This is a genomic window from Lactococcus sp. EKM203L (assembly GCF_011800585.1).
Taxonomy (GTDB): Bacteria; Bacillota; Bacilli; order Lactobacillales; family Streptococcaceae; genus Lactococcus; species Lactococcus lactis.
On sequence record NZ_JAALEQ010000001.1, the window covers coordinates 57672 to 114070 of the forward strand.

68 protein-coding genes, 1 tRNA gene and 1 other annotated feature (1 of these 70 only partly in view) are annotated in these 56399 nt (G+C 34.3%); of the genes, 57 read left to right on the forward strand and 12 right to left on the reverse strand.

Translation table 11 applies throughout. The features are described 5' to 3' along the window. Positions 1-4: 4 nt before the first annotated feature. The 6 genes from cysS to HFD15_RS00355 all read left to right on the forward strand — a co-directional run bounded on the left by cysS (position 5) and on the right by HFD15_RS00355 (position 6061). A complete protein-coding gene (cysS, locus tag HFD15_RS00330) occupies positions 5-1351 on the forward strand; it encodes a cysteine--tRNA ligase (protein ID WP_058207881.1) in 1347 nt (448 codons plus the stop codon). Next, the gene (locus HFD15_RS00335; protein ID WP_058207882.1) at positions 1344-1745 is read left to right on the forward strand and encodes a Mini-ribonuclease 3; all 402 of its coding nucleotides are present in this window, start codon (positions 1344-1346) and stop codon (positions 1743-1745) included. Before cysS ends, HFD15_RS00335 begins: the two co-directional genes overlap by 8 nt. Positions 1746-1860: 115 nt before the next feature. After that, entirely contained in the window at positions 1861-2229 is a 369-nt protein-coding gene (locus HFD15_RS00340; protein WP_014570710.1) for a DUF1033 family protein, read from the forward strand. 132 nt (positions 2230-2361) lie between these two features. Continuing rightward, the gene (locus HFD15_RS00345; RefSeq protein WP_017864952.1) at positions 2362-2937 is read left to right on the forward strand and encodes a hypothetical protein; all 576 of its coding nucleotides are present in this window, start codon (positions 2362-2364) and stop codon (positions 2935-2937) included. 372 nt (positions 2938-3309) lie between these two features. Further along, complete coding sequence (mnmG, locus tag HFD15_RS00350) at positions 3310-5187, forward strand: tRNA uridine-5-carboxymethylaminomethyl(34) synthesis enzyme MnmG (protein WP_015427015.1); 1878 nt, start codon at positions 3310-3312, stop codon at positions 5185-5187. A gap of 169 nt (positions 5188-5356) precedes the next feature. Continuing rightward, positions 5357-6061, forward strand: a complete 705-nt coding sequence (locus HFD15_RS00355) for an HAD family hydrolase (protein ID WP_012898414.1) — start codon at positions 5357-5359, stop codon at positions 6059-6061. Between the two features lie 10 nt (positions 6062-6071). Here HFD15_RS00355 and HFD15_RS00360 read toward each other — a convergent pair whose 3' ends face one another. Both HFD15_RS00360 and HFD15_RS14495 read right to left on the reverse strand, forming a co-directional pair. Further along, positions 6072-6620, reverse strand: a complete 549-nt coding sequence (locus tag HFD15_RS00360; RefSeq protein WP_012898413.1) for a hypothetical protein — start codon at positions 6618-6620, stop codon at positions 6072-6074. A gap of 18 nt (positions 6621-6638) precedes the next feature. Further along, positions 6639-6767: a hypothetical protein gene (locus HFD15_RS14495; protein WP_003132356.1), complete on the reverse strand. Its 129-nt coding sequence runs from the start codon at positions 6765-6767 to the stop codon at positions 6639-6641. 250 nt (positions 6768-7017) lie between these two features. Next, positions 7018-7143: a sequence feature (ribosomal protein L20 leader region), on the forward strand. 86 nt (positions 7144-7229) lie between these two features. On the opposite strand from HFD15_RS14495, the gene infC reads away from it, so the two are divergent. The 11 genes from infC to HFD15_RS00415 all read left to right on the forward strand — a co-directional run bounded on the left by infC (position 7230) and on the right by HFD15_RS00415 (position 17968). Then, positions 7230-7724, forward strand: a complete 495-nt coding sequence (gene infC, locus HFD15_RS00365) for a translation initiation factor IF-3 (protein ID WP_003132354.1) — start codon at positions 7230-7232, stop codon at positions 7722-7724. Positions 7725-7852: 128 nt separating this feature from the next. Next, entirely contained in the window at positions 7853-8053 is a 201-nt protein-coding gene (gene rpmI / locus HFD15_RS00370; protein ID WP_003132353.1) for a 50S ribosomal protein L35, read from the forward strand. Positions 8054-8214: 161 nt separating this feature from the next. After that, positions 8215-8574, forward strand: coding sequence for a 50S ribosomal protein L20 (gene rplT / locus HFD15_RS00375; RefSeq protein ID WP_003132352.1), 360 nt, complete (start codon positions 8215-8217; stop codon positions 8572-8574). Positions 8575-8799: 225 nt separating this feature from the next. After that, complete coding sequence (oppD, locus tag HFD15_RS00380) at positions 8800-9816, forward strand: murein tripeptide/oligopeptide ABC transporter ATP-binding protein OppD (RefSeq protein ID WP_167593481.1); 1017 nt, start codon at positions 8800-8802, stop codon at positions 9814-9816. Continuing rightward, entirely contained in the window at positions 9813-10772 is a 960-nt protein-coding gene (gene oppF / locus HFD15_RS00385; RefSeq protein WP_081200055.1) for a murein tripeptide/oligopeptide ABC transporter ATP-binding protein OppF, read from the forward strand. Before oppD ends, oppF begins: the two co-directional genes overlap by 4 nt. Continuing rightward, positions 10753-11712, forward strand: coding sequence for a murein tripeptide/oligopeptide ABC transporter permease OppB (gene oppB, locus HFD15_RS00390; protein WP_021722649.1), 960 nt, complete (start codon positions 10753-10755; stop codon positions 11710-11712). The genes oppF and oppB overlap by 20 nt, the downstream gene beginning before the upstream one ends. A 9-nt stretch (positions 11713-11721) precedes the next feature. Next, entirely contained in the window at positions 11722-12606 is an 885-nt protein-coding gene (oppC, locus tag HFD15_RS00395) for a murein tripeptide/oligopeptide ABC transporter permease OppC (protein ID WP_043735900.1), read from the forward strand. Positions 12607-12711: 105 nt separating this feature from the next. After that, positions 12712-14514, forward strand: a complete 1803-nt coding sequence (locus HFD15_RS00400; protein WP_167593483.1) for an oligopeptide ABC transporter substrate-binding protein — start codon at positions 12712-12714, stop codon at positions 14512-14514. A gap of 202 nt (positions 14515-14716) precedes the next feature. Beyond that, entirely contained in the window at positions 14717-15463 is a 747-nt protein-coding gene (locus tag HFD15_RS00405) for a tyrosine-protein phosphatase (RefSeq protein ID WP_167593485.1), read from the forward strand. 71 nt (positions 15464-15534) lie between these two features. Beyond that, the gene (locus HFD15_RS00410; protein WP_167593487.1) at positions 15535-16536 is read left to right on the forward strand and encodes a choloylglycine hydrolase family protein; all 1002 of its coding nucleotides are present in this window, start codon (positions 15535-15537) and stop codon (positions 16534-16536) included. A 139-nt stretch (positions 16537-16675) separates the two neighbouring features. Next, entirely contained in the window at positions 16676-17968 is a 1293-nt protein-coding gene (locus tag HFD15_RS00415; RefSeq protein WP_010906160.1) for a hemolysin family protein, read from the forward strand. Between the two features lie 53 nt (positions 17969-18021). Here HFD15_RS00415 and HFD15_RS00420 read toward each other — a convergent pair whose 3' ends face one another. Continuing rightward, positions 18022-18459 carry a universal stress protein gene (locus HFD15_RS00420; protein WP_010906159.1) on the reverse strand — a complete coding sequence of 146 codons (438 nt, stop codon included), beginning with the start codon at positions 18457-18459 and terminating at the stop codon, positions 18022-18024. A 228-nt stretch (positions 18460-18687) separates the two neighbouring features. Between HFD15_RS00420 and HFD15_RS00425 the strand changes: the two genes are divergently transcribed. The 10 genes from HFD15_RS00425 to HFD15_RS00470 all read left to right on the forward strand — a co-directional run bounded on the left by HFD15_RS00425 (position 18688) and on the right by HFD15_RS00470 (position 28901). Further along, positions 18688-21063 carry an ATP-dependent DNA helicase DinG gene (locus HFD15_RS00425; protein ID WP_023189077.1) on the forward strand — a complete coding sequence of 792 codons (2376 nt, stop codon included), beginning with the start codon at positions 18688-18690 and terminating at the stop codon, positions 21061-21063. A gap of 134 nt (positions 21064-21197) precedes the next feature. Then, positions 21198-21641 (forward strand): DUF5590 domain-containing protein, encoded by a 444-nt coding sequence (locus tag HFD15_RS00430; protein WP_003130291.1) that lies wholly within the window; start codon positions 21198-21200, stop codon positions 21639-21641. Continuing rightward, a complete protein-coding gene (locus HFD15_RS00435) occupies positions 21638-22819 on the forward strand; it encodes a pyridoxal phosphate-dependent aminotransferase (protein ID WP_003130293.1) in 1182 nt (393 codons plus the stop codon). The genes HFD15_RS00430 and HFD15_RS00435 overlap by 4 nt, the downstream gene beginning before the upstream one ends. Then, entirely contained in the window at positions 22816-23127 is a 312-nt protein-coding gene (locus HFD15_RS00440; RefSeq protein WP_058208849.1) for a hypothetical protein, read from the forward strand. Before HFD15_RS00435 ends, HFD15_RS00440 begins: the two co-directional genes overlap by 4 nt. 47 nt (positions 23128-23174) lie before the next feature. Next, complete coding sequence (asnS, locus tag HFD15_RS00445) at positions 23175-24518, forward strand: asparagine--tRNA ligase (protein ID WP_029344376.1); 1344 nt, start codon at positions 23175-23177, stop codon at positions 24516-24518. 142 nt (positions 24519-24660) lie between these two features. Continuing rightward, positions 24661-25116 carry a hypothetical protein gene (locus tag HFD15_RS00450; protein WP_023189074.1) on the forward strand — a complete coding sequence of 152 codons (456 nt, stop codon included), beginning with the start codon at positions 24661-24663 and terminating at the stop codon, positions 25114-25116. Positions 25117-25140: 24 nt separating this feature from the next. Next, positions 25141-25488 (forward strand): nucleoside triphosphate pyrophosphohydrolase family protein, encoded by a 348-nt coding sequence (locus HFD15_RS00455; RefSeq protein ID WP_012898400.1) that lies wholly within the window; start codon positions 25141-25143, stop codon positions 25486-25488. Further along, on the forward strand, positions 25485-26120 hold the full coding sequence (locus HFD15_RS00460; RefSeq protein ID WP_010906154.1) for a thiamine diphosphokinase: 636 nt from the start codon (positions 25485-25487) through the stop codon (positions 26118-26120). The genes HFD15_RS00455 and HFD15_RS00460 overlap by 4 nt, the downstream gene beginning before the upstream one ends. Positions 26121-26151: 31 nt before the next feature. Beyond that, positions 26152-27069: a Gfo/Idh/MocA family protein gene (locus HFD15_RS00465; protein WP_058208850.1), complete on the forward strand. Its 918-nt coding sequence runs from the start codon at positions 26152-26154 to the stop codon at positions 27067-27069. Positions 27070-27551: 482 nt separating this feature from the next. Next, entirely contained in the window at positions 27552-28901 is a 1350-nt protein-coding gene (locus tag HFD15_RS00470; protein ID WP_167593489.1) for an amino acid permease, read from the forward strand. A gap of 13 nt (positions 28902-28914) precedes the next feature. Here the strand turns inward: HFD15_RS00470 and HFD15_RS00475 are convergent, their stop codons facing one another. Together HFD15_RS00475 and HFD15_RS00480 are read right to left on the reverse strand one after the other, a co-directional pair. Beyond that, positions 28915-29229 (reverse strand): GIY-YIG nuclease family protein, encoded by a 315-nt coding sequence (locus HFD15_RS00475; RefSeq protein ID WP_010906152.1) that lies wholly within the window; start codon positions 29227-29229, stop codon positions 28915-28917. Continuing rightward, the gene (locus HFD15_RS00480; protein ID WP_058208852.1) at positions 29226-29750 is read right to left on the reverse strand and encodes a histidine phosphatase family protein; all 525 of its coding nucleotides are present in this window, start codon (positions 29748-29750) and stop codon (positions 29226-29228) included. The genes HFD15_RS00475 and HFD15_RS00480 overlap by 4 nt, the downstream gene beginning before the upstream one ends. A 68-nt stretch (positions 29751-29818) precedes the next feature. Here HFD15_RS00480 and HFD15_RS00485 point away from each other — a divergent pair, with 68 nt between their 5' ends. The 3 genes from HFD15_RS00485 (at position 29819) to HFD15_RS00495 (ending at position 34172) form a co-directional block, all read left to right on the forward strand. Next, positions 29819-30457 (forward strand): hypothetical protein, encoded by a 639-nt coding sequence (locus tag HFD15_RS00485; RefSeq protein ID WP_012898396.1) that lies wholly within the window; start codon positions 29819-29821, stop codon positions 30455-30457. A gap of 78 nt (positions 30458-30535) precedes the next feature. Beyond that, positions 30536-33358 (forward strand): excinuclease ABC subunit UvrA, encoded by a 2823-nt coding sequence (gene uvrA / locus HFD15_RS00490; RefSeq protein ID WP_017864935.1) that lies wholly within the window; start codon positions 30536-30538, stop codon positions 33356-33358. Between the two features lie 232 nt (positions 33359-33590). Beyond that, positions 33591-34172, forward strand: coding sequence for a uracil-DNA glycosylase family protein (locus HFD15_RS00495; RefSeq protein WP_023189069.1), 582 nt, complete (start codon positions 33591-33593; stop codon positions 34170-34172). A gap of 136 nt (positions 34173-34308) precedes the next feature. Here HFD15_RS00495 and HFD15_RS00500 read toward each other — a convergent pair whose 3' ends face one another. Together HFD15_RS00500 and HFD15_RS00505 are read right to left on the reverse strand one after the other, a co-directional pair. Further along, positions 34309-34893 carry a hypothetical protein gene (locus HFD15_RS00500; RefSeq protein ID WP_023189068.1) on the reverse strand — a complete coding sequence of 195 codons (585 nt, stop codon included), beginning with the start codon at positions 34891-34893 and terminating at the stop codon, positions 34309-34311. 11 nt (positions 34894-34904) lie between these two features. Beyond that, positions 34905-35480 (reverse strand): helix-turn-helix domain-containing protein, encoded by a 576-nt coding sequence (locus HFD15_RS00505; protein WP_023189067.1) that lies wholly within the window; start codon positions 35478-35480, stop codon positions 34905-34907. A gap of 622 nt (positions 35481-36102) precedes the next feature. Here HFD15_RS00505 and HFD15_RS14195 point away from each other — a divergent pair. From HFD15_RS14195 to HFD15_RS00515, 3 genes are all read left to right on the forward strand, one after another. Continuing rightward, a complete protein-coding gene (locus tag HFD15_RS14195; protein ID WP_238785246.1) occupies positions 36103-36195 on the forward strand; it encodes a RinA family protein in 93 nt (30 codons plus the stop codon). A gap of 11 nt (positions 36196-36206) precedes the next feature. After that, complete coding sequence (locus tag HFD15_RS00510; protein ID WP_238785249.1) at positions 36207-36449, forward strand: DUF722 domain-containing protein; 243 nt, start codon at positions 36207-36209, stop codon at positions 36447-36449. Between the two features lie 99 nt (positions 36450-36548). Continuing rightward, positions 36549-38789 carry a glycoside hydrolase domain-containing protein gene (locus HFD15_RS00515; protein WP_167593491.1) on the forward strand — a complete coding sequence of 747 codons (2241 nt, stop codon included), beginning with the start codon at positions 36549-36551 and terminating at the stop codon, positions 38787-38789. Between the two features lie 29 nt (positions 38790-38818). Here the strand turns inward: HFD15_RS00515 and HFD15_RS00520 are convergent, their stop codons facing one another. Next, positions 38819-39112, reverse strand: coding sequence for a hypothetical protein (locus HFD15_RS00520; protein WP_025017162.1), 294 nt, complete (start codon positions 39110-39112; stop codon positions 38819-38821). 216 nt (positions 39113-39328) lie between these two features. Here HFD15_RS00520 and HFD15_RS00525 point away from each other — a divergent pair, with 216 nt between their 5' ends. From HFD15_RS00525 to HFD15_RS00540, 4 genes are all read left to right on the forward strand, one after another. After that, entirely contained in the window at positions 39329-39619 is a 291-nt protein-coding gene (locus tag HFD15_RS00525; RefSeq protein ID WP_124175219.1) for a hypothetical protein, read from the forward strand. Next, positions 39609-39863: a phage holin gene (locus tag HFD15_RS00530; protein ID WP_023189062.1), complete on the forward strand. Its 255-nt coding sequence runs from the start codon at positions 39609-39611 to the stop codon at positions 39861-39863. Before HFD15_RS00525 ends, HFD15_RS00530 begins: the two co-directional genes overlap by 11 nt. A gap of 111 nt (positions 39864-39974) precedes the next feature. After that, positions 39975-40871: a peptidoglycan amidohydrolase family protein gene (locus HFD15_RS00535; RefSeq protein WP_167593493.1), complete on the forward strand. Its 897-nt coding sequence runs from the start codon at positions 39975-39977 to the stop codon at positions 40869-40871. A 193-nt stretch (positions 40872-41064) separates the two neighbouring features. Next, a complete protein-coding gene (locus HFD15_RS00540) occupies positions 41065-41844 on the forward strand; it encodes a DNA/RNA non-specific endonuclease (RefSeq protein ID WP_050428201.1) in 780 nt (259 codons plus the stop codon). A 90-nt stretch (positions 41845-41934) separates the two neighbouring features. Here HFD15_RS00540 and HFD15_RS00545 read toward each other — a convergent pair whose 3' ends face one another. From HFD15_RS00545 to HFD15_RS00555, 3 genes are all read right to left on the reverse strand, one after another. Then, positions 41935-42384 (reverse strand): GNAT family N-acetyltransferase, encoded by a 450-nt coding sequence (locus HFD15_RS00545; protein ID WP_167593495.1) that lies wholly within the window; start codon positions 42382-42384, stop codon positions 41935-41937. Positions 42385-42530: 146 nt separating this feature from the next. After that, positions 42531-43730, reverse strand: coding sequence for a site-specific integrase (locus HFD15_RS00550; protein WP_167593497.1), 1200 nt, complete (start codon positions 43728-43730; stop codon positions 42531-42533). Between the two features lie 50 nt (positions 43731-43780). Next, positions 43781-44329: a helix-turn-helix transcriptional regulator gene (locus HFD15_RS00555; protein WP_052484080.1), complete on the reverse strand. Its 549-nt coding sequence runs from the start codon at positions 44327-44329 to the stop codon at positions 43781-43783. Between the two features lie 138 nt (positions 44330-44467). Here HFD15_RS00555 and HFD15_RS00560 point away from each other — a divergent pair, with 138 nt between their 5' ends. The 13 genes from HFD15_RS00560 (at position 44468) to HFD15_RS00620 (ending at position 51042) form a co-directional block, all read left to right on the forward strand. Further along, positions 44468-44659, forward strand: coding sequence for a helix-turn-helix domain-containing protein (locus tag HFD15_RS00560; RefSeq protein WP_023164583.1), 192 nt, complete (start codon positions 44468-44470; stop codon positions 44657-44659). A 98-nt stretch (positions 44660-44757) separates the two neighbouring features. Further along, the gene (locus HFD15_RS00565) at positions 44758-45450 is read left to right on the forward strand and encodes a Bro-N domain-containing protein (protein ID WP_167593499.1); all 693 of its coding nucleotides are present in this window, start codon (positions 44758-44760) and stop codon (positions 45448-45450) included. Positions 45451-45521: 71 nt separating this feature from the next. Then, complete coding sequence (locus HFD15_RS00570; RefSeq protein WP_167593501.1) at positions 45522-45716, forward strand: DUF1655 domain-containing protein; 195 nt, start codon at positions 45522-45524, stop codon at positions 45714-45716. Positions 45717-45720: 4 nt separating this feature from the next. After that, complete coding sequence (locus HFD15_RS00575) at positions 45721-46011, forward strand: hypothetical protein (RefSeq protein ID WP_052230891.1); 291 nt, start codon at positions 45721-45723, stop codon at positions 46009-46011. Further along, positions 46008-46160 carry a hypothetical protein gene (locus HFD15_RS00580; RefSeq protein WP_046782463.1) on the forward strand — a complete coding sequence of 51 codons (153 nt, stop codon included), beginning with the start codon at positions 46008-46010 and terminating at the stop codon, positions 46158-46160. The genes HFD15_RS00575 and HFD15_RS00580 overlap by 4 nt, the downstream gene beginning before the upstream one ends. Next, complete coding sequence (locus tag HFD15_RS00585) at positions 46157-46426, forward strand: hypothetical protein (RefSeq protein ID WP_010906216.1); 270 nt, start codon at positions 46157-46159, stop codon at positions 46424-46426. Before HFD15_RS00580 ends, HFD15_RS00585 begins: the two co-directional genes overlap by 4 nt. A 9-nt stretch (positions 46427-46435) precedes the next feature. Then, positions 46436-48133 (forward strand): hypothetical protein, encoded by a 1698-nt coding sequence (locus HFD15_RS00590; protein ID WP_167593503.1) that lies wholly within the window; start codon positions 46436-46438, stop codon positions 48131-48133. A 359-nt stretch (positions 48134-48492) separates the two neighbouring features. After that, entirely contained in the window at positions 48493-48675 is a 183-nt protein-coding gene (locus HFD15_RS00595) for a hypothetical protein (protein ID WP_003132807.1), read from the forward strand. Between the two features lie 18 nt (positions 48676-48693). Beyond that, complete coding sequence (locus HFD15_RS00600; protein ID WP_003132808.1) at positions 48694-48900, forward strand: hypothetical protein; 207 nt, start codon at positions 48694-48696, stop codon at positions 48898-48900. Positions 48901-49061: 161 nt separating this feature from the next. Continuing rightward, complete coding sequence (locus HFD15_RS00605; RefSeq protein ID WP_167593505.1) at positions 49062-49634, forward strand: hypothetical protein; 573 nt, start codon at positions 49062-49064, stop codon at positions 49632-49634. A 15-nt stretch (positions 49635-49649) separates the two neighbouring features. Beyond that, a complete protein-coding gene (locus tag HFD15_RS00610) occupies positions 49650-50012 on the forward strand; it encodes a hypothetical protein (protein ID WP_143459568.1) in 363 nt (120 codons plus the stop codon). A 193-nt stretch (positions 50013-50205) separates the two neighbouring features. Next, complete coding sequence (locus HFD15_RS00615) at positions 50206-50376, forward strand: hypothetical protein (RefSeq protein ID WP_012898380.1); 171 nt, start codon at positions 50206-50208, stop codon at positions 50374-50376. Between the two features lie 159 nt (positions 50377-50535). After that, positions 50536-51042: a GNAT family N-acetyltransferase gene (locus tag HFD15_RS00620; protein ID WP_167593507.1), complete on the forward strand. Its 507-nt coding sequence runs from the start codon at positions 50536-50538 to the stop codon at positions 51040-51042. A gap of 64 nt (positions 51043-51106) precedes the next feature. Here HFD15_RS00620 and HFD15_RS14200 read toward each other — a convergent pair whose 3' ends face one another. Continuing rightward, entirely contained in the window at positions 51107-51379 is a 273-nt protein-coding gene (locus HFD15_RS14200) for a hypothetical protein (RefSeq protein ID WP_010905419.1), read from the reverse strand. A 157-nt stretch (positions 51380-51536) separates the two neighbouring features. On the opposite strand from HFD15_RS14200, the gene HFD15_RS00625 reads away from it, so the two are divergent. From HFD15_RS00625 to HFD15_RS00655, 7 genes are all read left to right on the forward strand, one after another. Next, positions 51537-51716 carry a hypothetical protein gene (locus tag HFD15_RS00625; protein WP_025017191.1) on the forward strand — a complete coding sequence of 60 codons (180 nt, stop codon included), beginning with the start codon at positions 51537-51539 and terminating at the stop codon, positions 51714-51716. Between the two features lie 78 nt (positions 51717-51794). Beyond that, a complete protein-coding gene (locus tag HFD15_RS00630) occupies positions 51795-52727 on the forward strand; it encodes a hypothetical protein (RefSeq protein WP_167593509.1) in 933 nt (310 codons plus the stop codon). Positions 52728-52753: 26 nt separating this feature from the next. Next, a complete protein-coding gene (locus HFD15_RS00635) occupies positions 52754-53089 on the forward strand; it encodes an STAS-like domain-containing protein (RefSeq protein ID WP_167593511.1) in 336 nt (111 codons plus the stop codon). Beyond that, on the forward strand, positions 53079-53618 hold the full coding sequence (locus tag HFD15_RS00640) for a PIN domain-containing protein (RefSeq protein WP_167593513.1): 540 nt from the start codon (positions 53079-53081) through the stop codon (positions 53616-53618). Before HFD15_RS00635 ends, HFD15_RS00640 begins: the two co-directional genes overlap by 11 nt. 71 nt (positions 53619-53689) lie before the next feature. Further along, a complete protein-coding gene (locus HFD15_RS00645) occupies positions 53690-53833 on the forward strand; it encodes a hypothetical protein (protein WP_167593515.1) in 144 nt (47 codons plus the stop codon). A 1056-nt stretch (positions 53834-54889) separates the two neighbouring features. Continuing rightward, positions 54890-54973 (forward strand) — tRNA-Leu (locus tag HFD15_RS00650). 329 nt (positions 54974-55302) lie between these two features. Continuing rightward, a protein-coding gene (locus HFD15_RS00655) for an AI-2E family transporter (protein WP_023189057.1) crosses the window boundary here: on the forward strand, positions 55303-56399 show its 5' portion. 19 nt of this gene lie beyond the right edge of the window; only the first 1097 of its 1116 coding nucleotides appear in the window; its start codon is at positions 55303-55305; its stop codon lies off the right edge, out of view.

Below are 56399 nucleotides of genomic sequence, written 5' to 3' on the forward strand. Positions count from 1 at the left end.
TAGAATGAAAATATATAATACTTATAGTCGACAGCTAGAAGATTTTCAGCCGATTGAACCTGGAAAAGTAAAAATGTATGTCTGCGGACCGACCGTTTATAATTACATCCATGTAGGAAATGCTCGTTCTGTTGTTGCTTTTGATTTGGTTAGAAAATATTTGGAATTTCGAGGATTTGAAGTTCAATATATCTCTAATTTCACAGATGTTGATGATAAAATTATCAAGGCAGCAGCTAATGAAAATATCAGTACTAAAGAACTTTCTGAACGTTATATTGCTGCTTTTTATGAAGATACTGATGCTTTAAATGTTAAAAGAGCCAGTCAAAATCCGAAAGCAACAGAATTCATCGAAGCGATGATTGAGTTTATTCAAGAACTTGTGGATAAAGAATTTGCTTATGTTTCTCAAGGAGACGTATATTTCCGTGTATCTAAATCTAAAGATTACGCTAAATTAGCGAATAAAAATCTTGCAGATTTACTTGCAGGGGCTTCTGGACGTACGGATGAAGAAACAAAACTTAAAGAATCACCAGCCGATTTTGCTCTTTGGAAATCCGCAAAAGCTGATGAAATTTCTTGGCAAGCGCCCTGGGGATCTGGTCGTCCGGGCTGGCATATTGAATGTTCAGTCATGTCAACCTCATTATTAGGCGAAACAATTGACATTCATGGTGGAGGAGCAGATTTAGAATTTCCACACCATACAAATGAAATTGCACAATCTGAAGCAAAAACTGGGCAAAAGTTTGTTAATTATTGGATGCACAATGGATTCGTAAATGTCGATGGTGAAAAAATGTCTAAATCACTAGGCAATTTCACAACTGTTCATGAACTCCTTCAAGTAGTTAATCCACAAATTTTACGTTTCTTTTTAGCAACTACTCATTATAGAAGACCAGTCAATTTTACTGATGATGCACTGACAGAAGCTGAAAATAATATCAAAAAAATTGAAAATGCTTATCGTCATTTGGATGAGCAAGCTGAGTCTAATTTGTCAGCACTTACGACTTTCAGAAATGATTTTGTTGCTGCCATGGATGAAGATTTCAATATTGCCAATGGAATGACTGTTTTTTATGACTTTGTTTCTTGGGTTAATAAAGGAAACGGTGGGCCTGAGGTCAAAGAATTTTTTGACCAAGTTTTAGAAATTTTAGGGATTAAATTTAAATTTGAGCAAAGTTTGGACAGCGAAATTGAAGCCATGATTGATGCAAGACAATTGGCACGAGAAGTCCGTGATTTTGCGAAGTCAGATGAAATTCGTGACGCTTTGAAAGCTCAAGGGATTGTTCTTGAAGATACAAAAGACGGGGTACGGTGGCATCGTGAATAAGCAACAAGCAGAACTTTTGAATGGTATTGCATTGGCCTATATTGGGGATGCGATTTATGAGGTCTTTGTGCGTGAGTACTTATTAGATAAAGGCCTGACAAAGCCCGCCATGCTTCAAAAAAATGCAACGAAATTTGTGTCAGCTAAAGCACAAGCAAAAATTATTTCTGCAATGGATGAAATTGATTTTTTGACTGAATATGAATTGACTTATTTTAAAAGAGGGCGCAATGCTCATTCTAAAACGACGGCCAAAAATACCGATGTTGTTACTTACAGAATATCAACGGGTTTTGAAGCTGTTGTTGGAATTCTCCATTTAACGCAACAAAAAGAGCGACTTCAAGAATTTTGGGATTTTTGCCTTAAAACAATTGAAGCAGATCTGGTTTAAAGTTTATTAATTACAAAGATCAAAGTATTAAGCAAATTATTTTAAAAAAAGAAAAAAATCCGCTAGAATAGGTATGCAAAGATACAAAGAAAAAAATCAGCGGAAAGAAGAAGAGATGTATAGAGTAGTTACAATGTACGGCACCGATGAACCATGGTGGTTCTTCGACGGCTGGAAAGAAGATATAGTTTCAGTAGATGAGTTTGATGATTTTTATAAAGCTTTAAAATATTATAAAAAAGAATGGTTTGAAATGGCTGAGAATTTTAAAGAATTCACTAGCAAGTCTGGCTTGCAAACAGCATTTTGGAAAAATGGAGATGAAGAATGGTGTGAAGACTGTGTAGGTTATTTACAGCGCTATCACAGCATTGCTTTGTTGGAAGACTGGCATGCGATTCCGCTTGAGAAAAAGCGCTCAGGTTATAGTAAAAAATCTGGAGAACTCCCAGAACGTTTCTGTTCCATGAAAACTGAAAATTAAAAAATGAGAAAGTTTACTGACTGAGTAAGCTTTCTTTTGTTCTGATAGAATAATCGTAAGCATTTCATTGGTAAGAAACTTGAAATTATATTATAATTATTTTATAATATAAATCTAATGTTAGGAGGCGCTATGAAGAAACCGTTAATTATATTAGATGGATTTTTAATATTACTTATCGCAGTTCTTGGACTGGCATTATTTCATAATGTTCAGGAACAATCTAAAGAGCATTCACTATCGAATTCAACAGCAAGCACACAAAATTCGACTGAAAATAAAACAGAAACAAATAATACAGGAATCAAAATAAACACCAAAGAAATCAAAAAAGAAAATTTTATAACACTATCAGGTCTTTGGAAGAATAGCTCAATTGCTAAGAAAACTAAAACTCTTGTTATTTCAGGTCCTTCGGCAACTTTTGAGGGTCAACAATATGACTTAACTTTGGAAGGAGTGAGTTCTGAAAATGAGCTACCTTATTTGAAGTTGATAGGTGAAGGAATTAACTCAGGGAAGTTTATAGGTATTTATCCACAAGGGAGTGCTATTCCAGTAAGATTAGCTAATGGTAAAATTGATTACGCAGGTCAATATGATCCTACTGACAAGAAGAAAGATCGTATCATTCTTTTTAATGATTATATGTCTGCTCAAGATATCATTGAGCAAGTTTTATACCGTGAATTGGAAGAAATCTTTTAAAAACAGCCTAAGATTTAAAATGATAAGAAAATAGTCTTGAAAAAATGTTTAAAATGAGTTAAAATATCATTATCTTAGATAAGAACTCGATGGTCAAAGCTCGGGAAAATATGACAAGAGACTTTTAAAAGTTACTGACAGAAAAATCAATTGTGATTATTTTCTGTCAGCAACTGATGAGAGGATTTTTTGACATATTTTTCACAGCTTTGGCTTTTTTATTTGCAAAATATTTACTGACAGCTTTTAACAAGGCTAATTAAGGGCTATAAAAGCTGTCAGTAAAAGAATGATTAATAACTCTGTCAGTATTTTGCAAGAACTTTTATCAAAATATAAAGAAAGGCGAATTTAAAAAATTCGTAGTAAACAATGAATTTTCAAGAAAATTATGATGTTGTTGTCATTGGAGGAGGACATGCAGGGGTTGAAGCTTCACTAGCAGCTGCACGGATGGGCTCTAAAACACTACTCATGACGATTAATCTTAATATGGTTGCCTTTATGCCATGTAATCCATCAATTGGTGGCTCAGCTAAAGGAATTGTTGTCAGAGAAATTGATGCGCTCGGTGGTGAAATGGGTCGCAACATTGATAAGACTTATATTCAAATGAAGATGCTTAATACCGGAAAAGGTCCAGCAGTTCGAGCTCTTCGTGCTCAAGCCGATAAAGATGAATATGCCGCTTCAATGAAGAATACAGTTTCTGACCAAGAAAATTTGACACTCCGTCAAGGAATGGTTGAAGAACTTATTCTTGATGAAGAAAAGAAAAAAGTCATCGGAATCAAGACTTCGACAGGAACTAAATATGGTGCTAAGGCAGTAATTATCACTACAGGAACAGCTTTGCGTGGTGAAATTATTATTGGAGAACTTAAATATTCTTCAGGACCCAATAACTCTCTTTCATCAATTGGTCTAGCAGATAATTTACGTGAAATTGGATTTGAAATTGGTCGTTTTAAAACCGGAACTCCTCCACGCGTTTTGGCAAGTTCTATTGATTACGACAAAACAGAAATTCAACCAGGTGATGAAGCGCCTAATCATTTTAGTTTTATGAGCTCTGATGAAAATTATCTAAAAGATCAAATTCCATGCTGGCTCACTTATACTACTGAGAATAGTCATACTATTTTGCGTGATAATTTACACCGAGCACCACTTTTTTCAGGAATTGTTAAAGGAGTAGGGCCACGTTACTGTCCTTCAATAGAAGATAAAATCACTCGCTTTGCTGACAAACCTCGTCATCAACTCTTCCTTGAACCAGAAGGACGAAATACAGAAGAAGTCTATATCGGTGGACTTTCAACTTCAATGCCTGAAGATGTCCAATTTGATTTAGTTAAATCAATTCCAGGACTTGAAAATGCTCAAATGATGCGTCCGGGTTATGCTATAGAATACGATGTGGTGATGCCTCATCAACTCCGTCCAACACTTGAAACAAAATTGGTTTCTGGACTATTTACAGCGGGACAAACCAACGGGACCTCAGGCTATGAAGAAGCAGCAGGGCAAGGCTTAGTAGCTGGAATAAATGCAGCACTTAAAGTTCAAGGAAAGCCTGAATTTATCTTAAAACGTAGTGAAGCCTATATTGGGGTAATGATTGATGATTTGGTAACTAAGGGAACGCTGGAACCATATCGTCTTTTGACATCACGTGCAGAATACCGTTTAATTCTTCGCCATGATAATGCTGACCGCCGTTTGACTGAAATTGGCCGTCAAGTGGGCCTTGTTTCAGATGAACAATGGGAACATTACCAAGCAAAAATGGCTCAATTTGACCGTGAAATGAAACGATTGAATTCAGAAAAACTCAAACCTTTGCCTGACACACAAGAAAAATTAGGAAAATTGGGCTTTGGACCAATTAAAGATGCGCTGACCGGTGCAGAATTTTTGAAACGACCTGAAGTTCACTACAATGAAGTCATCGATTTTATCGGACAAGCACCAGAAAAGATTGACCGTACTGTCATTGAATTGATTGAAACTGAAATTACTTATGAAGGCTACATCAAAAAAGCAATGGACCAAGTGGACAAAATGCATCGCTTGGAAGCGAAACGAATTCCTAAAAATATGGATTGGGATAAGCTTGACTCAATTGCTACTGAAGCCCGTCAAAAATTCAAAAAAATAAATCCAGAAACGCTGGGACAAGCGAGTCGGATTTCAGGGGTAAATCCTGCTGACATCAGTATTCTCATGGTTTACCTTGAAGGAAAATAATTAAAAATTAAAATTTTACTGACAAAAAGTTACTGACAGAAAATTTTTGGGAGAGTCCTTGTGTTTTGGCATTGAGGAAGCAACTTAAAATTTTCGTCAGTAACTTTTTTTCTTGTGGAATACTTTAAAAGTTGATAAAATAGGCTTAAAGAAGGAATGAGGGAAATAGATGACAGAAATAAAAAATATTATTTTTGATTGGGACAATACACTTTTCCCTTTTAAAGAAAAATATTGGGAATTAGCTCACCGCCAACTTTTTTCAGAACAATTAGGACCATTTACTGACCAAGAGCTCAACCGTTTCATGGAGAAATACCATGAATTTGATGAATTGCTTTGGCCACAAGTCCATCAAAGAAAAATGACGATTGAAGAGCTAAGAGAAGAAAGATTAAGTTTGACTATCGAATATTTTGATTTGAAAGTCGATGAAAATTATCTTACAGGCTTTTTCAAAAAATTCTTGAATAGATTGTTTGAATTGATAGAGCCTGATGAACAACTCATCCAAAATCTAAAAAACCTTTCCAAAAACTACAAACTTGCCCTATTAAGTAATGGGGGTCATGTGGAGCAGAGAGAAAAATTACGTCGTTCTCAAGTTGAAAAATTATTTTCGGTTTACATCTCTGGTGAAACAGGCTATCTGAAACCAGATGCGCGTGCCTTTAAAAACGTGCTCACCAAAGAAAATTTCCAAGCGTCTGAGACTTTAATGGTTGGAGATCTTATCGAACATGACATCAAACCCGCCCAAGAGTTGGGAATGAAGACAGCATATATTGGACCTGAAAAAGAAACGATTGCTGATTATGAATTTACAAACATTCAAGATTTTTTTGATTCATTTATAGAAAAAAACGGTGATTAACCGTTTTTTATTATTGGACTAGTTTTAAAGAGTCAGCAGCTAAATAAAGTCTGTCAATAGGCTTGTTAGACAACCGATAAATTCCATTTTTGTTAAAAGTAATCTTTTTTTCTTCAAAAGTTTCGTTAGAACTTTCAAGGTAAAATGTAAAATCACCAACAAGATTACCAGTAATAACAAGAGCTATGTCATTTGAACCACGTAAAACCTTTAGCCAACTATTAGAATTTAAAATATATTGGATGCCCGCTTCGTCATCAAAAGATAGAATATGTGAAAATTGAATAGAGGGACAAGTTGTTTTATGATTTTCGACCATTTCCTCAAAAATCGAAATTTCATCATATTCAATCAGCTGGTCAAGAACTTCACTGACCAATTGCGCAGTTAACAAACGGTCACTTGCAGGAATAATTGAATGTTCATTTTCGTTATTTGAACCATCAGTAATATAAAGCTCATGCATTAAACCCATGGCATACATTCTTTTCCGATGAATTGACCAGTTTTTTGTTTTTTTGATATCTTCAGTAAGATGAGTTAAATCTAGTGGAGTCATAGATAATCCTTTCTATTTTTAATTTGATGCTGATGACACTTGAAAAAGTCGTAGAGAATTGTCATCCATCACTTGATAGGTTTTGAGTTGATTGGGAGTTTCTGTAGCACTGGTATTAAAAATTGTAATGAGTTGAATATCTGACATTTTATTCTCCTTTCGATAACTTTAATTTATTATAATTATTTTATCATTTTATTTTCATTTTATTGAATGATATGGTGTTCGAAATTATAGAAAAAATGTTGAATTGACAAGACTAAAGCCATATTCTAAAATTGTATTCTATAAGTGCCAAAAAATTAGAATTATAACCAGAATTAGAGATAAATTTCACTATAAATAATAAAAAAAATTAGGACTTGACAAGTCTTTAAATAATTGATAGAATAATAGAGTTGAAAAGCAGAAGCACCCGCTTCTCGCCTTAGAGGTTATAGCCCTGGGCAAACGAATGGAATTATTCAAAAACGAATGTTTTCATGAGCGGGGCGAGATTGTCGTTCCGCTTTTGTTTTTCTTTAAAAAAGAAGTTGCCTAAATCTTAGTCAACTTTCACATCATATTAGAAGGAGAACGAACATAGCTAAACAAGACAATAGAAAACCTATGATGAACGGTGCAATCCGTGCTCGTGAGGTTCGTCTCATTGGCGCTGAGGGTGAACAATTAGGTGTCACACCAACGTCTGAGGCGCTAATGCAAGCTGAAAATCTTAACATGGACTTGGTTTTAATTTCAAACCAAGAACCACCTGTTGCAAAAATCATGGATTATACAAAATTCATGTTTGAGCAAAAGAAAAAACAAAAAGAAGCAAAGAAAAAACAAGCTGTTGTTTCTGTAAAAGAAGTCCGTTTGTCACCAGTAATTGACCAAAACGACTTTGATACAAAGCTTCGTCAAGCCATCAAGTTTCTTGAAAAAGGCGATAAAGTTAAGGTTTCAATCCGATTTAAAGGTCGGATGATTACTCACCAAGATGTGGGTCGTCAAGTAATGGACAAGTTCGCGCAAGCAACAAAAGAAGTTGCTGTTGTTGAACAAAGAGCCAAAATGGATGGTCGTCAAATGTTCTTGCAACTTGCACCTATTAAAAAATAGGTCTTAACAAGACAACCATCTGAAAGGTTAACCTTTCACCTCTCTATTCGTTGAAAACGAATGTTTAAAATGAATAGAGGTGCAGAATAATTTTTTCTGCCAACTGATATAAATTAAGGAGAATTACAATGCCAAAACAAAAAACTCACCGCGCATCTGCTAAACGTTTCAAACGTACAGGTAACGGCGGTCTTAAACGCTTCCGTGCTTACACTTCTCACCGTTTCCACGGTAAAACTGTAAAACAACGTCGTCAACTTCGTAAATCTTCTATGGTTTCTAAAGGGGACTTCAAACGTATCCGTCGCATGGTTGCGACAATGCGTTAAGCGAACATTGTTCGCTGCATTGGAGCAATCCTCGCAGGAGCGTAAGCGACTAAGAGGGACAATGAAATAAGTCATCTAATTTTCTTGCTCCAACTCAATAAAAAAATAAATTTGTCATTATGACAAAATTGAAATCTACTAAGAATTAAAGGAGAACACACATGGCACGTGTTAAAGGTAGCGTTGCAACTCGCAAACGCCGTAAACGTATTTTAAAGCTCGCTAAAGGTTACTACGGAGCTAAACATAAACTCTTCAAGACTGCTAAAGAGCAAGTCATGAATTCATACTACTACGCATTCCGCGATCGTCGTCAAAAGAAACGCGACTTCCGTAAATTATGGATTGCACGTATCAACGCAGCTGCACGTATGAATGGTCTTTCATACAGCAAATTGATGCACGGTTTGAAATTAGCTGATATCGAAGTAAACCGTAAAATGCTTGCTGACATCGCAATCGCTGATGCTGCTGCATTTACTGCACTTGCTGAAGAAGCAAAAAAAGCTTTGGCTAAATAATTATCTTAAAAAATCTGCTGGTTTTCTAGCAGATTTTTTATATTTTAAGCAGACACTCTCTTAATTATGACATTAGGGGAGTGTTTTTTTATTCCGAATATACTAAATTGTTGCAAAAATTAATAAAAAAGAATATAATACCGTAAGTCCTTGTTTTGAAACAAAAGTAATTTGTTTTCAATAAAAGACATTAAGTATAAATAAGAATACAGGATGGAGGTAAATGTGGAAAGTGAAAATATTTTGGAAACAAAACAAGTGAGTGTTGCTTTTCGAATTGCTGGTAAATTTCAAAAAGCAATTTATGATATTGATTTAAGTCTTAGACGTTGTGAAGTTTTAGCCATTGTTGGGGAATCAGGTTCTGGGAAGTCAACTTTTGCAACTGCTGTTATGGGATTACATAACCCAAATCAAACTCAAATTACAGGCTCCATTTTATTGGATGATGAAGAAGTGATTGGTAAAACGGGTGATTCCATGGCAAGTATTCGAGGAAGTAAAGTTGGAATGATTTTTCAAAATCCACTCACTGCGCTTAATCCATTGATGAAAATTGGGCAGCAAATCAAGGAAATGTTGGCCGTGCATGATGTTTATCCAGAAAATCAGTATGAAAGTAGAATCTTTCAACTTTTAGAACAAGTAGGAATTCCAAATCCTAAAAGAGTCGTTAATCAATTTCCTCACCAACTTTCAGGCGGGATGAGACAAAGAGTAATGATTGCAATAGCCATTGCCAATGACCCAGATTTGATTATTGCTGATGAGCCAACGACTGCTTTAGACGTTACTATTCAAGCTCAGATTTTAGACTTGATTTTAGAAGTACAAAAGAAGAAGAATGCTGGGGTTATTCTAATTACTCATGATTTAGGAGTTGTTGCTGAAGTTGCTGATACAGTGGCGGTGATGTATGCTGGACAACTCGTCGAAAAAGCTTCTGTTGAAGAGCTTTTTCAAAATCCCAAACATCCATACACCCGGTCACTTTTGCGTTCAAATCCATCTGCCGAAACAGTTTCGGATGATTTATATGTGATTCCAGGGTCTGTGCCTTCTCTGTCAGAAATTGAGTATGACAAAGATTTATTTCTCGCTCGAGTGCCTTGGATGAAAGAAGAAGCTCAAAAAGTAATTTCGGAAAAAATGACTGAAATTTCTCTAAATCATTTTGTTCGAGGTCAGGCTTGGAAAAAATTTGAATTTCCAGATCAAAAATTGAAAGGGGGTGAAAAGTGAGCGAAATTCTTAATTTAAAGGACTTAAAAGTTTATTATCCTATTCGATCTGGTTTCTTTAATCGAGTGACAGATAATGTTTTAGCCGTTGATGGAGTAGATTTAACGATTCATGAAGGAGAAACTGTCGGTTTAGTTGGTGAATCTGGCTCTGGAAAATCAACGATTGGTAAAACAATTGTTGGTTTAGAACAAATGACATCAGGACAATTGATTTACAAAGGACAAGATGTCAGCAAAAAAAAGATAAGAAACCAGCTCAAATACAATAAAGATGTTCAAATGATTTTTCAAGATGCATTTTCGAGTTTGAATCCACGGAAAACAATTTACGATATCATTGCGGAGCCTATTCGAAATTTTGAAAAATTAGATGCTAAGACAGAAAATAAACGGATTCATGAATTATTGGATATTGTTGGACTACCTAAACAAGCTTTAGAACAGTATCCTTTCCAATTTTCTGGAGGTCAACAACAAAGAATTGGAATCGCACGGGCAGTTGCTACTAATCCTAAGTTAATTGTGGCAGATGAACCAGTTTCGGCATTAGACTTATCTGTTCAAGCTCAGGTTTTGAATTTCATGAAGCTCATTCAAAAAGACTTGGGAATTGCGTTTCTTTTTATTTCTCATGATTTAGGGGTTGTCCGCCATATGACCGATAATATTGCAGTCATGCACAACGGTCGAATTGTCGAAAAAGGAACACGAAGAGATATTTTTGATGAGCCACAGCACATTTATACTAAACGACTCTTATCTGCTATCCCTTCGATTGATGTTACAAGAAGAGCGGAAAATCGGAAAAACCGTCTAAAAGTTGAACAAGACTTTGAGGATAAAAAAGCAAACTTTTATGATAAAGACGGACACGCTTTGCCCTTACAAAAATTAAGTGAAAGTCATTGGGCTGCTTTGCCAAAAGGAGGGGAAAATGTGGAAAGTAATTATTAGACGTATTTTATTGATGATTCCTCAATTATTTATCTTGAGTATTCTTATTTTCTTCTTTGCTAAATTGATGCCTGGTGATCCTTTTTCAGGGTTGATTGGTCCTCATACCGACCCACATGAAGTTGAAGCATTAAGACGGGCAGCAGGTTTATATGACCCTTGGTGGGAGCAGTATCTCAGGTGGCTAGGGAATGCCATACATGGGAATTTAGGAATGTCCTATAATCTCAAAGAGCCCGTGATGACTGTCATTGGACATAGAGCGGTTAATACTTTTTGGATGTCACTTTTGTCAGTTATTTTAACTTACTTATTTGCTATTCCAATGTCGATAGTTGCAGCTCGAAATGAAGGAAAATGGCAAGACCAATTGTGGTTGACCTATAATTCAATTACTTTTGGTATTCCACCTTACGTATTCTATCTCTTGATTATCTTTATCTTTGGTTATAGTCTTAATTGGTTTCCGACAGGTGGGACGGTAAGTCCAAATGCGATGGGAACCATTCCTGTTTTCTTTAGTAAGATTTATCATATGATTCTTCCGGCTTTTAGTTTGGCGGTCTTTGGAACAGTTGGAATCTTTACTTACTTCCGGTCAGGAATTTTAGATGAACAAACACAAGATTATGTACGAACGGCTCGAGCCAAAGGGGTTAAGGAAAAAGTGATTTTTAGACGTCATATTTTGAGAAATGCCTCATTACCAATTGCTTCTAATTTTGGATTTGTGATTACTGGACTCTTGGGAGGAGCAATCTTTGCTGAAACAATTTTTGGCTATCCTGGCTTAGGACAACTTTTTATTACTTCAATCACTGGGCGAGATTATTCAATGATTACGGCTTTGATTTTATTAAATGGTTTTTTGGGACTTCTTGGAGCCCTCCTGTCGGATATTATCATGGCAATGGTTGACCCACGAATTCGGATTCAATAAGGAGTGAAAATGACAGAAAAAAAACACAAAAATTCTTTATCATTAGTTCACTCAATCAAAGAAGAACTAAAGAATGACAAATTAGCACTGATTTCAGCACTTTTCCTAGTTGCTGTCTTTCTAATCGTTTATATTTACTCGATGTTTTTAAAACAATCAAATTATGTTGATGTTAATATTATGGACCAGTATCTTGCACCACTGACAAATGGACATTTACTGGGAACTGATAATGGTGGTCGAGATATCATCATGATGTTAATGATTTCTGCACGAAACTCTTTCAATATCGCTTTTGCAGTTACACTTATTACTTTAGTTGTAGGAAATATCTTAGGGGTAATTACGGGCTACTTTGGCGGACGGTTTGATTTAATCTTCATGCGTTTCACTGACTTTGTTATGATTTTACCATCATTGATGATCATTATTGTTTTTGTAACTATCATCCCACGTTTTAATTCTTGGTCTTTGATTGGGATTATCAGTATCTTTAGTTGGATAGGGACAACTCGTTTAATTCGGGCAAGAACAATGACCGAAGTCAATCGAGATTATGTTCGAGCATCAAAAACTTCGGGAACCTCTGATTTTAAAATTATGTTTCGGGAAATATGGCCCAACTTGTCCACCTTAGTCATTGCTGAAGCAACGCTTGTTTTTGCTGGAAATATTGGTTTAGAAACAGGGCTTTCTTTCTTAGGTTTTGGACTTCCAGCAGGGACACCATCTTTGGGGACAATGATAAATGAAGCGACTAATCCAGAAACAATGACTGATAAGCCTTGGACTTGGGTTCCAGCAACAGTGGTCATCCTAATTGTGGTGCTTGCCATTATCTTTATTGGAAATGCGCTAAGACGAGTAGCTGACCAAAGGCAATCGTTAAGATGAACATCATTCAAAAGTTATAAAGGATGTTTATCTATTAAAAATGGATATGATAAATTAAATATTATATTGAAGTAAGAACTAAAAAGAAATTATTGGAGAACTAAGATGAAAAAATTAAAAGTAACTTTATTGGCAAGTAGTGTAGTTTTAGCAGCTGCACTCCTAAGTGCTTATGGCTCTAACCAGAACTCAAGTACAAGTACCAAAAAATTAAAAGCGGGGAATTTTGATGTTGCTTATCAAAATCCGGACAAGGCAATCAAAGGTGGGAATTTAAAGATTGCTTATCAAAGTGACTCACCGATGAAAGCTGAATGGTTGGCTCCACTTTCAGATGATGCTACCTTTGGTTCTATGTCTAGCCCTGGTGGTGGGCAAGATGGTCTCTTCTTTACCAACAGTTCATTTAAATATATCAATGGTGGGCCTGCTAATGTAAGTCTTGACAAAGATGCAAAAACAGCAACGATTACCTTGCGTAAAGATTTGAAATGGTCTGATGGCTCAGAAGTGACAGCTAAAGACTATGAGTTCAGTTATGAGCTTACCGCTAATCCTGCTTATGGTTCCGACCGTTGGACTGATTCTCTGGCAAATATTGTTGGCTTGAGTGATTATCATGCGGGTAAAGCTAAAACAATCTCAGGGATTACTTTCCCAGATGGTGAAAACGGAAAAGTCATCAAGGTTCAATTTAAAGAAATGACGCCTGGAATGAATCAAACAGGAAATGGTTATTTTCTTGAAACTGTAGCTCCTTATCAATATTTGAAAGATGTCGCCCCTAAAGATTTGGCTTCTAGTCCAAAATCGACAACAAAACCTTTGGTTACAGGCCCTTTTAAACCGGAAAATGTGGTTGCTGGTGAATCTATTAAATATGTCCCAAATCCTTACTATTGGGGTGAAAAACCAAAATTAAATTCAATTACTTATGAAATTGTATCAACCGCTAAATCAGTCGCGGCCCTTTCTGCTCACAAATATGATTATATCAATGATATGCGCGCAAGCCAGTATAAACAGGTGAAAGATGTCAAAGGCTATAAAGTTTTGGGTCAACAAGAATTATATATTAGTTTGATGTATTATAATCTTGGTCACTATGATGTGAAAAAGTCAATTAGTGTTCAAGACCGCAAAACACCTTTGCAAGATCAAAATGTTCGTGAAGCCCTTGGTTATGCTCGAAATGTCGCAGCAGTTCAAGCAAAATTCTCTAATGGACTTGCCACACCTGCTAATGGATTGATTCCACCAATCTTCAAAGAATTTACTAGCCCGTCAGTTAAAGGTTATGAAAAACAAGACCTTGATAAAGCGAATAAACTTTTAGATGAAGACGGTTGGAAACTCAATAAATCTACAGGCTATCGTGAAAAAGATGGAAAAGAATTATCGCTTGTTTATGCAGCTCGTGTATGTGATGCAAACTCCGAAACCATTGCCCAAAACTACATCCAACAATGGAAGAAGATTGGAGTAAAAGTAAGTCTTTATAATGGTAAATTGATGGAATTTAATTCTTGGGTTGGCCATATGACGACTCCTCCAGGATCAGATGATTGGGATATCACTGACGGTGCATGGTCACTCTCAGGAGAACCTTCTCAACAAGACTTGTTCTCAGCAGCGGCACCTTATAACTTTGGTCACTTTAATGACCCTGAAATTACAAAAGATTTGAATGATATTGATTCAACCAAAGCTGAGGATTCAACTTATCGTAAGGCTGCTTTTATTAAATATCAAAAAGATATGAATAAAAAGGCTTATGTTGTTCCAACGGCTTATGCTATCAACTACACCCCAGTTAACAAACGGGTAGTTGGGATGACGCTTGACTATGGTGCAATGAATACTTGGTCAGAAATTGGTGTTTCATCTGATAAGATGGCAACCAAATAGTTTTATTTAACTTTTGTTTACAAGTTTTTTTGTAAAAATACCCTCACTTTAGTTTTCGCAATTCTAAAGTCAAAGAAGCTCAAATTTATGATTTGAGCTTCTTTTGTTTGATGATTTTTAAGATTTGAACTTACGAATTTAAAAATTAATTCATTTAAAAATGCTATAATAAGCCTAACTAATAATTAATCGAGGAGGCAATATGCTAGTAAATTTTAGAGATATTCAGGCACAAAACTCAAAAGAATCCGGACTAAAAAAGAATATATTTTTTAGAGGAGGTCAGTTGACCGATTTAACAGCTGAGGATAAAAAAATTCTTACGAATAAATTCCAAATTGGGAAAATTTATGATTTTAGAGGGCAAGAAGAGGTCACTACTCAACCAGATGTTGAACTCAAAGGAATTAAATATGAAAATATAGATATTTTAGCTTCTGAAACTTCAGGAAATAATGGCTCTTTACAGGATATGATTATTAATGCCACAGATATTAGTGAGGCGATGATGAAAACTTATGAAAGTATCGTCATCAGTAAGTCTGCTTTAGAAGGATATCGAGCTTTTTTACTGGATCTTTTAGAGCAAAGACAAGCTGTTTATTTTCATTGTTTTGCTGGAAAAGATAGAACTGGATTTGCGGCTGCCTTGCTTTTAAGACTGGCAGGAGCTTCTGATGAGGAGATTATGAAGGATTATCTCAAAACGAATATTGCTCGCAAAGAGGTGAATCAAGAAATTATCAATTCATTGAAAGAAAAACTCACTGAAGACCAAATCGAGGGATTACAGATTGCTCTTACTGTGGATAAGAACTATTTATTTCATGCCAGAGAAATAATGAATGAAAATTTTGGTTCTTTTGAGGGCTACTTAAGTGAAGGACTCTCACTTGAGAAGGATTATATCGAGCATTTCCAAAGTATTTATTTAAATTATAAATTATAAAAAAGTGATTTTGAACTCTTTTGCTAATTGATGTATAATTAAGTTAATAGAATACATTGGAGGTACAAAAGATGATTGGATGTAGTAGTTTTACACTAGAGAGTCAAGATAATAAACATTTTCTTTCTCGTACAATGGATTTTCAAATAGAAATGGCGGAACAAATTCTTTTTATTCCAAGAAACAAGGAGATAGGAATTGCCCACTCTAATGAAGAGACAATTGAAACATCCTATGCTTGTTTAGGGATGGGTGCGATGGAAGAGGGTCATCCAGTACTCTTTGATGGAATCAATGAAAAAGGGTTAATGGGTGCGACTTTATATTTCCCAGGCTATGCTGACTATAGTGAGAATATCAAAAAAAATCAAAAGGGAATTTCACCTGATATGGTTATTCCAACGGTCCTCACTCAAGCTAGTAATTTAGAAGAAATCATTGATTTATTTGATAAAAAATTTGTTATTATTAATGATACTAATCCAACCTTAGGTCTTACGCCTCCTTTACATTTTATTTTTTCTGATTCTAGTGGTCAAAGTTTGATTATTGAACCAAGGCAAGGTGGACTTTCAATTATAAAAGATTCAATTGGAGTGATGACAAATAGTCCAGATTACCAATGGCACGAAACTAATTTAAGAAATTATCTTTCTTTTACACCTAATCAAAAAGAAAGTATCGAACTATTAGGAAAGATATTAAAACCATTTAGTCAAGGTTCAGGTACTTTTGGATTTCCAGGAGATTTTACGCCTCCTTCAAGATTTGTTAGAATGGCTTATTTAAAAAACTACGCTGAGAAACCAAGTAATGAATTAGCCGCTATTACGCTTTGTCACCATATATTAGAATCTGTAAGTATTCCAAAAGGAATTGTTATAACTGAGCATGGAGCAAGTGATTTCACTTGTTATTCGGCATATATGTGCTCAGAAACTCTAAGTTATTATTTTTCAACTTATGGTAATCAAAGAATCAGGAAAATAAGTTTGTCAGAATCCTTGAAAAATGAGAAGGAATTTAAAAACTTTCCTATTGTCAATGAGGAAGATATTTTAGAGTTAAATTGATAAATATTTAATCGAGTAAATAGGAGGGATATTCATTAAGTTCTTTGAATTCAAGAAGTATTTTTTAAATATTAGTTTTAAGTATAGCAATCCTAAAAAGAAATTCGAGAAATAATAGAGAGAAATTAAGGAAAAAATAGTGATTTTAAATTTATTTATAATAGTTTTAATGATTTTTCTTACGGCATTTTTTGTTGCGGCTGAATTTTCGCTGGTAAAAATACGTAAAAGTCGTTTAGAAACATTAGAAAAAGAAAATAATAAAAGGGCAAAATTAGCACTTAATATCGTCAATCACCTTGATTCTTATTTAAGTGCCTGTCAACTTGGAATCACTTTGACTTCGTTAGCAATTGGGTGGGTAGGTGAAAGTACAATGCATAGTATTTTAGCTCCCCTCTTGTCTTATGTTCCTCTACCTTCTGCGTTATTAGACAGCTTGTCTATTATTTTAGCCTTTTTATTAATTACTTTTGTTCATGTGGTAATCGGAGAACTTATTCCAAAATCTTTAAGTATTACAAAAACTGAAGGAGTTGTCTTAACGGTTGCTGCTCCGCTCCATTATTTTTATAAACTTACCTATCCTTTTGTGTGGTTATTAAATGCTTCAGCAAGTTCAATTGGTAAATTGTTTAATTTAAGTTTGGCTACTGAAGGTGATGAAATCCATTCAGAAGAAGAGTTAATTTTAATTGCTAATCAAAGTTTTATTAAAGGGGAAATCAACGAAAAAGAGTACGAATATCTCAATAATGTCTTTGAATTTGATGATTTGATAGCTAAGGATATCATGGTGTCGAGATTAGATATGGAGACGATTCCCGTTGATGTTTCGATTGAAGAAGCGTTAAAATTTGCGATTAAAAAAGGGCACACTCGTTTCCCTATTATTGCTAAAACTAAAGATGATATTCTAGGCTATGTTACGCTCCAAAATTTGATTAAAGAGTATTTAACTGCTCCTGGTCAAGAAATAAAGAAAATCATGCAAGAACCCATTATATTTATTGATACTATTCCCGTAAAGTTATTACTCTCAGAGATGCAAAAAGAGCATAAACATTTTGCTATTTTATTGGACGAGTATGGTGGGACAAGTGGACTTGTGACAATTGAGGATATTCTTGAAGAGTTAGTTGGTGATATTCAGGATGAAGAAGATCATGAGAAAGAATTGGTAATAAAGCTTTCTCCGACTACTTATCAGGTAGATGGTAAATTGCTTTTATCTGAATTTGAAGAACTGTTTAATATTGATTTGGCTCAAAATAATTTAAGTAAAACGATTAGTGGGTTTATTACAAATTATTCACTAGAGCAAAATGAGCCACTTGAGGTGGGTCAGACTTTCGAATTTGATAATTTGAAAATTACTATTATTGAAATGGATAAAATTACTCCTCATATTTTAGAAGTTAAACGAGTGTAGATTGTATTTGAGGTATAAAAAAACGGAGCTTTAAGAGGCTCCGCTTTTTTATTTTATTGACGAACGACGAGGACATCGCATGGTGCATTTTTGATAATGTAATCCGCCACTGAACCGATAAAGATACGTTCAATGTAAGAAAGACCAGTAGCTCCAAGAACAATGAGGCTAATTTCTTCTTCTTTTGGAAGAGTTTGGCCAAGCATGACTTTTGGAGAACCGAATTCAACACGAGTTTTGACTTTTTTAACGCCAGCTTTTTTTGCTTCGTCAGCAAAGTCATTAATGAGGTTTTCAGCACCTTTGTGTGTATCATCAGCAACAACTGAATCATAGGCTGAGATAGATTGGAAGGCACGAAGGTCAATGACGTTAGCGATAACGAGTTCAGCATCGTTACGAAGTGCTGTTGCAACTGCTTTGTCAAAAGCTTTAGTAGCTTCTACCGAACCATCAATACCAACAAGGATTTTCTTATAGTTATCTAACATAGGCGACTCCTTCATAAGTTTTTATCTATATTTTAATTTTACTCTTATTTTGTCAATTTGTAAAAAGAAAACTGTTAAAAAATGGTTTATGGTATAATTGATGAAGTGAATTTCTTTAAAATAGTGGAAAAAATTACTGACAGAAATAGAAGTTCTCTATTGAAATTCTGTCAGCAAATTTTGATGACTTATGAACTTAAAGAAAACTGTAAGAAATAGGTGAAAAATATGACTCGATATGCTGTGGTGGATCTGGAAGCGACCGATGCTCATAGTAGTGAAAATAAAATTATACAGATTGGGATTGTTCTTGTTGAAGATGGAGAAATTGTTGAAACTTTTTCCACTGAAGTCAATCCACATGAACCTTTGCTTCCAAGGATTAGTGAACTGACAGGTTTGTCAGATAAACAGTTAAAGACGGCTCCTGAGTTTTCAGAAGTTGCTGGAAAAGTGCGAGAATTACTGACAGACAGTGTTTTTGTTGCTCATAATGCTAGGTTTGATTATGGACTTTTGGAAAAAAGTTTTCTTAATGCTGGCTTGGAATTTAATGAAATGCTGCGTGTCGATACAGTCGATTTGGCGCGTGTTTTTTATCCAACTTTTGAAAAATATGGTTTAGAATCATTGAGCGAAAAGTTAGATTTAGCGCATGACCATCCGCATGCCGCAGTTTCGGATGCGTATGCTACAGCTGAATTATTGCTGAAAATAGAAGCAAAAATCCAAAAGTTACCAAGAAGCGTTTTGGAAGAGTTGCTTAGACATTCGGACAATTTACTTTTTGAAAGTAAAACTTTTTTACAAGAGCAGTTGGATAAAACAAAAATTCGACCAGCTGGCTTTAAAGTGGTTCATAATATTGCGACGCGTAAGTTTAGGGCTTCTGTCAGTAAAAAAAGTCCACTGACAGACTTGTCAGCAAATTTTTCAGAAAATATCAGTAGATTGGGCTTAGCTTCTCGCTCAAAACAAGAAAAATTAGCTCATTTAATGGAAACAGAGCTTACACATTTACAAGCAAGTTTTATTGAGGCACCGACAGGACTTGGAAAAACTTATGGTTATTTACTGCCAATTTTGGCCTCAGGAAAAGGTTTGGTCGTTTCAACAGCAACCAAAGTTCTCCAAAAGCAATTAGTAAATGATGTGGCACCAAAACTTGGGAAAACATTTGGTTTAAAAATGGCCAAGATTGTTGGGACTAAAAATTACATTTCTCTGAGAAAATTTTCTGAGCTTTTATTAAATAATACTGACGGCAAAAATTTTGAAATTTTTAAAATGAAAATTTTAATTTGGCTGACAGAAACAAGGACAGGCGAATTGGATGAAGTTTCAAAAGTCATGACTAATGATGACTATTTTGAAGTCATTCGCCATGATGGCTATGTCAATACAAAACAGCTTCATTATGAACAAGATTTTTGGTTGAAAGCCCAAAAAGAAGCTGAACAGGCTGAAATTAAAGTGGTGAATCATGCCTATTTGATTGAACGTTTAGCTGACTATCCTGAAACTTTTTTGGAAAATCGTGTTCTTGTTGTTGATGAGGCTCAACAATTATTTCCTATCATGGAAAATGCGGGTCAAAAATCTTTAAAAATTACTGACGAACTGATAAAAATTGATGCTGAAACAAGTGAAAATCCCCAGCTGACCAAAAGGCTTCAAGAAAGTCTTGTTTTTCAGCTTAATAAAAAAGAGCTTGATTTAAATAAAATAAAGATAGATGCTGATGAACTTGGCTTGAGAAATCTGTCAGCACTTTTAGAAGCTGATAATCAAATTGTCTGGCGTGAAAATGGGATGCTTTATGCGAGTGACCAAGATTTTTATAATTTTGAACGATTGATTCCTAAAAATACCAAACTTTTTATGTTGGGAGCGACATTGTCATTATCTAAAGACAAACCGTCATTTCCTGACTTGCTTGGTTTTACAGACTATCGCTTTTTCAAAATTGAAGGAAATCAAGCCACTAATCAGCAATTGCTGACGGTGACAGATGCGCCTAATATCAAAAATCTAAGTTTAATTGATTATGCAGATTACACAGCAAATTCAATTGGAGAACTTTCAAAATTGAATTTGCCAATGGTGGTCTTATTTACTTCAAAAATGGCTTTGACTTTTGTTGCTGAGAAATTATCTGCTGAAGGGTTTGAGATTTTAGCACAAGATATTAATGGGAGTCCAGCCCAAATCAAGAAAAAGTTTGATAAAGGTGAAGGAAAAATTTTATTAGGTTTGGGTTCTTTTTGGGAGGGAGTCGATTTTGATAAGCAAAATCAAGTGATTCTTGTTATTCCAAGACTTCCTTTTGCAACGCCTGATGATATTTTAACTAAAAAATATGCGCAAAAGTTTGAAAATCCTTTCTATGATTTTAATGTTCCAATGGCAACTTTAAAATTACGTCAGGCCATTGGTCGGGTAAACCGTCGTAAAAATCAGTACTCAAGTATTGTCGTATTAGATAAAAGACTTGCAGGAAAATCTTACGCCAAAAGAATGCGAAAAAATCTTTCAGAAACTTTACCTGTAAAAATGCTGAATTTACTAGACACAATCAGCGAAATCAAGAATTTTTTGATATAATAAAACATGTTTAAGCAAAAACTTAAAATGGGAAATTGGACAAATTATTTTTTCCTAATCATGAGAAATTTTACTAATAAGCCTTCAAATAATCTTTGAAAAAAGATTTTCTCAAATTTTGAAAGAAGAAAAATATGAAAAAGCGAAAAATGACTCGACATTCGCAAATTATAATTGGAATTTTAGTGATAATTTTAGCCATTTATTTGTCTATCAGTCTTTTCTTTTGGAAGAGTCTAAATCCTTATCATTCCGTTCGAGCGCAAGCGATTGACATTGCCACAGAAAAAACAGATTTAGTTAAAGCGACAGGATTTGATATTGCTGCAACTGACACCGTGACTTATTCAATTGTTGGCCTTAATAAAGCGAATCAAGAAATTGGAATTCTAATTCCAAAAAAATCTGGTAAAATTAAAGAAGTTAAATTATCGCAAGGGGTTTCACCAGCAAGCTTAACGACAAAAGATACGAAATCAGTTGTCTTAGCGCTTTACAAAGGGAAACCGGCTTGGGAAGTAAATAATAGCAATGGTTTTAAAGTTTATGACTTTGAGTCAGGGAAAGAGTTGATATGAAAAAAAATTCTGATTTTGTATTAAAAATGGATGAGTCCGTCACTCTTGCTGCGGCAAATCGCGCAAAAGCATTAAAAGCACAAGGGCGAGATATTATTGACCTGACACTTGGTCAGCCAGACTTTCCAACACCAAAAATAATTGGTCAAGCAGCTATTGAAGCAATCGATAATGGCAAGGCGAGCTTTTATACACAAGCTGGTGGACTTCCAGAATTAAAAAATGCAGTTCAACATTATTGGACGCGTTTTTATAATTATGAAATTCAACCAAATGAAATATTGATTACAGCTGGAGCAAAGTTTGCCCTTTATGCTTACTTTATGGCAACTGTTGACCCTGACGATGAGGTAATCATTCCTGCTCCTTACTGGGTTTCTTATGTTGACCAAGTGAAAATGGCTGGAGGAAATCCGGTAATTGTAGAAGCCAAGCAAGAGAATAATTTTAAAGTTACGGTTGAGCAATTAGAAGAAGCAAGAACAAGTAAAAGTAAAATTTTATTACTCAATTCACCTTCTAATCCAACAGGGATGATTTATTCTAAAGAAGAATTAACAGCCATTGGAGAGTGGGCCCTTGCTCATGATTTATTAATTTTGGCAGATGATATTTATCATCGTTTAGTTTATAATGGAGCGGAATTTACAGCAATTTCAAGTCTATCTGATGAAATTCGGAAAAGAACGACAGTGATTAATGGTGTTTCTAAAACATTTGCAATGACTGGTTGGCGGATTGGACTAGCTGTAGGTGATCCAGAAATTATTTCTGCGATGACTAAGATTGCGAGCCAAACGACTTCTAATCCAACTGCTGTCGCTCAATACGCAGCAATAGAAGCTTTTGAAGAAAGAGATAATAGTTTTGAGATAATGCATGCAGCATTTGAAGAACGTTTAAATATCATTTATGGTCAACTTTCTGAGGTTCCAGGATTTGAACTTGTAAAACCAAATGGTGCTTTCTATTTATTCCCGAAAGTGACTAAGGCAATGGCGATGAAAGGCTATAGTGATGTGACTGATTTTACAACTGCTATTCTTGAAGAAGCAGGTGTAGCCTTGGTTACAGGAGCAGGTTTTGGTTCTCCAGAAAATGTGCGTTTGAGCTATGCAACAAGTCTTGAAAATTTAGAAGTTGCAGTGGCACGTTTAAAAGATTGGATGAATGAATGATCGATAAGAAAGAAGCAAAATCGGCCTATAAACTTTCAAAAAAAGTTGGAGCAGTTGTTGCTTATAAGAATCTCGAAACGAATGAACGCTATATTGATATAGCACCAGATTTAGCAGGTGTAAAAAATCGTTTTGAATTTGCCGAAAAAACGAAAATTGGCTTACCTTATGCCATTGAAAAAGCAGCGAAAACAGCTGATTTTGAATTGGAAGTTCTTGAAGAATTAGAAAAAGATGAGCTCCAAACCACTAAAGAATTCAAAGAAGATTTAAAAACTTTAAAAGAAATCTGGCTTGAAAAGTTATAAAAGTATTATTTAAAAATTATAAAATTAAAATATAGAAGGACTTATTTATGAAAGACTTAATTTCAATCATCGACGTCAAGGACCACGTTGGTGAAACAGTAAAAATCGGCGCTTGGGTTGCTGACAAATCAGGTAAAGGGAAACTTCAATTTCTTCAACTTCGCGATGGAACAGCATTTTTCCAAGCTGTTGTTTTCAAACCAAATATGATTGAAAAATTTGGTGAAGAAGAAGGAACAGCTAAATTTGATGAAATTAAACATCTCTCACAAGAAACTTCAGTTTATGTGACAGGTGTCGTTAAAGAAGATTCACGTTCAAAATTTGGTTATGAACTTGATGTGACTGATTTGGAAGTGATTGGTCAATCACATGATTATCCAATTACGCCAAAAGAACACGGCGTTGAATTCCTCCTTGATAACCGCCATTTATGGTTGCGTTCAAAACGTCAAATGGCAATGATGCAAGTGCGTAATGCAATCATCTATGCAAGTTATGATTTCTTTGCGAAAAATGGCTTCATTAAGTTTGATAGCCCAATTCTTTCAGGAAATGCTGCTGAAAACACAACAGAACTCTTTGAAACAGATTATTTTGGTAATTCTGCTTTCTTGTCACAATCAGGACAACTTTATCTTGAAGCAGGAGCAATGGCTCTTGGACGTGTTTTCGACTTTGGACCAGTATTCCGTGCTGAAAAATCAAAAACTCGTCGTCATTTGACAGAATTTTGGATGATGGATGCAGAATATCCATTTGTTACTCATGATGAATCATTGGATATTCAAGAAGCGTATGTGAAAGCTTTGATTCAAGGTGTTTTGGATAATGCTGCTTATGCTCTTGAAACACTTGAACGTGATACAAGCATGTTGCAAAAGTATATTGATACACCTTTCAAACGTGTTTCTTATGATGATGCTATTGATTTGTTGCAAGCACACGAAAATGATGAAGATACAGATTATGAGCATGTAGAACATGGGGATGACTTCGGTTCGCCTCATGAAACATGGATTTCAAATTACTATGGTGTTCCAACATTTATCGTCAACTATCCTGCAAGTTTTAAAGCTTTCTACATGAAACCAGTCCCTGGTAACCCAGAACGCGTTTTGTGTGCTGACCTTTTGGCTCCAGAAGGCTATGGCGAAATCATTGGTGGTTCAGAACGTGAAACTGATTATGATTTGTTACTTAAGAAAATTGCTGATTTCGGTTTAGATCCTAAAGATTATGATTGGTATTTAGAACTTCGTAAATTTGGTTCAGTTCCTCATGCTGGTTTCGGACTTGGTCTTGAACGTATGGTTACTTTTGTCGCTGGGACAGAACATATTCGTGAAGCAATTCCATTCCCACGTATGATTAACCGTATCCAACCTTAATAAAAATAAAAAACCTCTACTTTAAGAGGTTTTTTATTTTTACTATTAAGAGGTTTAATGCTAGTTTTAAAAGAATATTGTATGAAATGATTAATAAATTTGGAGAATGATAGCCTTTGCAAGACTGTGATATAATTAACTTATGAAAAATAAAGAAGAACCTCGGATGAAGTGGTCGGATGATGAATATGAAGCAATGATAGATTTGGCAACAAGGCAGTTAGCTGAGCGAATGGCTGAAAGAGCTTTGATGACTTATGAGATTTATAAATATGATTATCTTGGTTCGCAGTTTGTGGCCGATTTTATTGCAGAATTTGTCATTAGTGCTTATCGTTCATATTTAATCAAACCAGAAAATCTTGATGAAGAGGTGATGCTTTTATTATTTGTCAACATGGCTTATGAAAATATGCGAGGATTGCCAGATGAAGTGGCACAATACCACAGACTTTTTAGACAACTTTGTGACCTTTATTATGAACAAGGTTGTTTACGTCATGCTCTGATTGACGAAGCAGACTATCAGGAAATGGTTTTGGCAATTTTAGCTGATATTTTTATGGAAGTGAAAATGAGAAAAAAATTTAAAAAGTAATTTTGTAATCTTAAAGGGGAGAAGATGGATTTAGATGCTTACCAAAAAGCAATTATCAAATTTGATTTGAATGAAAAAATAGAGAGTCAAAATGAAGTAGATTTTGCATTTGTGGATAAAGTTTTGGGATTATCTGGTGAAGCAGGTGAAGTGGCTGACAAGGTAAAAAAAGTTATCCGCGACCAAGAGGGAAAGCTGTCAGTCAATGATAAAAAGGCCATCGGTCAGGAGCTTGGTGATATTCTTTGGTATGTAGCAACGAGTGCACGTTATCTAGGAATTTCTCTTGAACAAATTGCGAGTGAAAATATTGAGAAATTAGAGAGTCGATTGAGCCGTGGCAAGATTTCAGGCTCAGGGGATGAGAGATGAAAATATTGATTGTGGCTGGTTTGCCAGATTTTATACCTAATGAAAGTTTTGATAAATATATTGGTGTGGATAGAGGGTCACTATTTTTAGTGGAAAAAGGTTATCAATTGGCTCTAGCAATTGGTGATTTTGATTCTGTCAGTAAAATTGAACTTGAAAAAATTTCTGTCAGTACTGACAGATTGATTAAATTGCCTGCTGAAAAAGATTTGACAGATTTAGAAGCGGCTTTAGATTTTGTTTTAGAGTATTTTGCTGATGCGGAAATTGTAATTGCTGGTGCTTTAGGTGGACGTTTGGACCATTTACTGACCAATGCTTATTTAGCAACACGACCAAAATATCAAGCCCTCGCTCCAAAAATGACTTTAGTTGACCGACAAAATTTGGTGACCTATTTGTTGCCTGGTCAGCATTTACTAAAGAGAAAGCTAACTTACCAATATGTTGGATTTGTTCAAGTAGAAACAAAGGATAGTTTAGCCATTGAAGAAGCAAAATATCCTTTGAAAGCAGAGGATAATTTTAGTCAAATCTATGCTAGTAATGAATTTATCAGTGACCAAATGAAAGTTTCATTCAATCAGGGAATGGTCATTGTAATTTATTCAGGTGATTCGCATAAAAAATAAACAATAAGAGGTTAAGGAGAACGGAAAAAGTATGATTATTGGAGTCATTGGGGCAACATCAAATATTGCAAATAAGGCTTATTTACCAGTTTATGCGAAAATGCAGGCGGACCATCGTTTTATTTTGTATTCTCGTCAGTGGGAAAAAGCTGAAGAAGTTCGCAAACATTATAAATTTGAATATGCGACAGAGGACTTGTCAGCACTAGAAACTGTGAATTTGGTTATTATTCATGCGGCAACTTCCCAACATTTTGAGTTAGCTAAAAGATATTTGTCAGCGGGAGTTCCTGTTTTAATGGATAAACCTGTTTCAGAAAAATTAGCCGAAGTAAAAGAATTGCAAAAAATTGCTGACCAAAATAATACTTTATTTGTCGTCGCTTTTAATCGCAGATTTGCACCACAAACAGCTAAATTAAAAGCTCTCCCAGATAAAAATATGGTGAAAGTAAGTAAAAATTTAGCAAATTCTGCCAGTGAAAAAATTACATTTTTAATGTACGATATTTTTATTCACCCTCTGGACACCTTGATTTATTTGCTAGATGATGAGATTTTAGAAGTCAATTATTCATTAAAGAAGAATCAAGACGGGCAATTAACAAGAGCAATTGTTATGCTAGAAACAGCGACAACGAGTGGAATTGCCACAATGAACTTAGAAGCTGGTGCCTTTACTGAAGAATTTACAGTAGAAAGTCCTAGAGAAAGCCTTCGCTTGTCAGAACTGTGCGAACTTGAAAAATTTACAGGAATTGACCGTCAAAAATTTGGAATAAGTGGTTGGCAAAGTGCGACATACAATCGTGGTTTTGATGAAATTATTTCTGCCATGGTTCTAGCGGTTGAAAAATTTGATGGTCAAAATCGTCAAGAATTACTGACAGAACTTAAACAAGAAAATATTCTAAAATCCCACGAAATCATTGACCAAATGTTAAAATGAAAAGTTACTGACAGAAATATTAGCATATCTGTAAACTGCTAAAGCAGTCACAGCTATCCTATGACAGAAATATTAGACTATCTTAAAAATACTGACAGAGTTAAAAAATTTCTGTCAGTATTTTTTTAGGCTGAGCCTTGCATTATTGTCAATAAAAAAGTATAATTATAAAAAAATTAAGAAAAGGAGTCCGCATGACAACACAACAATCTAAAGTCTTTTATTTTTGGTGCAGATAGTTTGTGTTTATGCAATTGGCGTAGATACAACTTTTGAGTATACTCAAGTTTCTGCGCCGGGATTCAAAGAAGACCGGATAGTAAAAACTATCTGGTCTTTCTTTTTTAATTTTTTTACCCTTTCTTTCGACTCTAAAGTAAAATTAATCGTAAAGACCGACTCCAAGCAGGGTTTTGCTAGATGAATGGAAGGGAACTTATAAAAGAAAGCTTTGCTTTCACACATTAGAAAAGAGGAATTTTATGGAAAATTCTACAGGCTTGAAGTCTTCTTTAAAGACTCGCCACATTGTTATGCTCTCACTTGGGGGAGCGATTGGTTCAGGACTATTTTTAGGTTCTGGAAAAGTCATTGCACAGGCTGGGCCAAGTGTATTACTCTCATACATCTTAGCTGGAATGACACTTTATGTTGTCATGTATGGTGTTGGGAAAATGGTCATCCATCAAGATGAACATAAGGCTGGAATGGCCGGAGTTGTTGCTCCTTTTATTGGGGACCACTGGGCGCATTTTGCGGACTGGGTTTACTGGGCAACTTGGATAGCCGTCCTAATTGCAGAAGAAGCAGGGGTATCAACTTTCCTTGCCATGCTAATTCCTGGAGTGCCATTATGGGTTTTCGCCCTGATTGTAGCAGTTCTTGGAACAGCAATTAATCTCTGGTCAGTTAGAGCTTTTGCCGAAACGGAATATTGGCTTGCATTTATTAAAGTCGCTGTTATTTTAATTTTAATTGCACTCGGAATTTATTTATTAGTTATTAATGATGCTCATCTTGGTTTTGTTGCTGATACCGCTCAAAAAGTATCGACTAAAAGTACAGCACCAAGCTTTGCTCCTAATGGCTTTTCAGGATTTTTAACTTCATTATTGGTTGTTATTTTCTCATTTGGTGGTTCTGAATTGGCAGCAATTACAGTTGCTGAAACGGAAAATCCAAAAGTAGCGGTTCCGAGAGCTATTCGAGGTGTTTTAATTCGGATTATTAGTTTTTATGTTATTCCAATCTTTTTATTCTTGCATTTATTACCATGGAGCGAAGTTTCAAATCCAGATGCAGCAAGTCCATTTGCTACAATTTTTGCTCGAGTAGGAATTCCACACGCTGATAAAATCGTTCTCGTAATTATTGTTATTGCAATTTTCTCAGCGGTTAACTCAGCAATTTATGCCACTTCACGCTCACTCTATTCACGCATTCAAGGTTCAAATTCTTATGTGGGTCAAAGATTGGGCAAATTATCTAAAAATCAAGTCCCAACGAATGCGATTTTAGTTTCATCATTTGTTTTGTTTATTGGTGTACTTTTGTCAGCAATTTTGGGTGATGGATTCTGGCAATTTGTGGCTGGTTCGATTTCATTTACGATTTCAATTGTTTGGATTCTCCTTTTAGTCGCTGCTCTTGTTTTATATTTTAAACATAAAGAAGTAACGAATTGGTTTGTTAAGTTGGCAACACTTGTTGTGCTTATTGCTTTAACGATTATCTTCATCATGCATATTGTCACTAATCCATGGACTTTGTCAGTCTTTGCTCTAGTGATTTGCCTCCTTTCTTACTTTACTTACCGAAAGAAAAAAGCATAATAATAAAAAACATTCATTTTAAATGAATGTTTTTCTTTTGTTTGAGCTCTAGGTATTCAATAAACTTTTCTTTGATTAAATCATTTTTGATAAGTGACAATTTTTGTTTGCGAACAAGTTTATGTTTAAACCACCATTCACAAGACATGGCATCATTTTTATTATCAAAATCAACAGAGGCAAGCAGCTTAACTGGCAATCTTGTTTTTGTATATTTCGCCCCTTTACCAGAGTTATGAGTGGCGAGTCTTTTTTCTAAATCAGTGGTATAGCCACAGTAGAGAGTCTTATCTGAGCATTGTAAAATGTAAGTAAAATATTGGTTCATAAGTTTTTTTCTAAAATAGTGAGAAATTCAAAAGGAGTAAATTCATGAGTAGGCTCCCAAATCTTTTGAAATTGATTGATCATTCCATTGTGAGAAACAATGAGAATATTTTGAGCAGAAGGAAAAAGTTGAGGAAGTTTTTCTAAAAATATTTTAGCACGTTCATGAATAGAAGCAAGAGATTCAATACCTAAAGTAAGATTTTCTTCATTTTCTATATTAAGTTGTGCCCACTCTCGATTTTCTTTTGTTTGATTTTCCAATTTTCCAAGGCCTCGTTCACGTAATAAAGGTTCAAAGAGTAGTAAGGCTCCTATTTTATTAGAAATTATCATTGCAGTTTCCTTAGCACCTTGTAAATCTGATGATAAAATCAAGTCAAATTTTACTGACGAAAGTTTGTCAGCTAAAATTTCGGACTGTTGAATTCCTGTGCCAGTGAGAGGACTGTTCAACCAACCCGTCAGCAAATTTTGCTGAATACTTCGCGTTTCACCATGTCTGACTAAATATAATTTCATAGTCAGATTATACCATTTAACGTAGCCAAAGTTAAGAGCTAGCTTGCCATTCGTGGTATAATAAGAGTATGATTACTTCACTTACGATTCTTTCAAGTCTTGCAATAATTGTAACCGCAGTTATTGCTTTTGCGGAATATCAAGCTGGAAAAAGACGTCATTCAACCACTCTATCTATCGAAATGCTTCATAAGCAAAAAGACGATTTTATTAAATGGTTTTATGATTATCTTCATATCTCACAAGTGTTGATGCGAGTAACAATTCAACTTAACATGGACCGCTTAGAACAACGTCATTTTGAAAGTACAAATGACTCTAGTAATCAGCGACGCATTATTCGTATTAATGAGAATACGATGTCAAGAGATCGTAATGCAGCAGATTTAAATTATCAAATGATGCTTTTAAATCTGGTGATTGATGACCGTAAGCCTTATTTTGAAAATACTCAGATCAAGGTCCGCTCAAATTTTGAGACATTAATGCATGACATCAATGAATTTACAAGAAAAATTCATGTAGAGTATGATGAAAAAATGAAAGATACTGATGACGCAGGTTGTCGTTCTATAATGAATGAAGCTCGAAAGATGGCTAGAAATACGATGGAGGCTATCGAAAAATCTAATCATGAAATGGGTGAGCAAGTCAAACATGATATTCAAGCACTCGAAGATGAAGTAGAACATTATTTTAAAAAATAAAAAAACATGAATATACACCTTCACTATGGAGAAGACACCAATATCTGCAATCAAAACAAAATAATAAAAGGAAAATAAATGCCACAAGATAAAATAGTAATACATGGTGCACGTGAGCACAATTTAAAAAATATAGATGTTGAAATTCCAAGAGATAAATTAGTTGTTGTTACTGGGGTTTCAGGGTCTGGGAAATCATCTCTGGCCTTTGAAACTTTATATGCAGAAGGTCAACGTCGATATGTTGAATCTTTGTCAGCTTATGCCAGACAGTTTTTAGGAAATATGGATAAACCAGATGTTGATTCAATTGATGGTTTGTCGCCAGCAATCTCTATTGACCAAAAAACAACTTCTAAAAATCCTCGCTCAACAGTCGGGACGGTTACGGAAATTAATGACTATTTGCGTCTATTATACGCCCGTGTTGGGACGCCATATTGTGTGAATGGTCATGGAAAAATTTCGGCACAGTCAGTTGAAGAAATTGTTGAACAAATTCTTGAACTCCCTGAAAAAACACGTTTACAAATTCTCGCTCCTGTCGTACGTACCAAAAAAGGGACTCATGTTAAAATGTTTGAGCGTATCCAAAAAGATGGTTATGTTCGTGTTCGTGTTGATGGCGAAGTTTATGATATTTCAGAAGTTCCAGAACTTGATAAAAATAAAAAGCACAACATTGAAATTGTCATTGACCGGATTGTTGTAAAAGAGGGAATTCGTTCGCGTCTTTTTGACTCTGTAGAGGCTGCGCTTCATCAGGCTGAGGGTTATGTTATTGTTGATAAAATGGATGGTTCAGAGCTTTTATTTAGTGAATTTTATGCCTGTCCAGTTTGTGGATTTACTGTTCCAGAACTTGAACCACGCCTCTTCTCATTCAATGCTCCTTTTGGCTCATGCCCAGATTGTGATGGTTTAGGAGTTAAATTGGAACCCGATGTCGATTTATTGATTCCTGATACAAGCAAAACACTGCGTGAGGGAGCAATTATCTATTGGTATGGGAAAGCCTCAACTTATTACCCTGCTCTTTTAGAGCAAGCAATGGAGCAATTCGGCATTGATTTAGATAGGCCTTGGGAAAAACTGTCAGAAAAAGAACAACAAATTGTTTTATATGGAAATGGAGATAAACTTTTCCATTTTCTGCACGAAGGAGATTTTGGATTACGTGACCAAGATATGACCTTTGTTGGGGTCATTCCTAATCTTTGGCGGCGTTATCGTTCAGGAATGAGCGAGTCAGCTAGAGAAATGGCGCGTTCTTACATGACTGAATTGACTTGTACGACTTGTCATGGTTATCGTTTAAATGATCAAGCACTTTCTGTTAAAGTGGGAGAGAAAAATATTGCTGAATTTTCAATTCTGTCAATTGGCGATACGCTTGATTATGTGAAAAGTTTAGTTCTTTCTGCAAATAATGAAATTATCGCAAAACCTATTTTGAAAGAAATTAAAGACCGTTTGACTTTCTTGAAAAATGTTGGTTTGGATTATCTTACGCTATCTCGTTCAAGCGGAACACTCTCTGGTGGAGAGTCACAACGCATTCGTTTAGCGACACAAATTGGTTCAAATTTATCAGGCGTTTTGTATATTTTGGATGAACCTTCCATTGGTTTACATCAAAGAGATAATGACAGACTGATTGAGTCTTTACAAAAGATGCGTGATTTGGGGAATACGTTAATTGTCGTTGAACATGATGAGGACACGATGATGGCAGCCGATTGGCTTATTGATGTTGGGCCTGGGGCAGGTGATTTAGGAGGTGAAATTATTGCCTCTGGAACACCAAAACAAGTCATGAAAAATAAAAAATCACTGACAGGGCAATATTTGTCAGGAAAAAGAGCCATTCCAGTTCCCGAAAAACGTCGAGCCATTGATAAGAAAAAAATGGTCAAGATTACAGGTGCAAGTGAGAACAACTTGCAAAACCTTGACGTTGAGTTTCCAATGGGAGTTATGACGGCTGTAACTGGGGTTTCTGGTTCTGGTAAATCAACTTTAGTTAACAGTATTTTAAAGAAATCATTAGCTCAAAAATTGAATCACAACTCAGAGAAACCTGGTAAGCATAAAAAAATTACTGGTTATGAAGGAATTGAGCGTTTGATTGATATTGACCAAAGTCCAATTGGTCGAACTCCACGTTCAAATCCGGCTACTTATACCAGCGTCTTTGATGACATTCGTGATTTATTTGCCAATACAAATGAAGCAAAAATTCGTGGTTATAAAAAAGGACGTTTCTCATTTAATGTTAAAGGTGGACGTTGTGAAGCCTGTTCTGGTGATGGAATCATCAAAATTGAAATGCATTTCTTGCCGGATGTTTATGTTCCATGTGAAGTTTGCCATGGCAGACGTTACAATTCAGAAACTTTAGAAGTTCATTATAAAGGGAAGAATATTTCGGAAGTACTCGATATGCGCGTGTCTGATGGCTTGGAATTCTTCCGTCATATTCCAAAAATTGAACGTAAACTCCAAACGATTGTTGATGTAGGTTTGGGATATGTGACGCTTGGACAACCGGCAACTACTTTATCAGGTGGGGAAGCTCAACGGATGAAATTAGCTTCTGAATTACAAAAACGTTCAAATGGTAAAGCTTTTTATATCTTGGATGAACCAACAACTGGTTTGCACAGTGAAGATATTGCGACCCTGATTCAAGTATTAGACCGTTTGGTTGAACAAGGAAATACGATTGTTGTCATTGAACATAATTTGGACGTTATTAAAACAGCAGATTACATCATCGACTTAGGTCCAGAAGGTGGTGCTGGTGGTGGAACAATTCTTGCTAAAGGAAGACCAGAAGAAGTTGCAAAAGTTGCTGACAGCTATACTGGTCAGTATTTGAAAGCAAAATTGGAAAAATAAGACTGATGGAAATTTAGACTTGTAATTAAAAGACTTGTCAGTAAGTGTAGAGGGTTGATAAAACTGTCAGCTTCACTGCCAGTTCCTTTATTCACCGATAAAATGCTTCCTCCGGTCGCATTTTACTGACAGAATTTATCTTAGAAATATTTATTAGATAAGCTTTCTGTCAGTAAGTTTTACAATAAAAAGCGTAATCTATAAACTTAGATTACGCTTTTGAGGAAAGAAAATGGATAAATTTAAGGAAATTTTTGAAGCGATTAAAGCTGACCCACAGAACAAAGAATATACAAAAGAAGGGATAGAGCCGCTTTATTCTGTCCATAAAGAAGCAAAAATTTGTATTATTGGTCAGGCGCCAGGTATTCGAGCACAAGAATCACGACTCTTTTGGAATGATCCGTCAGGTGACCGCCTGCGTGATTGGCTTGGAATTGACCGAACCACTTTTTATGAGTCAAATAAAATATCTATTTTGCCTTTAGATTTTTATTTTCCTGGAAAAGGAAAATCAGGTGATCTGCCACCTCGGGCAGGTTTTGCTCAAAAATGGCATAAAGAACTTTTAGAAGAAATGCCTGAGATTGAACTTTTTATTCTAGTAGGTTCTTATGCCATAAAGTATTATTTAAATTTAAAATCATCAGCAAAAACAACAGAAGTGATTCGTGATTTTGAAGCTTACTTACCAAAATATTTTCCGCTTGTTCATCCCAGCCCACGAAATAATATTTGGTTAGCCAAAAATCCGTGGTTTGAGCCTGAACTTTTACCAGAACTAAAAAAAAGAGTTGCTCAATTAATGAAATAAATTACTGACAGGCTGTCAGTAATAAAAAAAGTTACTGACAGTATGTTAGTAACTTTTTTATATCTAATTACTCAATATATTTTTCTGACATCACTATTTTCAGATTTTAAGCCAATGTATTCAAATTATGCCAGTTCTATCCATAGGATATCTTCTGAAATTCTTTTTCCGCCAACTCATACAAACAATGATTCAGATGGTAATGGTCCAAAAATTGATAAATATTAACCGATTCAATCACATCAAAATAGCTAATATAATCAACAATATAGTCATGCATTTCCTGTTTATTAATAGTGACTTTGATTTCATCCTCAAATATTTCAGTAATTGCTTGGTGCATTTCCGAATATTCTTTGCTGATAATTGAATAAGCTAATTCAAAAGGTGCATCTGTCGTATCAACAAAGACATTAAAATATTCATAACTTCCGCCATTAGCTTCAAATATCTCCCAGAGAAGAAGAATCGCTTCATGGTTTGCTCTTACCTCTTGCGGATTTATTGCGTCGAAGTATTCTCCACGATGATTGTCTTTATTAAGAATATGGATCAGTTCATGAGCGACTTCAAAAGGAGAAGCATCCTTGAAATTATAAACCATTATTTTGTTATCCACATTAACCACCGCAGCTATTGGAAAAGTATCTACTGCAAAAATCTCAAAGCCACATTTTTCAATTTCTTTGAGGAGATAGTCTAAAAGCTCCTGTCTGCCCATAGAAAACCTCCTTATTTATCCTTATCTTCCAAACGTTTCCCAAGAGCAAGTTTCATGGCATTTTTTATTTCATCAGTCAAAGGTTTGCCGTCAAATGAAACCCATTTATCCCAATCAACTTTGCTATCATCTACTAAATCAGCCAGATCAACAGTTTGGTTTTGTTCTCCATTTTTCAAAGCAACAATTTTTGTACTTTCTTTTTCTTGCTCTTTTTTTTCATTTTTAGCAAAACTAAGAACTTTTTCCTGCCGTATATCATTTAGAGACTTGCTGACTTCCACTATTTCGGCCACAGTTGAAGTTTGTTCTTGCTTACTTTGCCAATCCTCTAAAGAGTAGCCTTTTTTATATGAAGGATCAATATCAGATTTTAATATTCCTAAGCTATCAGAAATTTTTTGAAGATTACCCGCATTAGGTCTCGTGACTCCTTTTATATAGCCGGATAATGTTGTTGGAGGAATTCCAGCTTTTCTAGCAAATTCAGCTTGCGAAACTCCTTTTTCTTTTATTTTTTGTCTAATATTATTAGAAATAAGTTTTTTTAATTCCTCTTCTTGAGGTGTTAAAGTTCCTCTTCCCATTATTTCATCACTTTCTTGAAATTTATTCTACCGTTATTATAACGAATTAAACAGTATAAATCAATGGAATTTAATATAATATATGTAATTTTTCTTGACATACTGTTTAAACAGTATTATAATAAATCCAAGAATTAGATGATAGAGATCATAAATAATCGTCTTTTTTAGTAAATTATTTATTTATATCTGTATTAGCAAAGTTTAAAGGCATTAAAGTTGAGAAAAAATAAATAGGGGTGAGTCGGTGTATCAGAAACATTATCACCAATAATTTACCAATATTTATAGATTTTTTAATAATACACTAATTAAACAGTATTTTTATTAAAATCTTAGAAAGAAAGAGGAGAATATCAATAATACGAGATGGACTAGTGTCAAACAGTATGGTCATAATCAATTTACTTCTGGAGGCGAATAGAGTTTGCCAGAATAGGAAGTTGCCCTATAGTTAAGAAAAATAAAAGGGGTTTATAAAATTGAGCTTCCATGATAAGGGATGGTATCAAAAAGGTATCTAGCGCGTGTAACACTTGAAAAATAGGAATTTGAATAAGGAACTGATACAGAATTAAATTACTTTTAGAACATAGTAACAAAAATGATTAAGGAGGGGACAATGGTAGATCCGCTTGATGAGTTGATGAGTGATTATATAACTGGAATGTTGGAGGTGAAAATCAATTATATAAAAAAACGAATACATCTATAAAGAATGAGCACATGCTTGAAAGTAATCGAGATTATCAAAAAAAATGTGTTCAAAAGGAGGTCTTAGATGGGATGATGGCTTCAATAGAGAACTTACTGATTAAACAGATTATTATTGCCCGTTTTAAATACCACTTAACTTGGGTAAACGTGGGCAAGCGTGTTTGTGTCGAAGAAAGTACTGCTCGAAAGCAATATGTAAAATTTAAAAAAGAGCTTAGGAAAAATTTAACTACCCCACTCAATGAGGAATAATTTCCCATAATTTTCCCGTTTTTTTCCGCTTTTTCATGTCATAATGAACCTATTAAAAAGAAAGGATTAAGTAAATTACTTAATTTAGAGGTAAAGCAAATGGCTGATGAAATGGTACTAGAGACCCAACAATGGTTGAATAATAACTATGGGAATGTTCCGGGTTTTGAGAAAGTAAAAGAAGACGGTAAAACTGGGTGGCCAACTATTTATGCCCTCATTCGTGCGTTGCAACATGAGCTTGGTATCACAGAACTCTCAGACAACTTTGGGACTGATACATCTAATCGATTTGATTCAAAAATCGTGCCAAAATTGGAAATTGGCTATAAATCAAATGTTGTACGTTTGATTCAATATGCCTTTTGGTGTAAAGGAATTAGTCCAGTAGAATCTGGTGGAGAGTTTACAGAATATACTCTAAAAGCCATCAAGGAATTACAAAGTGACGCAGGATTTCCTAACGGTGATGGGAAGTTCACTTCTAAATGGGCTAAAGCTCTTTTTGACATGAGTGCCTTTGTACTCGTTTCTGGAGGTGATAAAACAGTACGAACCATGCAACAATGGTTGAACGTCAATTATAATATCTATTTTGGAATTTTGCCTTGTGATGGTATTTATCAGCGTGCAACCAATACTGCTTTAATTTATGCCTTGCAATCTGAAGAAGGACTTCCACCGGAATCGGAAGCAACAGAAGGGCAACCCTTTGCGAATGGAAATTATGGTAATACAACAACCCAGTTAACTCCTACGTTACAAGTCGGAGATTCTGGAGGATTTGTAGAGATTTTGCAATATGGCTTGTATGTTAATGGTTTCTATAAAAAAGGTCCTTTTAATGGGAACTTTACAGACAAGTTAGCCACAGAAATTTCCAAATTTGCATCATTTATGGAATATGATTCGCGTAATGCTTTAGCAGGTATTGCGGATATTACAACCTTTAAAGGATTGCTCATTAGCTCGGGAGATACAAATCGTACTGCGATTGGCGCCGATACTTCGACGCAGCTAACTCCAGCACAAGTAAAGACCTTAGTAGATAATGGAGTAAAATATGTTGGCCGTTATTTGACAGGTTCAGTTGGTTCGGGCTCAGATGAAAGAAATAAATATTTAACTTCGGAAGAAATTGATAATATTTTAGGTTCTGGACTTTCAATATTTCCTATTTATCAAGACAACTATCCTGAAGTGAAATACTTCAATAAAGAACAAGGAACTAGTGATGCTATTGCAGCAGCTAAAGCAGCAATTAAATTAGGCGTACCTTATGGAACGATTATTTACTTTGCGGTTGATGTCGATGTAGAAGATGGAGATATTGCCGGTACAGTCATTCCTTACTTTGAAGGTGTATTTGGTACTTTGACAGGTTCTGGATTCCGCGTAGGTGTCTATGGAACACGAAATGTATGTCAACGTGTAATAGACCAAAAGACAGCTGTCTATGCCTTTGTTTCTGATATGTCTACTGGCTATAGTGGTAATTTGGGATTTGCCATGCCTCAAGATTGGGCGTTTGATCAATTCTTTGAATATACTGTTGGCTCGGGTGAAGGTGCAGTAGGAATTGACCAGGTTGGCGTCTCCCAAGTTGATTTAGGCATGCAATATGTTTATAAAAACACCTCAAAATATCCAGATTGGTTCTTCCAAAAGTTAGCGGATATTGGAATCATCTGGCCAATGCTTTCGGAAGTGATTAAAGCTACGATTGAATTAGAACAAGATGCTTATTTCGATGCAGAACCTTTCCATATTTATACTGAATTGAGTGAGAAGTTATCAATCGGTGAGGGCGATAATGAAACAAGTTTTAACATTTCAAAAGGTGAAATCAGTAATTCTTTTTATGAACAACTAAAGGATTTCGGAGATGCACTCTCACTTTCAGGTGATGATGCTAAAACTGAACTTTATCATAAATTAGGAGAAATCGTTGAAGGTGGTGTCTTCCAAATTACTCCAGCTCCTTTTAAGGAAAAAGAAAAAGGCAATGTTGGACTAGAAGTCAAAATTGACTTTGAAGGTGAAAAAGAGGTTAAAACTGGAGAAGTTGAACTTACAATTGACGTTTATATGAATAAAAAGACGATTGATGACTCTGGTGATGATGACGAAAAAGATGCCTATGACAAATTGGAGAAAATCACTAACGCAAAAGATAGTGAAGTAAAATCTAAAAGTGCTCAAAATGCATTTTATGCTCAATTCTTTTCTGGCTTTGTTGAAGAGACTTCTTCAAAAGTAGGAGCGGCTGTGCTTGCAGCAATCGCACTCGCTCTATTGATAAAATTTGGTCCAATCGTTATTGGTTTAATATTTGTTTAAAAAAAAGCTCAGCGATAGGCTGAGCTTTTTTATAAAAATTTCATTAATAAAATTATGAGTAAGATTACTACTAACCAAATTCCAATTTTCCTTTTCCATAATAAGCCTAAAATCTCTTTACGTGAATGAAAGGCAAGCAAATTACCGTCGTGTTCCATCAAAAAATAGTTTCTTTTTTCCAATTTATAAATTTTATCATTAATTGAAATCGTATCATCGTTGTTGATTTCTACGTCAATTGAGTCTGATGAACGATTATTTACTGTAATTTTATAATCCTTTAGAGGATAAAATTTCAAAGATTTTCTTTCCTGTACAGTCATGAGCCATCTTCCGTTCCAAAATTTTTTACATTTATTATAACCTATTTATAAAACTAATACAAACAAACATAAAATGATGCTTAAACAAAGCAGGGCGGTATTACTATTATTTTTCCCAAAAGTTTCCCGTTTTTTTCCGCTTTTTCTTGGCATAATAAAGTCATCAAAAAATAAAGAGGTTTATTAAACCCAGATAGAGGAGACATGAATAATATTTTGAAAGACCCGTTAACAACTTTTTTATTTGTAATTAATCATTGGAGTACTATTCTTATATTCTTTGGAATTCTTAGTGGACTAGCAAAATATTTTTTAGGCTCTATTCATAAAGATGTGAAGCAAATGAGAATGAATGTCAAGCGACTTGAATTGATTCGTGCGATTGATCATCAATATAGTTTAGAAGTAGTTTGCCAAATTTATGATGAGTATATCAGTTTAGGCGGAAATAGTTATGCGGAAGAAATTTTTGAAAAATATAAAAAGGAGCAGCTCGATGAACAATAATGGACCGGATATAGGAACAATCACAAGAACAGTTATATTAATCCTGGCTTTAATCAATCAAATTTTGACGACACTAGGATATTCACCTTTGCCAATTCATGATTCACAAGTACAAGATTTGATCTCAATCAGTATCACAATCATTGTGTCGTTAATAACCTGGTGGAAGAATAATAGTTTTACTCATTCCGCAAAAATTGGAGATGAAGCGATGAAAGCGTCAAAAACAAAAAATGATAAATAGTCGTTTGATAAATATTATAAATTTAACGAAAGGAGGTGAGGCCAATGATTGTATATAAAACCTAAAAGAATTGGATAAATAGATGTTTGTAATTAAAAAAGGAGAATAAAAATGGATATTGATGCAGCAATTAATGCACTAAAAAAGAAAATAGGGAAAAGCACCTATTCTATGGAAGGTTCGCGCGACTTTTCTGATGGAACTTGTGATTGTTCAGGTGCTGTCTATTATGGACTACGAAAAGCTGGATGCTCTGATTTTGGATACATTCCGAGTACCGAAACATTGCATGAATATTTAGTTCAAAATGGTATTACGCTAAAAGCTGAAAATGAACCCTTCAATATGGAAAAAGGCGATATTATTATTTGGGGGAAACAAGGACAGTCTGCTGGAGCAAATGGCCATACTGGTATTTGTATTGATAATCAAAATTGGATTGAATGTACCGCTTGGCATGACTTAGGAGAGACGATTCAAAATCATGATAAACGTTGGGTAATGGCAGGAAAACCATTCTTTTATGTCTACCACTATACGGGTAGAACACCAGGAATTAATCCTAATGTAACTTATGGATTGCATGTTAAAGGAGGCGATTGGTTATCTCCAGTTGTTAACTTTAATCCGGTAAATAGTGATGGATACGCTGGCTTACCTAATCATCAACATGATATGCTCTATGCGCGTGTTGACCACGGAGCTCTAAAATATCGAGTTCATACGATTGAAGCGGGATGGCTAGATTGGGTTACGAGCGGTAATCCTAACGATCCAGTCAATGGATGTGCAGGAATGTTTGGACAAACTATTGATGGCGTACAAATGGTTTATCTGACCCCTTCAGGTGAATATTATAGAAATGCCTATTATCGTTCACAAACGACTAAACGAGCAGATTGGTTACCGGAAGTTGCGGATGATTCTGACTTTGCCGGAATTTTTGGGGAGCCTCTGGACCGACTACAAGCAGCGGTAAATATTAGAGATCCCTTTGGCGAACAATAAATGAAATCTGATATATTTAATATTTGAAATAATTATTTATGTTTTAATAAAATATATAACTCCACTATATGCAGCACACAATGTCTATAAAGTGGAGTTTTTTTGTTTCTTGACAAATAATAAAGGAATGGTTATACTTAATTTGTTTTACTTAGGATTACCTTTATGAAAAAAATAATAGGAATAAATGAAAATGAAGAACAAAAAAATTATCCCATTACTGATTGTCAGCATTTTTATCTTAGGGGGCTGTGCTAACAGTCAATCTGATATGGATAAAAGTAATCATAAATGGAGTCAAAAAGATAAGACACCCTCAGAAGAACTCGCAAAAAGTGTTCTGACTTCTTCAATAAAAGAACAATTAAAAACAGATAACATAAAATTTGATCACGGTTCATTTATCGTTAATAATAATAACAATGATTTAGCAATTATTAATGTTGTAGACCCATACGCTAAGAATGAAATAGATATTCAAGGGCGTCCTTATTTGGGTGAAGCAGTTCTCCCAAAATCTATTCAAAATAATGAAAAGGATAATAAAGATGAAAAAGTGATTCCTCAATTTGGTTGGGGACAAAAATCTAACTTGAAAGGCTTCTATAAAAAAGCTTATACTAAAGGTTTTTTGCTAAATAGCAAACTAATAGGTGGCGTTAAAGATTTCAATGATAGCGGGTCAAATATGGAAAATATATTTACTCAAACGGTTTGGGCGAGTGAAGCTAATGATTCAAGTTCCAAGGGACAAAAATATTTTGAAAATATGATTCATAAAGTTCAAGATAAGAATATGATCATCAAGTATAGAGTGAAAGCACTCTATGATGGAAGTAACCTTGTCCCATCAGGAACTGAAATAGAAGCAAAATCTGATGATTTTTCACTCGAGATACATGTTTTTATTCCAAATGTTCAACCAAATCTTAAAGTAGATTATAAAACAGGTCAGGTCACTGAAGTCAAATAATTATAAGAATAAATTATAAAATAAAAGCCTGACATTAGTCAGGTTTTTATTATTTTTTATCAAACTAGATAACAGAAGTATTCTCAACTATTAGTTACCGAAGTCAGTTCTTTCCATTTGAATATGTTGAATACCAGCTTCTTCAAAGATTTGTCCTACCTCATTAAAGCCGTGTTTGCTATATAAACCTTTGGCAGAAAGTTGTGCATGAAGTTCTAATTTATTTAATTTGCTTTCTTTAGCAAACTCAATCAGACGATTGATTAGAAGAGTTGCATAACCATGACCTCTTGCTTCTTTTAAAATTGCCATTCGTTGAATTAGCGCTTTTTTTTCATCCAAATCAGCAAGCAAACGAACGGTACCTTTGGCAAGACCATCGTCATAAAGAACGAAATGAACAGAAGAGGCCTCTTCAAGAGTGTTTCCAACTTCAAGTTCATAAGGAACGCCTTGTTCTTTGACAAAAACTTGATTACGAATCCGTAAAGCATCAAAATAAATATCAGACATAGTATCACGAGTTACTCTAATTTCCATAATTTCTCCTAAAGATTAGTTTGCTTAAAAGCCTTGGATTTATTATAAAGCTTCTATTAAAACGTGTCAAGCATTGAAAACACTGTGTTTTAGTGCTTTTATATTTTCTGAAAAAAGAGTTAACAGCGTTTTTAACAGAGTTTTGGTCAAAAGTTAGCATATTTTGTAAAGAGTTCCAACTCTTTGCTCTTTTTTTCTGGCTCTAGATGTGAATAAAGGTCCATTGTCATTTGTAAGGTTGAATGGCCCAAACGTTCCTGGATCACCTTGTAAGTCATACCAGCATTAAGGCATAAACTTGCGTGTGAGTGTCTAAATCCATGAAAGGATAAAGGAGGCAGGCCAGCTCCATCTTCTATCTTATTAAGACGATAAACAAGGCCATGATAATCCATCACATTTCCCTGCCAGGTAGGAAATACAAGAGGTTGTTGTGGATTCCCTAAGCTCATGAAGTGCTTTTTTTGGAAGAAGTACCAACGTTTCAGAACTGTACTAGCTTTTTCATATATGCTGATGATACGATTACTTTTCCTTGTTTTGGGTGCGTCTTGAATCAAGGTTCTTTGTGTGGTGGTTTTACTGACAGATACTGTATGTTTGTCTAAGTCTATATCAAGCCAACTGAGAGCCATTGCCTCACCAATACGCATACCAGAAGCCACTAGTAGGCGCAGGAGAGCATTAAAATATTCGCTTGTCCATTTACCACTAGTAAGGTTTTCAACGTGTGAGAATAGCTTTGTTAGCTCCTCTTTAGTATAGAATTTTATTTCTTTTGATGAACTCTCAATACGCACTTTGGGGATTATAACAGACTGACAAGGATTTCTCTCTATTATTCCTAGGGATAAGGCGTGTTGAAAAACTCTGTTAATAACGTTCAATTGGAGTTTGTAATCTTTACCCGCTCCCACATCACGTTTTTGTTTTCCTTCAAGAGGAGCTGCAGCTTTCTTTGCCCAAGCAATCACTTGTTTTTGTATTTGTGCAGTGGTTATTTTACTAATACACTTATCCCCAAAAGCTGGGAGTGCGTAAGTGTCTAGGTTAGATCTCATTTGTTTAATTGTTCCAACCTTTTGCTCAAGTTTGTAAACATCAAAAAAACTTTCAGCAACTTCGGAAAAGGTTTCAAATGATTCTTTAACTCTGGTGCTACCGTTCCTTTTAAAATCATTTTTCAGGCGTTCAAGATCATTCTTGATGCCTTTTTTTGTACGTCCTCTAATATCTGTCTTTACCTGCTTTCCTGTCAGTACGTCAGTACCGATATAAGCGCCACGGAGGATATAGCGAATCTCTCCGCTTTTAGTTTTGTATTCTTTTATATTTAGTTTGTTCATGTTGATTCTCCTCTTTGCATTTGGCCGTGCGCAAAAGTCAAAACATGAAATCAGAAAGGAAGAGGTTCGGAATCATCTTTAGAATTATTGGTTGGAGCACCATTAGAAAGATTTTTTGTTAGCTCTAACACCGTCTTCTTTTCCCAAGGACTAAGTAGCATAAAATTACTTAGTAAATCCCCCTCTTCCGAATTATATAAAAAGCTTAATGAATATAACAAATTTCTGTAGTCCAACCAGCCATCTACATCATCATAAGACTTAATATAGTTCTCTTTTGCTTTTTGAACCCTTTTCTCTCCAATAAACTGAGCTAGAACGGCTTCTCCTTTATGTTCTTCTTGATTATCAGGATCATTTTCAGATTTTTCCATACCTTTTAACCATGTCGTGAGATTATTTTTATCATCACTGTTACCCTGTAGGTACTCAAGAGATACATCAAAATAATCAGCTAAAATTTTTGCTTTATCTACCCTTGGGGTGACCCCACGAGACTCATAGCTTGCAAGTGTAGATTTTCCAATACCTACAGCTTCACTTAATTGTTTAAGCGTTAACCCAGAGTTAGATCTTAATTCTTTAATCCTATTTGACATATTTAACACCTCTTCAAAAAATTATAACACAAAATTCAATTACGTATAACTTTCTGCTTGCAAATTAAACTAAATTAAACTATAATAATTTTATCGACAATAAATTAAACGAAATTAAACGGAAAGGGGAATGTTTTTATGAATGAAATTACCTTAGAAATAGCAAAAGCTATACGCAGAAAGCGTGCAGATTTGGGATTGACAAAAAAGCAAGTCTATACTCAATTAAATATTTCTTTTAAAACTTATAAAAAAATTGAAACCAGTGGTTCTAGAGTAAAAAGAAGTGTTTATCAAAAAATAACAAATTGGCTTGCTAAAGATTACTAGAATCATCAATTAAAAAGAAACCAAAAGCACTTGGCCGTGCGCAAAATTGAAAGCAAGAAAGACCGCAATGTCTTTAAACGAAGTAGAAATGAGGATAAATGAACTTACAATTAGTCAATCAAGAATTATTCAACGGTGTTACCTGTGACGTTTGGCGTAATGATAATCATGAAATTTTCATGACAACTGAACAACTTGCTCAGTGTATTGGATATCAAACTAGATATGGTATTACAAAACTAGTACAGAAAAATAAGTATCTCAAAAACAGAGAATTTTCAGTTAGTGCCAAATTGGCACACGGTGACGGAAAGCAATACGATACTCGAGTATTTACTTTTGAGGGAATCAAAGAAATTCTTTTCCTTGCACCAAAGAGTGAAACGGCTCGAAAATTCCGTGAATGGACACGTAGCGTATTGAAAGCTTATTTCAAAGGCGAATTAGTCAAAGCCAAAGAAATGGCAAAAGCCACTATCACACGGCGAGAATTATCGACTGCCATCAGTGAAAGTCCTCACTTTGAGAAAAATTATCATGTTATCTTTGCTGATATGCTGACAGCTCTTGTTACCAATGGTAAGTATAAGAGTGTTAGAGGCATGAGAAAAGCGCTAGGACGTCCTAACGCAAAACTTAAACAAATGCTTGACAGTCCTGAAGAACTGCAGTTACTGCAAACTTATGAATCGAGTATTACTAATTTACTAGATTTAGGTTTTGACCGACACCAAATCAAAGTATTTTTGACAAAAGAAAAAGTCCCAACCGACCAAAGTAAAGACTTTTAATAACAAAGCATGATTCACGCACTAACGTGATTTCATGCTCTTATTTTACCATAATGAGAGGAATTTTCAATATGAACAAACCAGTAAACAAGGAAACTTATATCTTAGATGACACCGTAGCCTTTGAACTCATGAACTTATTAAAAGCCAAGGCACGCCATTTTATCCAGCTTAATGAGTATGTCTACCGCTTGTTTGACGGTCAATCAGTTGTGACTTTCACAACTTTAGAAAACGATATTCAAGTAGAAATGGTGAAGGGGTAAGAAAATGGCAACAATAGATATTACTGAACAAGCCCCAGGCACGCAATCATCTACTTTCAAAATAGAAGATTTAGAGAAAGCACGAACTTTTGAAAATAAACATTTTTTAATTCTCTCTGTAAAAATGAATTCTGAAATTGGACATCAAGTTTTTTTAAAAAGCGTAAAAAACAAAAAAACAGTAATTATTTTCAATCAAAATAAAGCACCTCTTTGTATCAAAGTATCCCATGAGTTTGCACAAAGTTGGAAACTGAAAAAACAAGCCGAAATTAAGAAAAGAGATAAAGTATGAAATTTATAAAAATGGACGTTATAAGCACAGAAATACTGCCTATTTGGTGGGTTAAACCTAGTCGTGCTGAAGTAAAAAAAATATTAATTGTCAATGAATCTAAAGCTCCAAAGTTGCATATAAGACTTAAACGAGGAGGGAAGAAATGAGCATCTTATCATTTGAAGCAGAGCAGGAACTGACTCAATCAGTATTAAATCGTGTTGATAAATTAGTTGAGGCAAGAGTTGAACAAAGTCGTGAGTTCCCATATGTGCAACAAGCTGAATTATTGAAAGAACTGAACATTTCAACCACATATTTAGCTAAACTTCGGGCACACGGATTAAAGCAAGTGATTTTAGAAGATGGAGATCGTACTGTTTGGTATAAAAAAAGTCAATTGGAATCCTTGATGGATTCATTGGCTGAATAGGGGGAAGAAGTGACAGAAGTTAAAACTGATTACGGAGATTTGGAAAAACAACGCAAAGCATGGGAACGGTTAGAAAATAATCTAAAAAAGGTGATTAATCTTCCCTGGGAAAAATTTGGAAACATTGATGGCGCTAAGATTCCTCAAAGTCTTGATTTAGTACATATCTTGTATCGTGATATTTATGAATATCCTTATCTGTCAGTAAAGTCTACAGGAGAAAATAAAAGAATCAAAAGACCTAGTTTGCATTTAAACAATGGTCAAAATACTGTATCTATTTTCTACGGTGGAGTTAATAAAAAAGCTGAAAAAACTGACGATGGAGAAGATAAAGAAGTAGTTACATTAAAATCAAGTAAAAGTATTCCTCGTTTTGTCAATGTGATTTTAGATTATCTATTTGGAAAGATTGCTTTGCATCATGGATATTTATATGATATTTCAACCTCACAATTCAAACGATTGTCAGAGATGGATATTGCTCATGAATATAAATTAGGGAAACGTTCTGACTTCACAGCTAGTGAGGTTGTAGAAATTATATCTTTTATAGATGAACAGATAAAGCTAAAACCTCTTAAAGAAATAAAAGCATCGATTATTGCTTGTCATGACTTTCAAATGGATCTGCATCAAAAGAAAATTTTAAAAAATTGTTCTATCAAAGACAATGAATGTTACTTTAAAGTGTTTGATTGTCAGCTCTCTGATGTAATTGAGATGTCAATCTTGAACGCTAATTACTTAGGAATGGTGATAGACGATGCAGATAGTTTGCATAATGCGCAACTACAGCCAATCTATCAAATGCTGGTGGCATGTCGTGAGATTACTAAGACAAGGTTCTTTGTCAGTAAATCTGGGACACGTACTGGTAAAGGCTTGCGTCATAAAGTAATTTCATCAATTTTTGATACGAAACATGTCAACCTAGACGAACTCTCAAATAAGGCAACGGCCGCAATGGCTTGGGCTGGATTTGATGGAGGGGAAATGTTACTGGTGACTGAATCAGGAGAAATTGGAAAGAGTTTAGAGCGTTATTTGAAAATACTGGCTACTGAAAGTACATATCGTGGTCGAGGAATTGGCCAAAACTATGCGGATATTAATCTGACTGGTGTGCTATCTATTGATTCAAATGAAAAAGTTCTGTTTTCTTCTGAAATGAATAGCAGGGCTGTGAACATTGCTTTTAAGAATCGTCCAAAAAGAGAAACTGATAGCGAACGTGAATCAATCTTTGCACCCTACTGGGAAGCATTCACTGAACAACGAGTATCTGAGACCAGTCGAGAAGCAACGGCGCTTGCAGGAGTCGCTGCTTTGTATTCTTCATTTGTCTATTGGAGACAGAATAAATTTAAGTTCAATTTTAAGCAAGTGGAAATGGACAATTTCAGCAGTGATCACTTCGATTTTGATGATGTACAAATTTATATTATCGAGGAGCATATCAAAGGTAACAAGACAATAATCAAAACGGATGAGGTTCAGAAGCTATTGAAAGAAACCTATTACGGTGCTGGAAGTCCTAAACGAAGAAAAGAAGCTCTTGATATTATTGGATATTTTGAAACTACGAGAAAATTTCCAACAAGAGATGGTAATCGAAAAACTTTTAGAGTAATTGCAATAGGGAATCCTCGTCGAGCATCAAAAGCAGTCACAGTGTTTCTTGAAACAATGTACGAGCCACCATAATGACCACATTTTGACCACATATTTACCACGTTTTATTAATAGCTATAAATAGTAGTATTAAAGGAATGACCACGTAAAATACGCAAAAAACGTTTTTTATTTTGATTAATATTTTTATAGAGTTTATATATAGGTTTTAGTTATACCAATTTTAAAGGTTGATTAGAGTATATATTATTACTTTATAGGAATTTCATAAAAAAACGTGTCCTCTGTGTCAATGGCTTAGTAGAGCTGTTTATAAGCGTGGTAAATATGTGGTTGACCACGCAAAAAAAGTGTGGTCTAGAGAACTATTTTAGAAACTAATAGTCATCAAATAGAAAAAGCTATACCAATTTAGAAAAAGAGGTTTGATAATGAGCTTTAATTTTACAAAAACAGTAGTCTTTACAGTCAATGAAAAAATGCCATTTAATATTCCTTATGATGAAGAGGAATTTGAGAAATTTAGTCATGCACTTTTAGTTGATAAAAATGCGGAGTGGCTAGGTGGCTACTTATTCAACATAAAAAATATTGTTTCAATAAAACGAGTTTAAACATAGGGAGAAAAAATAATGAGCGATAAAGTAATTATGGTTTATACAGTAAATGATTCATCAGCGTTTGTCTTTAATCAGACACTGGATAATATGAAAGTCATTGGCAAATGGCAAGATAACCCTGACCAGTTATTTAGACTAGGCACTACCGTATTTAATGGGAGTCATGTTGTGGCAATTAAAGTCGCAAAACGTGGGCCACTTGGTACAGTACCAGAATAATAAAGGAGAAATAATGAGGGTAAGACACCCACCAAAATCAGTTGTTTTAACTAATTTATAAAAACAGCTATCAACCTAATAAACATAGGGAATTACAGGAACTATCAATAGTTCCGATTATAATATATATTTACTAACAAATAAATACAGGAGAAACCATAATGAAAACATTTGAAGAAATTGAAGCAGAACTTATCAATCAAAAAGACGGTAATTTATTGGAAATTGAGAAGTTTAAAAATAATAAAGAAAAAGCGGAAAGAACCTTGAAAATTGCTAATGAGGAATTAATCAAAGCCGAGGAGACCGCTGACTTAGTAGCTTATGATAAAGCAAAGGGGGATATATGGACATCACAACACGCTATTGAATTGTATCAAAAACAGTTAGACAAATTGGAAAGCACTCCATTAGTGACCAAAGATGATTATAATCAATTGGTCTCAGATATTGAAAAGGCTGCCGATAAGTCACAAGATGAGTTGAATATTAAGGGCGCTAAGCTAATGGCAGAACTCAAGGCATTGGCTGATGAGTCTAACTCAGTCTACCATAAAGCTGATGAGTTGTTACGCATTGCACAATATGATGTTTATAAAGACGCCGATTGTTTAGTAGCGTCGAACGGTACCAAAATAACGCGAGCGGTAGAGTATAAACGAAACAACTCAGTCCGAAATGTTTATAACTTTAAATATCTTGGCAACACATTTCTTGATGATATGAACGCATAATAAAGGGGGGATACCATGACAGAAACAATCAAAGACAACAGCCAACAACATACAGGCAATTGGGTTGAGGACATCCGAAAAGGCGCAGAGATTGAACGCAAAGAACGAGAGGAGACGAGCAGACAGCGGAGCAAAGAAGCCTTTGACAAGATGAGAGATAAGGCGAACGCCGAACGTGATGAGATTAATGGATTGATGAAACAAGTTGCCGAAAGAAATTACAATGATAATAAGTTAAAGCGTGACAAAGAAATTGAAACTGCTAAACAAAAAGCTATGCAACAGATTGAATCTGAATATGAAAGCAAGTACGGAGTCGATACCGACAAGACGGAACGAACTAAGCAAGCATTGAGCAACTTACTAAAAGGTTTATGATTAATAAAAATAAATAATAAAAAAATATTTATATTAATTTATTATTTATTAATTTTATTTTTTAAATCTGAAAATATTTTTAAAGAAACTATGGGGGGCATAGCCCCCTCCCTCTGGGTAAATCCGTACTTCACGCCGTCACTGTACATTTTTTCTCGTGTATGTGTTTAACAAGCAGAAAGGGGGGATAAAAATGAGCGTTATTCGGTGCAAAACTTGCAAAAATTTGTTCAATACAGCCAAGCAAGAAAGATATTGTAGCGAAGAATGTAGAAAAGAAGCTCGTAAGAAAGTTCGTAAAAAATGGGAAACAAAGAATCCTGAATATATGAAAAATTATATGCGAGGATATCGTGAAAAATAGCCTTGTAAGTTTAGTTTCATCGCAGTACAAAATATAAAACAAATAAAAAGTCCCCTAAAGGGCTATGATATAATAGTAGTTAAGAAATCAGTTTTTAAAGCGCATTGCAGTGCGCTTTTTTGTTTTATGGTAAAATACACTTAACAACGGGGGTGGATTATGAAAATAAGGCTAATTGATAAAAGTGATTGGAGTTCATATCAAAGATTGAGATTGAATGCTTTAAAGGCAGCCTCTGAATCTTTTGGGTCTACTTACGAGAGAGAAGTGAAGTTCTCAGAACAAGAAATTATAGAAAGAATATCGCCAAACTCCAGCAAATTCTTTATGGGAATTTTTGACGGAAAAGAATTAATAGGAATGGTTTCATTTCATAAAGAAATTGGTGAAAAGGACAGACATAAGGGTGATATATATGGAATGTTCATTCATGGAGATTACCAAAATAAAGGTCTAGCCAAACTATTATTATCTACCTTAATTAATAAAGTAAAAGAAGAATATCCTGATTTAGAACAAATAAGGTTATCAGTTGTTTCAAATAATATTTCAGCGGTAAAACTTTATGGGCATCTAGGTTTTGAGAAATATGGGGTTGAAATAAATGCCTTAAAAACTGGAGACAAATATTTTGATGAAGATTTAATGGTTCTGTTCTTAAAATAAATATTTCAATATCTATTAAATTTGAATAAACTATAAAATAAACCCTGGCTTTGGCCAGGCTTTTTTAAATTTTATTTTCTTTGAAGAACAATGCGGCAACAGCGATAACTAATATACAAATGATAGCCCAGGATAAGTTATCTAATGATTTGCTGGATACCATCATATAAATAAGAAAAACGAGGATGATTAGCGCTATAATAATCACACTTATGCTTGTTATAATCAAATATACCTGCTGCACTTCACCAGCATTCTTTAGCGGCTTGTTTTTATGTAACCAGTATGACACTCCAGCCCATATTAAGGCAGCTACAAAAACATAAAAAATGAACATATATAATTCCACCTATAGAGTTAATTTAGTTATTTTAAGTATAGCATAAGTTAAGTTACTAGTTATCATAGGAATAAACTCTGATTTTAGTCAGTACTTTTTTTATTTTTCAGAATATGATATACTTTTTAATAAAACTAAAAGTGGTGGTAGTAAGATGAAATTTGAAGGAACTTGGCTTGTTGTTATTATACTAAGTATTGAGGTTTTAGCTTTCGGCGAATTTGAGCAGTCTAATCAAATTCTTTTGATAGGGGGAATTTCTTTTATATTATCTACACTATTTGAAGCTTCTACTTTAATTAGACACTTTATTAAAGAACAAACTAAAGTATAACCCCGCTTCGGCGGGTGTTTTTTTATGGAGTTAATCTATTGTGCTATAATAGATAAAAAGGTGAAGAGAGTAAAAATTATGAGTGATTATAAAGTATTTATTCCAAAAAGTCTTGACAAAGATTATAATAATATGTATGAACTTATAGAACAGTTATCAAATATAGATGCCCTTCTTTTGGAAGGTGACGAAGTGACTTTGTATTTCGAAAAAAGTAGATGGATAGATGCTGAAATGACAGTTTTTTTGGGCATGATTTGCGATCATCTTATGAAAAGAGGAGTTCGTCCATTTGCTGTGTTAGATAATATGGCTTTAAAAACAAAAGAACTTTTGAAGAAAAATGGTTTTTTAACTCAATTTGGAATTGAAGAATATGTTAAAGATGAGTATAATACAACTATTAAATTTTTTAAGTCACGTATTGCTAATGAAGATGATGAAGAAAGAATCAACGAGTACATCTATTCAGAATTGTTTCGTTCTATAAAAGAAAAAACTAGTGATGGATTTTTAAATGAAATCAACGCTTCAATATGGGAAATAATTCATAATGTTATAGATCATTCCCAATCAAATTATTTATATATGTGTGGTCAATATTATCCTCACAAACCTTACGGAACTGAAAATGGTAAAATATCTTTTGCAATATCTGATATTGGAATAGGACTTTTGAAAAATATAAAGACCAGAACTAATATTGTAGAAAATAAAAAAGCTTTTGATTGGGCCTTCGAAAAAGGAACAAGTACAAAAGAAAATATAGATGGTGGAGTAGGTTTATTTGAAATAAAAAATAAATTGAGAGATAAAGGTGAAATTTTAGTTGTATCTAATGAAGGTTATTATAATTTAAATAAAGAGGGGAAAGAGCAATATTACCCATTTCCATTTGTAGTTTCTGGAACATTAGTTATAATAACTCTATATTTAGATGATTGTGTGAATAATGATATTGAAAATAGGTCAATTGAAATGGATGGAGAAGCATTTAATCTATTATTTTGATACGCTGAGAACAAGGAGAATTAAAATTGGATATTTTGATAAAGGAAATTATACAAAGTGATTTAGCAGTTACATCAATAAAGGGGGAGATGGTTTTTAAAATAATTAAAGATAATATAGAGAAAGATGAAGTTAGTGTATTAAATTTTGAAGGAATAAAAACACTTACTACTGCATTTCTTAACGTAGCTATCGGTCAACTATATGATGTAAATACTCCAGAAGAATTAAGAAGGTTGGTTAAAATTAATCCGAATGTTAATGAATCGCACTTAAAAAAAATAACACTTGTATTATCGAATAGTAAAGAAAAAAGAGAAAACACGAAGAAGAGCCTTCAGGAGGTTTTGAATGGTGATTAAAATAAATTTAGAAACTATTCAACCGGGGAATCCTGAAGAAAAATTTCTGATTGACACAAATATTTTATTATCGTTAGTTTATCCGTCGTTGTATCAAAATAATAAGGCAGATTATGATATTTTTTGGGAATATGCAATACGTAATAAGTTAAAATTATATGTTACTCCTTTGACTATTTCGGAATTTATCAATGTTGTTTGTCGTGAAAGTTATAAGACATATTTGAAAGATAACAAAAAAGACTCAAAAACTTTCAAATTTAAGAAAAATTTTCAAAAAACCTCAGACTTTACTAAGATGTATGAAGTATGCTTAATTACTGTTGAAGAAGATATCTTACCATTTGTTAATATAATAGATACTGATAAGGAAAAAATGGAAACTTTATCTACTTTTCACCATCTTATGAAAGATTATAACGACTTGATATATTATGACATTGCGAAAAAATTAAATTTCTCAATTGTAACCCATGATAGAGATTTTTTAAATTTACCTGAGGATATTAAGGTATATACCTATCTATAACATTTCGCCCTCCGGGGCGTTTTTCTTTCGACATTATTATGATATAATTTTCGTAAAGAGAGGAACAGCTTATGAAAAAAGGTAGTAATGGATTAGGAATCGAAACAGGTTTGTGCTTAGGAGTGGCATTTGGGATTATTTTTCATAACTTAGCTATGGGTATTGGTATCGGATTGTTATTTGGGCTTGCTTTTGATTACAGGAAAAAGAAATAATACTGGTTCTAGGACATTTTTCTTTGTTCTCGTTAAGAAGTTTGCTATAATTAAACTTCTAACACTGACACCCCTTAATCGGGGGTCTTTTTTGTTAACAAATGTTACTGTATAACTTTATAATTGTTGGTATAATTCAATCATCATAGTTGCCCTTCCAAATACAAATAGCTAAATATTTAGAAGCACAGTGAGCGTCCTTTTCAAGGTAAGGGCGTTTTTCTTTACAACGGAAACAGTAAATTGTATAATAATTTTATCATTTTACATAAGGTTATAAATAACTCCGAGAACATCGTTTTGACTAAGTGACGGTGTTTTTTATTTGAAAACGAATACAAAAAGTAGTAGAATGAATTCATCTTACCTATATAAGATGACGTCTGCCCTTAAACAGGGCTTTTTGTTCTAGTTAAGGAAGTAGATATATACTATATTTACCCAAAAATATATAATTTTTCATAAATTTACTCTTTAGCGTTCCTCTCCTAACTGGGGCGCTTTTTTCTTGACAAAAAATAATGATAGCGCTATAATAAATCATCCTGATATTTTATTTCCTTGAGCTTTCTTCATCCATGAGAAGCTCGTTATAAAATTTTTCTTAAATGCCTCCTCCCCCTTATGAGGCATTTTTTTATATAAAAAAGCACTAGCATTAAGCCAGTGCCGAAACGTGATTAGAGCAAGGTATGAATAATATAGTATAAAACTAGATTAACTTGCACTAACTATTATAATATTAACAATTTTATGAACAATTGTCAATGATATTATATTATAATATATTCGGGATGTTTGTGAGATTTCATCCTATTTCTAGAGTTTAGCCACCCTTCTGAGTGGCTTTTAAAATATAAAAAGACCGCTAACCCAGCGCTAGCGGAATGTAAACGTATTCCAAGAAATGGATAAGCCAAATCTTTTACCTACGAAAGTAATAATATCAGAAAAATTAATCATAGTCAAGTTTTTTGTATGCGTTTACTTATAATGTATTAAGTTCATACTATGCTATAATAATAGTGTCTCCGTTTAGTGTCTAGGCGGAGATTTGCTCGAATGGCGGAATTGGCAGACGCTGCGGACTTAAAATCCGTTGGTTATTAAACCGTGAGGGTTCAAGTCCCTCTTTGAGCATAATAAAAAAGCACTAAACAAGTGCCTAGTCATGATTCTCAATTTTACGCACGGCGGTGCAATGAATAATTTCTGTATATTTTTTTAACAGAGTTTTTAACAGCGTTACGATATTAAATCAGGTTAATTTAAATAACTTGAATTTTTGTTTGAATGCCTTTGTAGCGCAGTAAATCAGTTTATGGTATTATAGATAGTGTCCAGGTCATAAGCCTTGGATTTATTATAATATAAATAGTCTAAAAATAGCAGAAATAAGTTATTTAAAATAACAATTATTCAATCATTTATTTTAAGAAAGACAAAAATATATTAAATAAAGGAAATTTATGTTCAAAAATAGTAAATTATTCTTCTGGACAGTGGAAATATTAGCCGTTACTTTGTTAATCTTTCTCTTGTCTCAGATTGATTTTGTATTTCAACCCATTAAAACATTGTTGACGCTCTTATTTGTCCCATTTATTATTGCAGGTTTTTTATATTATGTTTTTAATCCTGTTGTTACTTTCATGGAAGAGAAGTTAAGAATAAAAAAGGTATTAGGAATTTTTATTGTTCTTTTATTAATCTTAGGAATGATTATTTTTGCAATTGCCTCAGTCATTCCAAGCTTAATTTCACAGTTGACAAGTCTAATTAATGCAACTGGGAAAGCTTATCCACAAGTTAGGGCTTGGATTGAAGGGCTTCAACATAATCCACGATTCGCTCAAATCTACGACCAACTTGATGTTAATAGTCTTGTTGAGAAATTAAATCTTTCGTATACTGATATTTTGCACAATTTGCTTAATAGTATCACGGTTAGTGTTGGAAGTATCGTTGGTATCATTACAAGCATTGTTATGGTAATGATTTTGGTACCAATCTTACTTTACTATATGCTTAAAGATGGTGAAAAGATTATTCCGTTTTTGAAGGAAAATGTTTTGACCGAAGATAGATTGAATATCTTTGAACTTCTTGAAAATATGAATCATACGATTTCACGTTATATTTCAGGAGTTGCGCTTGATGCCTTGCTTGTCTTTATTGTCGTCTTTATTGGTTACATGGTTCTTGGAATTCCTTATGCCTTTCTTTTCGCACTCTTTGCTGGAGTAACAAATCTCATTCCTTATGCGGGTCCATATATTGGTGTTTTACCGATGATAGTAACGGTGGCCTTTAATCGACCAGTAACAGCACTTATTGCCGTTATCTATGTCCTTGTTTTGCAACAGCTTGATGGAAATCTTGTTTATCCTAAAATTGTGGGGTCAGCTGTTAAAGTTCATCCAGTAACCGTTATGATTCTCATGTTAATTTCTGGAAGTTTGTATGGAATTTTAGGAATGATTATCGCTGTTCCTGCTTATTGCTTAGTCAAAGAGATTGTTAAATTTGCCAATAGCCTTTATAATAATCATAAAGCCGAACAAAG

Bases quoted from the DNA above. Each gene is read 5' to 3' on its own strand.
- cysS (WP_058207881.1), top strand. From the start codon at position 5: ATGAAAATATATAATACTTATAGTCGACAGCTAGAAGATTTTCAGCCG.
- HFD15_RS00340 (WP_014570710.1), top strand. From the start codon at position 1,861: ATGTATAGAGTAGTTACAATGTACGGCACCGATGAACCATGGTGGTTC.
- HFD15_RS00345 (WP_017864952.1), top strand. From the start codon at position 2,362: ATGAAGAAACCGTTAATTATATTAGATGGATTTTTAATATTACTTATC.
- mnmG (WP_015427015.1), top strand. From the start codon at position 3,310: ATGAATTTTCAAGAAAATTATGATGTTGTTGTCATTGGAGGAGGACAT.
- HFD15_RS00355 (WP_012898414.1), top strand. From the start codon at position 5,357: ATGACAGAAATAAAAAATATTATTTTTGATTGGGACAATACACTTTTC.
- HFD15_RS00360 (WP_012898413.1), bottom strand. From the start codon at position 6,620: ATGACTCCACTAGATTTAACTCATCTTACTGAAGATATCAAAAAAACA.
- HFD15_RS14495 (WP_003132356.1), bottom strand. From the start codon at position 6,767: ATGTCAGATATTCAACTCATTACAATTTTTAATACCAGTGCTACAGAA.
- infC (WP_003132354.1), top strand. From the start codon at position 7,230: ATGATGAACGGTGCAATCCGTGCTCGTGAGGTTCGTCTCATTGGCGCT.
- rpmI (WP_003132353.1), top strand. From the start codon at position 7,853: ATGCCAAAACAAAAAACTCACCGCGCATCTGCTAAACGTTTCAAACGT.
- rplT (WP_003132352.1), top strand. From the start codon at position 8,215: ATGGCACGTGTTAAAGGTAGCGTTGCAACTCGCAAACGCCGTAAACGT.
- oppB (WP_021722649.1), top strand. From the start codon at position 10,753: ATGTGGAAAGTAATTATTAGACGTATTTTATTGATGATTCCTCAATTA.
- oppC (WP_043735900.1), top strand. From the start codon at position 11,722: ATGACAGAAAAAAAACACAAAAATTCTTTATCATTAGTTCACTCAATC.
- HFD15_RS00400 (WP_167593483.1), top strand. From the start codon at position 12,712: ATGAAAAAATTAAAAGTAACTTTATTGGCAAGTAGTGTAGTTTTAGCA.
- HFD15_RS00405 (WP_167593485.1), top strand. From the start codon at position 14,717: ATGCTAGTAAATTTTAGAGATATTCAGGCACAAAACTCAAAAGAATCC.
- HFD15_RS00410 (WP_167593487.1), top strand. From the start codon at position 15,535: ATGATTGGATGTAGTAGTTTTACACTAGAGAGTCAAGATAATAAACAT.
- HFD15_RS00420 (WP_010906159.1), bottom strand. From the start codon at position 18,459: ATGTTAGATAACTATAAGAAAATCCTTGTTGGTATTGATGGTTCGGTA.
- HFD15_RS00425 (WP_023189077.1), top strand. From the start codon at position 18,688: ATGACTCGATATGCTGTGGTGGATCTGGAAGCGACCGATGCTCATAGT.
- HFD15_RS00430 (WP_003130291.1), top strand. From the start codon at position 21,198: ATGAAAAAGCGAAAAATGACTCGACATTCGCAAATTATAATTGGAATT.
- HFD15_RS00435 (WP_003130293.1), top strand. From the start codon at position 21,638: ATGAAAAAAAATTCTGATTTTGTATTAAAAATGGATGAGTCCGTCACT.
- HFD15_RS00440 (WP_058208849.1), top strand. From the start codon at position 22,816: ATGATCGATAAGAAAGAAGCAAAATCGGCCTATAAACTTTCAAAAAAA.
- asnS (WP_029344376.1), top strand. From the start codon at position 23,175: ATGAAAGACTTAATTTCAATCATCGACGTCAAGGACCACGTTGGTGAA.
- HFD15_RS00450 (WP_023189074.1), top strand. From the start codon at position 24,661: ATGAAAAATAAAGAAGAACCTCGGATGAAGTGGTCGGATGATGAATAT.
- HFD15_RS00455 (WP_012898400.1), top strand. From the start codon at position 25,141: ATGGATTTAGATGCTTACCAAAAAGCAATTATCAAATTTGATTTGAAT.
- HFD15_RS00460 (WP_010906154.1), top strand. From the start codon at position 25,485: ATGAAAATATTGATTGTGGCTGGTTTGCCAGATTTTATACCTAATGAA.
- HFD15_RS00465 (WP_058208850.1), top strand. From the start codon at position 26,152: ATGATTATTGGAGTCATTGGGGCAACATCAAATATTGCAAATAAGGCT.
- HFD15_RS00470 (WP_167593489.1), top strand. From the start codon at position 27,552: ATGGAAAATTCTACAGGCTTGAAGTCTTCTTTAAAGACTCGCCACATT.
- HFD15_RS00475 (WP_010906152.1), bottom strand. From the start codon at position 29,229: ATGAACCAATATTTTACTTACATTTTACAATGCTCAGATAAGACTCTC.
- HFD15_RS00480 (WP_058208852.1), bottom strand. From the start codon at position 29,750: ATGAAATTATATTTAGTCAGACATGGTGAAACGCGAAGTATTCAGCAA.
- HFD15_RS00485 (WP_012898396.1), top strand. From the start codon at position 29,819: ATGATTACTTCACTTACGATTCTTTCAAGTCTTGCAATAATTGTAACC.
- uvrA (WP_017864935.1), top strand. From the start codon at position 30,536: ATGCCACAAGATAAAATAGTAATACATGGTGCACGTGAGCACAATTTA.
- HFD15_RS00495 (WP_023189069.1), top strand. From the start codon at position 33,591: ATGGATAAATTTAAGGAAATTTTTGAAGCGATTAAAGCTGACCCACAG.
- HFD15_RS00500 (WP_023189068.1), bottom strand. From the start codon at position 34,893: ATGGGCAGACAGGAGCTTTTAGACTATCTCCTCAAAGAAATTGAAAAA.
- HFD15_RS00505 (WP_023189067.1), bottom strand. From the start codon at position 35,480: ATGGGAAGAGGAACTTTAACACCTCAAGAAGAGGAATTAAAAAAACTT.
- HFD15_RS14195 (WP_238785246.1), top strand. From the start codon at position 36,103: ATGGTAGATCCGCTTGATGAGTTGATGAGTGATTATATAACTGGAATG.
- HFD15_RS00510 (WP_238785249.1), top strand. From the start codon at position 36,207: ATGCTTGAAAGTAATCGAGATTATCAAAAAAAATGTGTTCAAAAGGAG.
- HFD15_RS00515 (WP_167593491.1), top strand. From the start codon at position 36,549: ATGGCTGATGAAATGGTACTAGAGACCCAACAATGGTTGAATAATAAC.
- HFD15_RS00520 (WP_025017162.1), bottom strand. From the start codon at position 39,112: ATGACTGTACAGGAAAGAAAATCTTTGAAATTTTATCCTCTAAAGGAT.
- HFD15_RS00530 (WP_023189062.1), top strand. From the start codon at position 39,609: ATGAACAATAATGGACCGGATATAGGAACAATCACAAGAACAGTTATA.
- HFD15_RS00535 (WP_167593493.1), top strand. From the start codon at position 39,975: ATGGATATTGATGCAGCAATTAATGCACTAAAAAAGAAAATAGGGAAA.
- HFD15_RS00540 (WP_050428201.1), top strand. From the start codon at position 41,065: ATGAAGAACAAAAAAATTATCCCATTACTGATTGTCAGCATTTTTATC.
- HFD15_RS00545 (WP_167593495.1), bottom strand. From the start codon at position 42,384: ATGGAAATTAGAGTAACTCGTGATACTATGTCTGATATTTATTTTGAT.
- HFD15_RS00550 (WP_167593497.1), bottom strand. From the start codon at position 43,730: ATGAACAAACTAAATATAAAAGAATACAAAACTAAAAGCGGAGAGATT.
- HFD15_RS00555 (WP_052484080.1), bottom strand. From the start codon at position 44,329: ATGTCAAATAGGATTAAAGAATTAAGATCTAACTCTGGGTTAACGCTT.
- HFD15_RS00560 (WP_023164583.1), top strand. From the start codon at position 44,468: ATGAATGAAATTACCTTAGAAATAGCAAAAGCTATACGCAGAAAGCGT.
- HFD15_RS00565 (WP_167593499.1), top strand. From the start codon at position 44,758: ATGAACTTACAATTAGTCAATCAAGAATTATTCAACGGTGTTACCTGT.
- HFD15_RS00570 (WP_167593501.1), top strand. From the start codon at position 45,522: ATGAACAAACCAGTAAACAAGGAAACTTATATCTTAGATGACACCGTA.
- HFD15_RS00575 (WP_052230891.1), top strand. From the start codon at position 45,721: ATGGCAACAATAGATATTACTGAACAAGCCCCAGGCACGCAATCATCT.
- HFD15_RS00580 (WP_046782463.1), top strand. From the start codon at position 46,008: ATGAAATTTATAAAAATGGACGTTATAAGCACAGAAATACTGCCTATT.
- HFD15_RS00585 (WP_010906216.1), top strand. From the start codon at position 46,157: ATGAGCATCTTATCATTTGAAGCAGAGCAGGAACTGACTCAATCAGTA.
- HFD15_RS00595 (WP_003132807.1), top strand. From the start codon at position 48,493: ATGAGCTTTAATTTTACAAAAACAGTAGTCTTTACAGTCAATGAAAAA.
- HFD15_RS00600 (WP_003132808.1), top strand. From the start codon at position 48,694: ATGAGCGATAAAGTAATTATGGTTTATACAGTAAATGATTCATCAGCG.
- HFD15_RS00605 (WP_167593505.1), top strand. From the start codon at position 49,062: ATGAAAACATTTGAAGAAATTGAAGCAGAACTTATCAATCAAAAAGAC.
- HFD15_RS00610 (WP_143459568.1), top strand. From the start codon at position 49,650: ATGACAGAAACAATCAAAGACAACAGCCAACAACATACAGGCAATTGG.
- HFD15_RS00615 (WP_012898380.1), top strand. From the start codon at position 50,206: ATGAGCGTTATTCGGTGCAAAACTTGCAAAAATTTGTTCAATACAGCC.
- HFD15_RS00620 (WP_167593507.1), top strand. From the start codon at position 50,536: ATGAAAATAAGGCTAATTGATAAAAGTGATTGGAGTTCATATCAAAGA.
- HFD15_RS14200 (WP_010905419.1), bottom strand. From the start codon at position 51,379: ATGTTCATTTTTTATGTTTTTGTAGCTGCCTTAATATGGGCTGGAGTG.
- HFD15_RS00625 (WP_025017191.1), top strand. From the start codon at position 51,537: ATGAAATTTGAAGGAACTTGGCTTGTTGTTATTATACTAAGTATTGAG.
- HFD15_RS00630 (WP_167593509.1), top strand. From the start codon at position 51,795: ATGAGTGATTATAAAGTATTTATTCCAAAAAGTCTTGACAAAGATTAT.
- HFD15_RS00640 (WP_167593513.1), top strand. From the start codon at position 53,079: ATGGTGATTAAAATAAATTTAGAAACTATTCAACCGGGGAATCCTGAA.
- HFD15_RS00645 (WP_167593515.1), top strand. From the start codon at position 53,690: ATGAAAAAAGGTAGTAATGGATTAGGAATCGAAACAGGTTTGTGCTTA.